General features: G+C 54.6%; 60 protein-coding genes and 2 pseudogenes (1 of these 62 only partly in view). 33 read left to right on the top strand and 29 right to left on the bottom strand.

Annotated elements, in window-relative coordinates:
• From pcaF to L977_RS23965, 8 genes are all read left to right on the top strand, one after another.
• Nucleotides 1–829, top strand: the 3' portion of a protein-coding gene (gene pcaF, locus L977_RS16650; RefSeq protein ID WP_047626266.1) for a 3-oxoadipyl-CoA thiolase. 377 nt of this gene lie to the left of the window's left edge; only the last 829 of its 1,206 coding nucleotides appear in the window; the start codon falls outside the window, past its left edge; it ends in the stop codon at nt 827–829.
• 26 nt (nt 830–855) lie between these two features.
• Nucleotides 856–2,172: a phenylacetate--CoA ligase PaaK gene (paaK, locus tag L977_RS16645; protein ID WP_047626314.1), complete on the top strand. Its 1,317-nt coding sequence runs from the start codon at nt 856–858 to the stop codon at nt 2,170–2,172.
• An 89-nt stretch (nt 2,173–2,261) separates the two neighbouring features.
• Nucleotides 2,262–3,197 (top strand): phenylacetic acid degradation operon negative regulatory protein PaaX, encoded by a 936-nt coding sequence (paaX, locus tag L977_RS16640; RefSeq protein WP_014883708.1) that lies wholly within the window; start codon nt 2,262–2,264, stop codon nt 3,195–3,197.
• 9 nt (nt 3,198–3,206) lie between these two features.
• A complete protein-coding gene (gene paaY, locus L977_RS16635; RefSeq protein ID WP_045135016.1) occupies nt 3,207–3,803 on the top strand; it encodes a phenylacetic acid degradation protein PaaY in 597 nt (198 codons plus the stop codon).
• 149 nt (nt 3,804–3,952) lie between these two features.
• Nucleotides 3,953–4,741 carry a phosphotransferase family protein gene (locus L977_RS16630; protein WP_047626265.1) on the top strand — a complete coding sequence of 263 codons (789 nt, stop codon included), beginning with the start codon at nt 3,953–3,955 and terminating at the stop codon, nt 4,739–4,741.
• Between the two features lie 458 nt (nt 4,742–5,199).
• Nucleotides 5,200–5,874, top strand: a complete 675-nt coding sequence (locus tag L977_RS16625; protein WP_047626264.1) for a hypothetical protein — start codon at nt 5,200–5,202, stop codon at nt 5,872–5,874.
• A 254-nt stretch (nt 5,875–6,128) separates the two neighbouring features.
• The gene (locus L977_RS16620) at nt 6,129–6,755 is read left to right on the top strand and encodes a hypothetical protein (RefSeq protein ID WP_231563609.1); all 627 of its coding nucleotides are present in this window, start codon (nt 6,129–6,131) and stop codon (nt 6,753–6,755) included.
• Nucleotides 6,756–6,837: 82 nt separating this feature from the next.
• Complete coding sequence (locus L977_RS23965) at nt 6,838–7,209, top strand: nuclear transport factor 2 family protein (RefSeq protein WP_331423649.1); 372 nt, start codon at nt 6,838–6,840, stop codon at nt 7,207–7,209.
• Between the two features lie 339 nt (nt 7,210–7,548).
• On the opposite strand, the gene L977_RS23960 is transcribed toward L977_RS23965, so the two are convergent.
• From L977_RS23960 to L977_RS16610, 3 genes are all read right to left on the bottom strand, one after another.
• Nucleotides 7,549–8,706, bottom strand: coding sequence for a hypothetical protein (locus L977_RS23960; RefSeq protein ID WP_072034152.1), 1,158 nt, complete (start codon nt 8,704–8,706; stop codon nt 7,549–7,551).
• A 205-nt stretch (nt 8,707–8,911) separates the two neighbouring features.
• Nucleotides 8,912–9,292 carry an antibiotic biosynthesis monooxygenase family protein gene (locus tag L977_RS16615; protein ID WP_047626262.1) on the bottom strand — a complete coding sequence of 127 codons (381 nt, stop codon included), beginning with the start codon at nt 9,290–9,292 and terminating at the stop codon, nt 8,912–8,914.
• Nucleotides 9,293–9,345: 53 nt separating this feature from the next.
• Complete coding sequence (locus tag L977_RS16610; protein WP_047626260.1) at nt 9,346–10,239, bottom strand: NAD(P)/FAD-dependent oxidoreductase; 894 nt, start codon at nt 10,237–10,239, stop codon at nt 9,346–9,348.
• 122 nt (nt 10,240–10,361) lie between these two features.
• On the opposite strand from L977_RS16610, the gene L977_RS16605 reads away from it, so the two are divergent.
• The 3 genes from L977_RS16605 (at nt 10,362) to L977_RS25300 (ending at nt 12,805) form a co-directional block, all read left to right on the top strand.
• Nucleotides 10,362–11,021, top strand: coding sequence for a TetR/AcrR family transcriptional regulator (locus tag L977_RS16605; protein WP_197061807.1), 660 nt, complete (start codon nt 10,362–10,364; stop codon nt 11,019–11,021).
• A 218-nt stretch (nt 11,022–11,239) separates the two neighbouring features.
• A complete protein-coding gene (locus L977_RS16600; protein ID WP_047626256.1) occupies nt 11,240–11,776 on the top strand; it encodes a dihydrofolate reductase family protein in 537 nt (178 codons plus the stop codon).
• 825 nt (nt 11,777–12,601) lie between these two features.
• Nucleotides 12,602–12,805: a DUF6966 domain-containing protein gene (locus L977_RS25300; protein WP_407719078.1), complete on the top strand. Its 204-nt coding sequence runs from the start codon at nt 12,602–12,604 to the stop codon at nt 12,803–12,805.
• Here L977_RS25300 and L977_RS16595 read toward each other — a convergent pair.
• Nucleotides 12,742–13,672 (bottom strand): annotated as a pseudogene (locus tag L977_RS16595) (serine hydrolase domain-containing protein); the annotation flags it as partial. The gene L977_RS25300 and the pseudogene L977_RS16595 sit on opposite strands and share 64 nt — an antisense overlap.
• Nucleotides 13,673–13,723: 51 nt before the next feature.
• Between L977_RS16595 and L977_RS16590 the strand changes: the two are divergent.
• From L977_RS16590 to L977_RS16580, 3 genes are all read left to right on the top strand, one after another.
• Entirely contained in the window at nt 13,724–14,215 is a 492-nt protein-coding gene (locus L977_RS16590; protein WP_047626255.1) for a DinB family protein, read from the top strand.
• Nucleotides 14,216–14,274: 59 nt separating this feature from the next.
• The gene (locus L977_RS16585; RefSeq protein ID WP_047626253.1) at nt 14,275–14,757 is read left to right on the top strand and encodes a glutathione peroxidase; all 483 of its coding nucleotides are present in this window, start codon (nt 14,275–14,277) and stop codon (nt 14,755–14,757) included.
• A gap of 215 nt (nt 14,758–14,972) precedes the next feature.
• Nucleotides 14,973–15,347 carry a cell envelope integrity TolA C-terminal domain-containing protein gene (locus L977_RS16580; protein ID WP_047027396.1) on the top strand — a complete coding sequence of 125 codons (375 nt, stop codon included), beginning with the start codon at nt 14,973–14,975 and terminating at the stop codon, nt 15,345–15,347.
• A 115-nt stretch (nt 15,348–15,462) separates the two neighbouring features.
• Here L977_RS16580 and L977_RS16575 read toward each other — a convergent pair whose 3' ends face one another.
• Nucleotides 15,463–15,864 carry a RidA family protein gene (locus L977_RS16575; protein WP_014883721.1) on the bottom strand — a complete coding sequence of 134 codons (402 nt, stop codon included), beginning with the start codon at nt 15,862–15,864 and terminating at the stop codon, nt 15,463–15,465.
• A gap of 139 nt (nt 15,865–16,003) precedes the next feature.
• On the opposite strand from L977_RS16575, the gene L977_RS16570 reads away from it, so the two are divergent.
• Complete coding sequence (locus tag L977_RS16570) at nt 16,004–16,618, top strand: TetR/AcrR family transcriptional regulator (protein WP_047027395.1); 615 nt, start codon at nt 16,004–16,006, stop codon at nt 16,616–16,618.
• Here the strand turns inward: L977_RS16570 and L977_RS16565 are convergent.
• Both L977_RS16565 and L977_RS16560 read right to left on the bottom strand, forming a co-directional pair.
• A complete protein-coding gene (locus tag L977_RS16565; protein WP_047626251.1) occupies nt 16,593–17,033 on the bottom strand; it encodes a glyoxalase/bleomycin resistance/dioxygenase family protein in 441 nt (146 codons plus the stop codon). The genes L977_RS16570 and L977_RS16565 overlap by 26 nt on opposite strands.
• Nucleotides 17,034–17,124: 91 nt before the next feature.
• The gene (locus L977_RS16560; protein ID WP_047626250.1) at nt 17,125–18,273 is read right to left on the bottom strand and encodes an MFS transporter; all 1,149 of its coding nucleotides are present in this window, start codon (nt 18,271–18,273) and stop codon (nt 17,125–17,127) included.
• Between the two features lie 133 nt (nt 18,274–18,406).
• Here L977_RS16560 and L977_RS16555 point away from each other — a divergent pair, with 133 nt between their 5' ends.
• The gene (locus L977_RS16555; RefSeq protein ID WP_032645249.1) at nt 18,407–18,910 is read left to right on the top strand and encodes a MarR family winged helix-turn-helix transcriptional regulator; all 504 of its coding nucleotides are present in this window, start codon (nt 18,407–18,409) and stop codon (nt 18,908–18,910) included.
• Nucleotides 18,911–18,964: 54 nt separating this feature from the next.
• Nucleotides 18,965–19,888, top strand: a pseudogene (locus L977_RS16550) (LysR substrate-binding domain-containing protein).
• Between the two features lie 47 nt (nt 19,889–19,935).
• Here L977_RS16550 and L977_RS16545 read toward each other — a convergent pair.
• A complete protein-coding gene (locus L977_RS16545) occupies nt 19,936–20,406 on the bottom strand; it encodes a hypothetical protein (protein WP_047626249.1) in 471 nt (156 codons plus the stop codon).
• A gap of 267 nt (nt 20,407–20,673) precedes the next feature.
• Here L977_RS16545 and L977_RS16540 point away from each other — a divergent pair, with 267 nt between their 5' ends.
• Nucleotides 20,674–21,150 (top strand): WbuC family cupin fold metalloprotein, encoded by a 477-nt coding sequence (locus L977_RS16540; protein WP_032636667.1) that lies wholly within the window; start codon nt 20,674–20,676, stop codon nt 21,148–21,150.
• A gap of 64 nt (nt 21,151–21,214) precedes the next feature.
• On the opposite strand, the gene L977_RS16535 is transcribed toward L977_RS16540, so the two are convergent.
• The 7 genes from L977_RS16535 to L977_RS16505 all read right to left on the bottom strand — a co-directional run bounded on the left by L977_RS16535 (nt 21,215) and on the right by L977_RS16505 (nt 29,372).
• Nucleotides 21,215–21,754, bottom strand: coding sequence for a cysteine hydrolase family protein (locus L977_RS16535; RefSeq protein WP_047626247.1), 540 nt, complete (start codon nt 21,752–21,754; stop codon nt 21,215–21,217).
• A 335-nt stretch (nt 21,755–22,089) separates the two neighbouring features.
• Nucleotides 22,090–22,689, bottom strand: coding sequence for an NAD(P)H-dependent oxidoreductase (locus L977_RS16530; RefSeq protein ID WP_014883729.1), 600 nt, complete (start codon nt 22,687–22,689; stop codon nt 22,090–22,092).
• Nucleotides 22,690–22,762: 73 nt separating this feature from the next.
• On the bottom strand, nt 22,763–23,356 hold the full coding sequence (locus tag L977_RS16525) for a TetR/AcrR family transcriptional regulator (RefSeq protein ID WP_047626246.1): 594 nt from the start codon (nt 23,354–23,356) through the stop codon (nt 22,763–22,765).
• 34 nt (nt 23,357–23,390) lie between these two features.
• Nucleotides 23,391–26,480 (bottom strand): efflux RND transporter permease subunit, encoded by a 3,090-nt coding sequence (locus tag L977_RS16520; RefSeq protein WP_047626244.1) that lies wholly within the window; start codon nt 26,478–26,480, stop codon nt 23,391–23,393.
• A complete protein-coding gene (locus tag L977_RS16515) occupies nt 26,477–27,586 on the bottom strand; it encodes an efflux RND transporter periplasmic adaptor subunit (RefSeq protein ID WP_047626243.1) in 1,110 nt (369 codons plus the stop codon). Before L977_RS16515 ends, L977_RS16520 begins: the two co-directional genes overlap by 4 nt.
• A 75-nt stretch (nt 27,587–27,661) precedes the next feature.
• Nucleotides 27,662–28,276: a TetR/AcrR family transcriptional regulator gene (locus L977_RS16510; RefSeq protein ID WP_014883733.1), complete on the bottom strand. Its 615-nt coding sequence runs from the start codon at nt 28,274–28,276 to the stop codon at nt 27,662–27,664.
• 184 nt (nt 28,277–28,460) lie between these two features.
• Nucleotides 28,461–29,372 carry a LysR family transcriptional regulator gene (locus L977_RS16505; protein WP_047027387.1) on the bottom strand — a complete coding sequence of 304 codons (912 nt, stop codon included), beginning with the start codon at nt 29,370–29,372 and terminating at the stop codon, nt 28,461–28,463.
• Nucleotides 29,373–29,471: 99 nt separating this feature from the next.
• Here L977_RS16505 and L977_RS16500 point away from each other — a divergent pair, with 99 nt between their 5' ends.
• Both L977_RS16500 and L977_RS16495 read left to right on the top strand, forming a co-directional pair.
• The gene (locus L977_RS16500) at nt 29,472–30,575 is read left to right on the top strand and encodes an alkene reductase (protein ID WP_047626241.1); all 1,104 of its coding nucleotides are present in this window, start codon (nt 29,472–29,474) and stop codon (nt 30,573–30,575) included.
• 20 nt (nt 30,576–30,595) lie between these two features.
• Nucleotides 30,596–31,135: an ester cyclase gene (locus L977_RS16495; protein ID WP_047626311.1), complete on the top strand. Its 540-nt coding sequence runs from the start codon at nt 30,596–30,598 to the stop codon at nt 31,133–31,135.
• A gap of 40 nt (nt 31,136–31,175) precedes the next feature.
• On the opposite strand, the gene L977_RS16490 is transcribed toward L977_RS16495, so the two are convergent.
• Nucleotides 31,176–31,643, bottom strand: coding sequence for a nuclear transport factor 2 family protein (locus tag L977_RS16490; RefSeq protein ID WP_014883739.1), 468 nt, complete (start codon nt 31,641–31,643; stop codon nt 31,176–31,178).
• Nucleotides 31,644–31,747: 104 nt separating this feature from the next.
• On the opposite strand from L977_RS16490, the gene L977_RS16485 reads away from it, so the two are divergent.
• Nucleotides 31,748–32,326 carry a TetR/AcrR family transcriptional regulator gene (locus tag L977_RS16485; protein ID WP_047626239.1) on the top strand — a complete coding sequence of 193 codons (579 nt, stop codon included), beginning with the start codon at nt 31,748–31,750 and terminating at the stop codon, nt 32,324–32,326.
• A 14-nt stretch (nt 32,327–32,340) separates the two neighbouring features.
• Here the strand turns inward: L977_RS16485 and L977_RS16480 are convergent, their stop codons facing one another.
• Entirely contained in the window at nt 32,341–32,493 is a 153-nt protein-coding gene (locus tag L977_RS16480) for a phosphoglycerate mutase (RefSeq protein WP_081987748.1), read from the bottom strand.
• A 125-nt stretch (nt 32,494–32,618) separates the two neighbouring features.
• On the opposite strand from L977_RS16480, the gene L977_RS16475 reads away from it, so the two are divergent.
• Nucleotides 32,619–33,020, top strand: a complete 402-nt coding sequence (locus tag L977_RS16475; protein WP_023330350.1) for a VOC family protein — start codon at nt 32,619–32,621, stop codon at nt 33,018–33,020.
• An 18-nt stretch (nt 33,021–33,038) separates the two neighbouring features.
• On the opposite strand, the gene L977_RS16470 is transcribed toward L977_RS16475, so the two are convergent.
• The gene (locus L977_RS16470) at nt 33,039–33,797 is read right to left on the bottom strand and encodes a hypothetical protein (RefSeq protein ID WP_023330351.1); all 759 of its coding nucleotides are present in this window, start codon (nt 33,795–33,797) and stop codon (nt 33,039–33,041) included.
• A 1-nt stretch (nt 33,798) separates the two neighbouring features.
• Nucleotides 33,799–33,996, bottom strand: a complete 198-nt coding sequence (locus tag L977_RS16465) for a hypothetical protein (protein ID WP_014883742.1) — start codon at nt 33,994–33,996, stop codon at nt 33,799–33,801.
• A 260-nt stretch (nt 33,997–34,256) separates the two neighbouring features.
• Here L977_RS16465 and L977_RS16460 point away from each other — a divergent pair, with 260 nt between their 5' ends.
• Genes L977_RS16460 through L977_RS16425 form a run of 8 tightly spaced genes read left to right on the top strand, consistent with a single transcriptional unit; the run spans nt 34,257 to nt 40,131 of the window.
• Nucleotides 34,257–34,691 carry a nuclear transport factor 2 family protein gene (locus tag L977_RS16460; protein WP_014883743.1) on the top strand — a complete coding sequence of 145 codons (435 nt, stop codon included), beginning with the start codon at nt 34,257–34,259 and terminating at the stop codon, nt 34,689–34,691.
• Nucleotides 34,688–35,407, top strand: coding sequence for an SDR family NAD(P)-dependent oxidoreductase (locus L977_RS16455; protein ID WP_047626238.1), 720 nt, complete (start codon nt 34,688–34,690; stop codon nt 35,405–35,407). Before L977_RS16460 ends, L977_RS16455 begins: the two co-directional genes overlap by 4 nt.
• Nucleotides 35,404–36,663 carry an NAD(P)/FAD-dependent oxidoreductase gene (locus L977_RS16450; protein WP_045135154.1) on the top strand — a complete coding sequence of 420 codons (1,260 nt, stop codon included), beginning with the start codon at nt 35,404–35,406 and terminating at the stop codon, nt 36,661–36,663. The genes L977_RS16455 and L977_RS16450 overlap by 4 nt, the downstream gene beginning before the upstream one ends.
• Before the next feature lies 1 nt (nt 36,664).
• Nucleotides 36,665–37,387: a DUF1365 domain-containing protein gene (locus L977_RS16445; protein WP_014883746.1), complete on the top strand. Its 723-nt coding sequence runs from the start codon at nt 36,665–36,667 to the stop codon at nt 37,385–37,387.
• Entirely contained in the window at nt 37,384–38,604 is a 1,221-nt protein-coding gene (locus L977_RS16440) for an SAM-dependent methyltransferase (protein WP_047626236.1), read from the top strand. The genes L977_RS16445 and L977_RS16440 overlap by 4 nt, the downstream gene beginning before the upstream one ends.
• Entirely contained in the window at nt 38,601–39,086 is a 486-nt protein-coding gene (locus tag L977_RS16435) for a DUF2878 domain-containing protein (protein ID WP_047626235.1), read from the top strand. Before L977_RS16440 ends, L977_RS16435 begins: the two co-directional genes overlap by 4 nt.
• Nucleotides 39,083–39,607 (top strand): hypothetical protein, encoded by a 525-nt coding sequence (locus tag L977_RS16430; RefSeq protein ID WP_014883749.1) that lies wholly within the window; start codon nt 39,083–39,085, stop codon nt 39,605–39,607. The genes L977_RS16435 and L977_RS16430 overlap by 4 nt, the downstream gene beginning before the upstream one ends.
• Nucleotides 39,604–40,131, top strand: a complete 528-nt coding sequence (locus L977_RS16425) for a DUF3833 domain-containing protein (RefSeq protein WP_014883750.1) — start codon at nt 39,604–39,606, stop codon at nt 40,129–40,131. The genes L977_RS16430 and L977_RS16425 overlap by 4 nt, the downstream gene beginning before the upstream one ends.
• Nucleotides 40,132–40,133: 2 nt before the next feature.
• On the opposite strand, the gene L977_RS16420 is transcribed toward L977_RS16425, so the two are convergent.
• Entirely contained in the window at nt 40,134–40,592 is a 459-nt protein-coding gene (locus L977_RS16420) for a DMT family transporter (RefSeq protein WP_023330358.1), read from the bottom strand.
• Between the two features lie 3 nt (nt 40,593–40,595).
• Nucleotides 40,596–41,030, bottom strand: coding sequence for a DMT family transporter (locus tag L977_RS16415; RefSeq protein ID WP_014883752.1), 435 nt, complete (start codon nt 41,028–41,030; stop codon nt 40,596–40,598).
• 95 nt (nt 41,031–41,125) lie between these two features.
• Here L977_RS16415 and L977_RS16410 point away from each other — a divergent pair, with 95 nt between their 5' ends.
• Entirely contained in the window at nt 41,126–42,058 is a 933-nt protein-coding gene (locus L977_RS16410; RefSeq protein ID WP_023330359.1) for a LysR family transcriptional regulator, read from the top strand.
• A 4-nt stretch (nt 42,059–42,062) separates the two neighbouring features.
• Here L977_RS16410 and L977_RS16405 read toward each other — a convergent pair whose 3' ends face one another.
• Together L977_RS16405 and L977_RS16400 are read right to left on the bottom strand one after the other, a co-directional pair.
• Nucleotides 42,063–43,091 (bottom strand): methionine synthase, encoded by a 1,029-nt coding sequence (locus L977_RS16405; RefSeq protein WP_014883754.1) that lies wholly within the window; start codon nt 43,089–43,091, stop codon nt 42,063–42,065.
• A gap of 23 nt (nt 43,092–43,114) precedes the next feature.
• The gene (locus L977_RS16400; protein ID WP_014883755.1) at nt 43,115–44,089 is read right to left on the bottom strand and encodes a DUF1852 domain-containing protein; all 975 of its coding nucleotides are present in this window, start codon (nt 44,087–44,089) and stop codon (nt 43,115–43,117) included.
• Between the two features lie 353 nt (nt 44,090–44,442).
• On the opposite strand from L977_RS16400, the gene L977_RS16395 reads away from it, so the two are divergent.
• Nucleotides 44,443–44,982 carry a DUF2058 domain-containing protein gene (locus tag L977_RS16395; protein ID WP_032636630.1) on the top strand — a complete coding sequence of 180 codons (540 nt, stop codon included), beginning with the start codon at nt 44,443–44,445 and terminating at the stop codon, nt 44,980–44,982.
• Nucleotides 44,983–44,989: 7 nt separating this feature from the next.
• On the opposite strand, the gene L977_RS16390 is transcribed toward L977_RS16395, so the two are convergent.
• Together L977_RS16390 and azoR are read right to left on the bottom strand one after the other, a co-directional pair.
• Nucleotides 44,990–45,676, bottom strand: a complete 687-nt coding sequence (locus tag L977_RS16390) for an RluA family pseudouridine synthase (protein WP_023330362.1) — start codon at nt 45,674–45,676, stop codon at nt 44,990–44,992.
• Nucleotides 45,677–45,765: 89 nt separating this feature from the next.
• Nucleotides 45,766–46,371: an FMN-dependent NADH-azoreductase gene (gene azoR / locus L977_RS16385; protein ID WP_008502313.1), complete on the bottom strand. Its 606-nt coding sequence runs from the start codon at nt 46,369–46,371 to the stop codon at nt 45,766–45,768.
• Nucleotides 46,372–46,576: 205 nt separating this feature from the next.
• Here azoR and hrpA point away from each other — a divergent pair, with 205 nt between their 5' ends.
• Nucleotides 46,577–50,479, top strand: coding sequence for an ATP-dependent RNA helicase HrpA (gene hrpA, locus L977_RS16380; protein WP_047626233.1), 3,903 nt, complete (start codon nt 46,577–46,579; stop codon nt 50,477–50,479).
• 70 nt (nt 50,480–50,549) lie between these two features.
• Here the strand turns inward: hrpA and L977_RS16375 are convergent, their stop codons facing one another.
• The 4 genes from L977_RS16375 to L977_RS16360 all read right to left on the bottom strand — a co-directional run bounded on the left by L977_RS16375 (nt 50,550) and on the right by L977_RS16360 (nt 55,445).
• Nucleotides 50,550–51,209, bottom strand: coding sequence for an O-methyltransferase (locus L977_RS16375; protein WP_047626231.1), 660 nt, complete (start codon nt 51,207–51,209; stop codon nt 50,550–50,552).
• A gap of 102 nt (nt 51,210–51,311) precedes the next feature.
• Nucleotides 51,312–52,691 carry an efflux transporter outer membrane subunit gene (locus L977_RS16370; RefSeq protein WP_047626230.1) on the bottom strand — a complete coding sequence of 460 codons (1,380 nt, stop codon included), beginning with the start codon at nt 52,689–52,691 and terminating at the stop codon, nt 51,312–51,314.
• A complete protein-coding gene (locus tag L977_RS16365) occupies nt 52,688–53,770 on the bottom strand; it encodes an HlyD family secretion protein (RefSeq protein ID WP_023330366.1) in 1,083 nt (360 codons plus the stop codon). The genes L977_RS16370 and L977_RS16365 overlap by 4 nt, the downstream gene beginning before the upstream one ends.
• A gap of 22 nt (nt 53,771–53,792) precedes the next feature.
• Nucleotides 53,793–55,445, bottom strand: coding sequence for an MFS transporter (locus L977_RS16360; protein WP_023337255.1), 1,653 nt, complete (start codon nt 55,443–55,445; stop codon nt 53,793–53,795).
• Between the last annotated feature and the right edge of the window lie 34 nt (nt 55,446–55,479).

Here is a 55,479-nt window from a genome sequence, read left to right as displayed (position 1 = left end):
GATGGGGAAAGCCACCGCCGCGTTTCAGCGCCAGGCGGAGATCTTTGATACCACCATCGGCTGGCGATTTGTGAATCCGCTCATGCATCAGCAATTCGGAACTGACAGTATGCCTGAAACGGCAGAGAATGTAGCTGAATTGTTAAATATTAGCCGTGCCGATCAGGACGCGTTCGCGCTGCGCAGCCAGCAACGAACCGCTCTGGCGCAACAGAACGGCATTCTGGCGCAGGAAATCGTGCCGGTACGGGTACCGGGTAAAAAAGGGACGGTCACCGAATTCAGCGTGGATGAACATCCGCGCGCAGAGACCACGCTCGAACAGCTTTCCGGGCTGAAAACGCCGTTCCGTAAGCACGGTGTGGTGACGGCGGGGAATGCGTCCGGCGTCAACGACGGCGCGGCGGCGTTAATCATCGCCAGCGAGAAAATGGCGCTGGCGCAGGGATTAATCCCCCGCACGCGGATCGTGGCGATGGCAACGGCAGGCGTGGAGCCACGTTTAATGGGGCTCGGACCGGTGCCTGCCACCCGCCGGGTGCTGGAGCGTGCCGGTCTCAGCATCAACGATATGGACGTCATCGAACTCAACGAAGCCTTCGCCGCGCAGGCGCTGGGTGTCCTGCGTCAGCTGGGTTTGCCGGATGATGTCGCGCACGTTAACCCGAACGGCGGCGCGATTGCGCTGGGCCATCCGCTGGGAATGAGCGGGGCCAGACTGGCGCTGGCCGCGAGTAATGAATTGCATCGACGCAACGGGCGCTACGCGCTCTGTACGATGTGCATCGGTGTGGGTCAGGGCATTGCCATGATCCTTGAGCGTGTTTGATCAAATTTCACTGTGAGCACCCTACAATGACAAATACAACAAAGCTTGATCCGATTGAAACAGCCTCCCTTGACGAGTTACAGGCGCTGCAGACTGAGCGTCTGAAATGGACGCTGCATCACGCCTACAACAACGTGCCGATGTACAAACGCAAGTTTGACGCCGCGGGCGTTCACCCTGACGATTTCAACGAGCTGGCGGATATCCGCAAATTCCCGTGCACCACCAAGCAGGATCTGCGGGATAACTATCCGTTTGATACGTTTGCCGTGCCGATGGAGCAGGTGGTGCGCATTCACGCATCGTCCGGTACCACCGGTAAACCGACCGTTGTCGGCTACACGCAGGGCGACATTGACAACTGGGCCAACCTGGTGGCCCGCTCCCTGCGCGCCGCGGGCGGTAGTGCGAAGGACAAAATTCACGTGGCGTATGGCTATGGTCTGTTTACCGGCGGGCTGGGCGCACATTACGGTGCCGAGCGCTTAGGGGCGACGGTGATCCCGATGTCCGGCGGCCAGACGGAGAAACAGGCGCAGCTGATCCGTGATTTCCAGCCGGACATGATCATGGTGACGCCATCCTACTGCCTCAACCTGATTGAGGAGCTGGAACGTCAGATGGGCGGCGATGCCAGCACCTGTTCCCTGCGCGTGGGGGTATTCGGCGCCGAGCCGTGGACACAGGCCATGCGCCGTGAAATCGAAAAACGCCTGGGAATTACGGCGCTGGACATTTACGGCCTCTCTGAAGTGATGGGGCCGGGCGTGGCGATGGAGTGCATTGAAACCGCCGACGGTCCGACCATCTGGGAAGATCATTTCTATCCGGAGATCGTCAACCCGAACGACGGCATGCCGCTGAACGACGGGGAGCAAGGCGAACTGCTGTTCACCACGCTCACTAAAGAGGCGCTGCCGGTGATCCGCTACCGCACCCGCGACCTGACCCGTCTGCTGCCCGGCACCGCCCGTACCATGCGCCGCATGGACCGGATCAGCGGTCGCAGCGACGATATGCTGATCATCCGCGGCGTCAACGTCTTCCCGTCACAGCTGGAAGAGGAGATTGTGAAGTTTGAACATCTCTCACCCCACTATCAGCTGGAGGTGAACCGTCGCGGACATCTTGATTCACTTTCCGTGAAGGTGGAGCTGAAAGAGAGCAGCTTAACGCTGACCCACGAGCAGCGTTGCCAGGTGTGCCACCAGCTGCGTCATCGCATTAAATCGATGGTGGGAATTTCCACCGATGTGATGATAGTCAACTGCGGCAGCATCCCGCGTTCAGAGGGCAAAGCCTGTCGGGTGTTTGATCTGCGTAAAGTCGCGGCCAACGGTTGAGTTTCCCACAAACCAGCCCTCTACCCTTGGGAGAGGGTTAGGGTGAGGGGAATATGCTATGATTCATCCAGACCAAAAATAACAACAGAATGAATCACATGAATAAACTCGATGCCTTTATCCAGCACGCGGTTAGCTCGGTTCCCGTTAGCGGAACGTCGCTTATCTCCTCATTATACGGTGACGCGCTTTCACATCGCGGCGGCGAGATTTGGCTTGGCAGCCTCGCCGCCTTACTGGAAGGCATGGGGTTTGGCGAGCGCTTCGTGCGCACCGCGCTGTTTCGCCTCAACAAAGAGGGCTGGCTGGACGTCTCGCGCATCGGGCGTCGCAGCTTTTACCGCCTGAGCGATAAAGGGCTGCGCCTGACCCGTCGCGCGGAGAATAAGATTTACCGCGCCGAACTGCCCGCCTGGGACGGAAAATGGCTGTTACTGCTCTCCGAAGGGCTGGACAAAACCACCCTTGCCGACGTCAAAAAGCAGCTGATTTGGCAGGGGTTTGGCACGCTGGCGCCGAGCCTGATGGCCTCGCCGTCGCAGCATCTGGCGGATGTACAATCTCTGCTTCACGATGCTGGCGTGGCGGAGAACGTCATTTTCTTTGAGGCCCACTCGCCGCTGGCGCTCTCCCGCGCGGCGCTGCGTTCACGGGTAGAAGAGTGCTGGCAGCTAACCGAGCAAAACGCGATGTATGAGTCGTTTATTACTTCGTTCCGGCCGCTTCTGCCGCTGTTAAAAGAGGCCGCGCCGGAGGAGCTTACGCCGGAACGGTGCTTCCAGATCCAGCTGCTGCTGATTCACTTTTATCGTCGTGTGGTGCTGAAAGACCCGCTGTTGCCGGAGGAGTTACTGCCTGCGCACTGGGCGGGACAAAGTGCCCGACAGCTCTGCATCAATATCTATCAGCGTGTCGCACCGGGGGCGCTGGCGTTTGTCAGCGAAAAGGGGGAAACCTCCGTCGGCGAACTGCCTGTGCCCGGCACGCTCTACTATCAACGCTTTGGTGGTCTTTCAAGCGCATAAGGAGTGAAGATGCCTGTTTATCAAATTGACGGTCTGACGCCGGTGGTGCCTGACGAGAGCTACGTCCACCCAACGGCGGTGCTGATTGGGGACGTGATTCTGGGTAAAGGCGTTTATGTCGGCCCTAACGCCAGCCTGCGCGGTGATTTTGGCCGCATTGTGGTGAAAGATGGCGCCAACATTCAGGATAACTGCGTCATGCACGGCTTCCCGGAGCAGGACACGGTGGTGGAGGAGGACGGGCATATCGGCCACAGTGCCATTCTCCACGGGTGCGTGATCCGCCGTAACGCGCTGGTGGGCATGAACGCGGTGGTAATGGATGGGGCGGTCATCGGTGAAAACAGCATCGTCGGAGCGGCGGCGTTCGTGAAGGCGAAAGCGGAGATGCCCGCTAACCATTTGATTATCGGCAGTCCGGCCAAAGCGATCCGCGAGCTGAGTGAGCAGGAACTGGCCTGGAAGCAGCAGGGCACGCGGGAGTATCAGGTGCTGGTAGAGCGCTGCAAGCTGACGATGCACCAGGTCGAGCCGCTGCGCGAGGTTGAGCCTGACCGGAAGCGACTGACGTTTGATGAGAATTTAAGGCCGAAGTCGGCGGTGTAGGGGGGAGGTCCGCTTTGTGCCAGGAGCGGACATTCAACACCTCGTAATTTGATTACTTTAGAGATGTGATCTGGCTGCTTGACTCGTAGGTTGCGCTAAACTCAAACTCCACTTAATTAACCAACCGACCAATGTTAAAGGCAAGATGTATGTCTGTTGATAATTTATCCTGCATGGGCACTGCCAAAGTGACGCTTCTGGTGGATGAAACTGGTCATAAGGTAATCGAAAAATTGCCTGTGGGTGATGTCGAATTTAGTTTTTATCAACACGCAGCCAAGCATCTCACTCGAGCTGATATTTCCACGCCAAGAATGTTGTTTGCCGATCCAATTACACACCGGTTAAGACTGGAATATATCCCACACCAGGTTGATCAGGACGAAGTTGGAGGAGATGAAGTGTTATCAGTTTTGTCCCGCTTACATGGCTACCGACCTGACCCTTCATGGATTTATCACAATCACACCTGGTCAGAAGCAGCCCTCGAAAAATCGCTCCTACTTTTGGCATTATCGGACAGAGCAGCAAAACAGTTACGGTACTTTCAACAGGCAAGTGATGTTCTGTTTAGTGGTCAGTGTTTAATTTCCGGCGACAGTAATGCGGGTAATTGGGGAAAAAGGGATGGCGGCGATTTCGTTCTTTTTGACTGGGAAAGATTCAGCATTGGTAGCCCAGCGATTGATCTTGCCCCACTTATAAAGGGAATGGGCTCTAAACAAAAGTTTATTGAGTTTGCTGAGCGCTATACCTGGTTATCACATAATTATAATCCTAATGATTTAGCTAAAGAAATTGCGATTGCTAAAGCATGGATTGTTACGGAGGTAATTGTATTGCTTCATGAACGGCAGAAAAATGATTTTCAATTGTATCTCAACTGGTACAGAGAAAATCTCCCCGCCTGGTTAGATAACACTTCAAAAATGCTTTGATGATGCATTTTTCGGTCGGCCAGATTCCGAGTGCTCGGAAATCACCTGCAACAAGTGGGATTCCCTTCAGGTTGACCGGCATAAGATGTGGATTGTACGCTCCTCGCTCACAACAAACCTTCAGCCTAGTCATCTTGTCCGCTTTGTGCCAATTGCAGACATTCGACAGTGTGGTGCGCCTCTATCTTTGGTTCGATGATCTCTTTTTGAACTTTTGGCACAAACCCGCCTTTTAATAGTTCCATTACTCAACGATTAAAGCAATCTTACCAGCCCAGATCTCGCGTAACTAGCAGAACTGGGCAGAATCACCTGTGTGTCCAAAGCAGCGCGGAAGTTACTCAACAGTGTGTTATGCCAGTAGTTCTTGGAAGTTGCATTCTACTTGTATCACTTTTGGTTTGATATTACTATAGTGTCAGTAACGTAGATTGTTATGTTATTTAGCAGGGTGCGAAATGGAATTTATTAAATATATTAAAATATTGGGTTGTGCATTGTTTATTGTGTCCTGTGGTTCTTCACCAAAAAAGTATGAACTAGATGGTTCTGATATACCAGGATACTCCAAAAATGAATATTACGGTTTCATTGAATTTTCAAGGCCAAAAGGTTTTACCTCCTATACAATAAATAATATTGATTTATATTATAACGTTCCAGGAACCTATATCACCGTAGGTTCAAAAGGCTTGACGTCAAATCTTGGGGTGGCAACATTGCTACCATTTTTAGTCAGGCCAACAGTGCAATCTCACAAACAGATGGATTCCCTTGTTCAAGAGACAGGGGTTAGAGAAACAAGGAAGATTACTTTTAAAATTCGTAAGTTTAACGATGATAGGCAACTAAAAAAAATAGACCACTATTTCAATAATGATTATTTCAATGTAAAAGGTGATTTATGGGCTGCAACAATATTCCCTGAACTGTTTTGGGTTAATTGCGGTAAAAAACATAGAAACGATACCATTAAAATTATCCCTTATGATGTCCATTTCGTAGAACACTACGTTACGGCAAAAAATGTACCGGAAACGTTTCGAGATGAAGCGCTGAAAAATATTTTGTTTATTAAGTTTGTAGACTTCGAAGGGTGTATAAAAGCAGGGGAAGATGGTCAGGTTTTATAAATTATCCTTTTTTTACCATTCATCACTGGGCGGAATTATCTGTATTTCTAACTAAGGTAACGATAATCAGAAAGCGACAACGAGTAGAATCATAAAAACGGCACTGAGTATTCTTATCCTAATTCTCATAAGTGCGTCCTTCTTTAAAGTGGACGGCATAACCTGTATGTCCATATGCTCGTAGTTATAAGGTCCGCTCTTCGCTCATAAAGGACAACCATACTCAAATCTCCCACATTGCAGGAGATTTGAGTATGAACACGTCACCGTGGAATAAAGACCGTATCATAGGCCAAAAAAGACCACTTCAGATATCTCATATCTGGGGGATTCGAATCCGGCTTGAACAGCCTAAGCCCGGTGATGAAAGGGAAGGTGTTTCGATCATCGACGTCAATCCTTTTGGCGCTAATGGAGAAAAGGATCGACGACTGTTAATCAGTAAGGGCGGTGAGCCCTTTGTAATTTTACAGTTATATATACGTGCCGATGAGGATGGCTGGCTGATTTCCAGCGCCTTTTGTGATTTCCTACTGAATGAATCCCAGGTGGCAATCATTTGTGGCGACCACTTTCATGTTGTTGAGGTGACCTCACACTCGTTCAGAAGCCATCCACTAGGTGATTACGTTGGCCATATTTATTCAGTTCCTGACATCAATTCTGACAGGCTACATAATCGGGTTCTGGTCACTACTTACAGCCACGTTTTTCTGATGGATATTGCTGCGGGCATTCTCTGGAAATCTAGGCAGTGCGCCATTGATGGCGTGATCATTACATCGATAGAGAATGAGACGGTGCTGGGCCTGGGAGAGTGGGACCCGCCAGGAGGTTGGGAACCTTTTAAGCTCGATCTTAAAACAGGCATCCCGATTTGAAGAAGGGGGGCCTCACAGTCTTCGGCCGGCGCGGACGTTGCATTCCAGCAATTATTGCCCTAAGAGTTAATGTTCGATTGTGATGAGGACAAACACTATGCTCCTGGAGACGCTAAAAAGACTTGAATGCTCTCTTCTTAGCAGCAGGCGGAAAGATCGGGTATGGCTTGAACAAATACTCCACGAAAGATTTAGCGAAATAACACGCTCAGGTGTAGTCGTTGATCGTACTCAGACTATTGAAGCGCTTTTAAGTGAAGATAATGTTCCGGCTATTCTTGGTCGTGATTACCGGCTTATCAGCGTTGGAAATAATTATGCAATATTGCACTACAGAACTGTTAATCCAGATGGCAGTCGTGCAACCCTACGTTCTTCATACTGGGAATTTTCTGCGAACGGGCAATGGAAATTGGTATTCCATCAGGGAACGCCAGAGGCAGGGAGCGTATAGATGCCAGATATAATGTCCGCTTATCGCTCACAGCGGACCTTCAGCTCAGTCAGCAATGTCCGCTGCGTGCTAGGTGCGGACATTCTTGGCGAATGAACATGCGCACTGATTGCGGGATACCCATGTCTTTTAGGGCACTCGTTCAGCTTTAGCTGGAGTGCCCTCACATCCCCTCTGGTCGCTGGAAGCATTTGATGGCGAAGCAAAGCACTGGCAATGCTTTTTAGCGATCACAGTTATGCCGGCCACTCACCAATGGTTCACTCCATTCAAAAATTGTGTCAGTAACGGGTTAAAAATGAACCACTTTTCTCAAGGGTTTTGAACCAAAACCGAAAATCATTCCTTTAAGTAAAGACTCTCCCACCATTTATTTAGAATCGAATGAGTCATATGGAAAAATACATTGAGATTTACAGGGGCTTCTTTATGAGACCATGAGGCACCCAAGGTTGATTTCAATGGAGTAAAATCGGAGGTAGGTGGGCATACTGCTTGCTCAGCTAATCCAAAATAGTTGTCCGGTGGAGAACACATAGGTTGGGGGAAAGGTTTTCCAGCATGAAGAGCTAAAGAGCGTAATCCATATATAGATTTAAATATTTTCAATAAAATTTGCTCATCCCATTCTATTTTTCCGCTATCCGGTCTTATTGGAGGGGCATCAGGAAGGAAATTGACGCAAAAGTCACAAAATTTCTTAGTCGCTCCAAATGTCCCTTCGAATTGTGTAGCGATATCTTCAATCAGCCCGTCAACATTATGGTCCAATAGTCTATCAAACAACTCTGGTTTAGATGCTTTGAATCTATCAACCTTATCTCCCTTGTTAGAGTCCCAATTTCCAGCAGCCACTTCTAACGCTGAAACCATTAATAACCAAGCTAGATTTGGTGAGGATTCGCAAATCCAAAGACTATCTTGGAAGTTTCGAGCTGATTTAATTAGTGAGTTAAAATCCCTTTCTGAAAGTTTGTAAATATCATTTAATAATTTCAACTGCGAAATTTCAATATGTTTTTTTGCTGAAGGAACTACAAATGATCCTTTTGACATTAAAGGTGGTGGAGGGTTTTGCTCTGCTCTTGGTCTACCATAGTCAGGTGTATGGCGAGCATATTCTCTGACATTTGAACCTGCGTGTGCTCTTACGCCTAATTTCAAGCTAACCAAAGCTGCAATTTCATCATTTAACCAACCGCCATGAAAGTCATCAGTATGTGGCTTTTTATCCATAAAAGACAACTTTGCTGGGTCTAAAGCAGACAAGACTCTCACCGTTAAGGTTGGTTTAACACCAACATCGTCCATAGGAATCATGTTTAGGAAGGAATAAACCAATTCCCCTTTAACTTCATCTGTGAATCTACTATCGGAATAAATTATGAATTCAGATATTCCGAACACATCATTCCTAGATTGAAATAACTTACAGTTCTTATAAGAGAGTAAACTAGCTCTCATAAATTCATCTTTTTGAATCATAAACTCATCCATCTTAAGTTCTCCCTCGATAATTTAAATCTAATCAATTTCATTAAATAAGTCACTATCTTCAGGTTTGCATTCTCTCATAGCTCACTTTCGATATGGTGATCTGCTCCCAGTTGATCCATACAGAATGCAGTTAGCAATGTCTGTTAATCGCTCACAGCGGACCTTACGGCTCAGTTAGGGGGCGCGCTTTGCTATATTTCCGGAGTCAGGCTGTGCAGAAGCCGGGGACGGCGACCTTCTGGAACAGATGAGGGCTGGCTACGACGGATGAAGGATATGCTGGAAGTTTCGCGAGGAACTCGGGATCAGTGAAGGCCGCGCGAACCGCCTCGGTGGATTCCCACACTACATAGTTCAGGTAAGTCGGACTATCGCCGATCGCCCGATGTAATTGCATGGAAATGAAGCCTGGTTGCTTCGTTATGACCTCGGCAGCTGCCTTGAAAGCGTCCAGGAAGCCTGCTTCGTCGGCGGGATCCAAGACCGCGAAGAGGTTGATTAGCACGAGAGGTGCGACCGCGACGCCTAGTTGGCGGTCAAACGGAAATTTCTCGTCCAGAGGTTTAAATGGTTTTATCGCGGCCATGGCGGCACTCCTGTCTACAGTAAATTGAACTGGATGAACGATGCTGCCTGCGCTCAACTGAGCATCGACTGCTGAGCGAAGATACCCGCCATCGTGCCTTGCCATGCTGCCGTAGTGACCGAGGGGATACCGGGGTTGGCAAGGTCACCGGTGGCGTAGATGCCAGGCATGCTGGTTTCGCGGCGCTCGTCGGTCTTGAGGGCTATGCCGGTTGGCGTATTGACCGTGGCGAGGCCCAGTGCATCATGAAGGCTTGCGGACGGCCTGGTCCGCGGATGCGCGAACAGAATATCGACTGAAACATCGGGGCCGGATTCGATCCTGATGGTGGCACTATGGCTTCCGTGAGGTTCGATTTCAGTGATCCTGCCATCAATGAGAGGTACCTGGCGGATGGCCAGATCGGCCCGTATGTCGAGACTGATGTCGTGACCGTTGCCAAAGACAGTTAATCTGTTTGTCCAGTCGTGGAAGAGCCTAACCTGATTGTGCGACTGTACGCCAGACCAGATGAGGCCCCAGTGCTGGTCGGCGACTTCAAAGCCGTCGCAATAGGGGCATGGTATGATGGATGTACCCCAGCTTTCGGCAAAGCCGGGAATATCAGGCATCTGGTCAGCGACGCCATAGCTCAGAATTAAGCGGCGCGCCCGCAGGCTTTCGTTATCGTCCGTGACGACGCAGAAATCGTCGATGGTGCCAGATACACTTTCGGCCCGCGCGTTGACGAGCTTGATCGTTGGGTAGCGTGCCAGTTGCTGCCGCGCCTCGGCCAGGATGTCCTGTGGCGGTTTGTGATCGTGGCCGAGCACACCATGTGAACGGCCAGCAAAGCGATTACGTTGCCGGCCAGTGTCGAGGACCGTAACCTTGCGACGGGCACGGCCAAGCTGCAGGGCGGCGGCAAGACCGGCAAAGCTGCCTCCGATGATGATGACGTCATTCATGGTGATGAGTTCCGTGTTGAGGATGTAAGGAGATGTGCTAGCTCTGGCGCACCTTGCACATTTATGAAACTGCATGGTATCGTAATTAAATAATTACGATACTGTCAAGGACTGTATTTATAGTGACCAATAAAAACAACCCGACCCGGCGGGGCCGGCCTGTCAACGAGGCGCTTGGCCAGACAATCGTCAAGGCCGCCTCCGAGCTATTCGTAGAATTGGGATTTCAGGCGACGACCCTGGACAAAGTCGCCCAGCGAGCGAAGATATCCAAACTCAGCATCTATCGGCACTTCGAGAACAAGGAGGCACTCTTCAGTGCGGCCATTGTGGCTGGTTGTCATCAGTTGTTTGCACCAGAGTCCCTTCTTGAAGGCGTTGACGGTTCGGTTGAAGATCAACTGATGGCGGTGGGATTATTACTGCTGCGCACGTTGTTGAGGCCCGACGTGAGTAGCGTCGAAGCCATGGTCATGGCTGACAAGACGAATCAAAAGTCGTTAAGCAAGCTGCATTATGAAGCTGGCCCCGCTCATGTCATCGCCCAAATCGAAGCTCTTTTACGTCAATTGCACCAGAAAGCGCTTCTGAACGTTCCCGATCCTCTTCAATCCGCTCGCTTGTTTGCCGCGCTTTTCAAAGGCTCTGACCTTCTGATTATCGCGCGCTTCGATGAGGCCAGAGCAGAGGACGACAACGAAATCGAATCATATTGTCGGTCGGCCGTCGCCATGTTTATCGCCGCGCACGGTGGCACCCAGGATGCGATATCGCAGCTGTGAACTTGCCCTATATTCCCGCTCCGTCCTGGTCGCAACGTAAAGCCCGGACGTGATACAACTGGAATGTCCGCTAGCGGACCTTCAGCTAAGGTGACTTGCTCGCTGCGTGCCTGGAGCAGATGTTGCTAACATTATGATGTGACCTTATCGCAGCATATCAATATCGCTAACATTGCTAAACTCAACGAGATATATGCAACCTGAATACGGAGCACGTGATGGTCACCACACATGTTTTCATAGCAGTCAGTCTTGATGGTTATATCGCTCGACAGGATGGTGATATCGACTGGCTGTTGAAGCGCGATGACCCGACAGAAGATCATGGCTATGCCGCATTCATCGCGGACAAAGAATGGATCATTATGGGGCGAGGCAGCTATGAGAAGGTGCTGACTTTTGACGAATGGCCTTATGATCGACCCGTGCTGGTGCTTTCCCGGCAGCTAACCGGTACCCCTGTGCCCGAGGCGCTGAAGGGTAAAGTGCAGTTTTCATGCGGCACGCCAAGGGAGGCTCTTACTGACCTAATGGAGAAGAACGTGCATCGGGCCTATATCGATGGTGGGCAGTTAATACAGTCGTTCCTTCGCGAAGGTCTGGTCGCCGATATCGTTATCACTACTGTTCCTGTCCTGCTCGGTTCGGGAAAACCGCTGTTCGGAGTACTGCCCCATGATATCGATTTGACGCTATTATCCAGCCGTAGCTTCCCTTCGGGTCTGGTACAGTCACACTATCGGCTGACGTCATAAGCTGAATCTAAGCAGAGTGATGACCTCCGCTAAAGCGAGAAAATGCCCCATCTGCCAGCGGTACTGTTTTATTTCTACGGCCTTACTTCAGTTCGCTCAAAAAGCAATGAATCAGAAAAACGGGTCTACAAACCCCGGGAGCTGGCTCGCGCCGATATCTTCGATGACATTGACATGTTCATCAGTCGGAGACGGCGGTAAAGCCATATTGGGGCGTCAGTAGAGGCCTTACAACACTCACCGTCGTGAGGGCTGAATTTGTCTACCATTGTACTGGCAGTCTGTACAAGAGCCAGTTTCCGCACTTCGCTCACAACGGACCTTTTCTGGTCAGTCCCCGGTAAGACAGAACCCAGGCGCTGGCGGAGGCAGCATCAGGGGAATGGTCAATCAACCACAGGGCATTAGGGGTCTTTGCCTGTTGTCAGGAATGCGCAATATTGGGACGCATAACGGCAGCGCAAAAGGGGTAGCATGCTTCATCACAGCCAGGCAGTGTCACTGGACGACATCTACCTTGAAGACATTTCTCACTAGCTATCACGAGATCCAACTACCCGCAGGTACGAAAGTATATGTTGGAGAAGTAGGCTATCAAACAGACCTTTTTCCCGGTGGCTCTGAGCAAGTTGTAAGACCTACACCGTGGAAAATACCTGGCGTTAAGATACCTGGAAGTGGTGGTTTGAAATGAAATATGAAATAAAGAAAACAGTTACCGATATCATTAAAATACTATCCTCGAATGAGGCGGATTCATGGGCAAAAGCATTTGAAAAACTGGCCATCGAGCTCGATGTTGATTGTGAATAATGCCTTTGCTCATTGAAAAAACTCTACGGTGGGATGGGAACCTTTAACGATATTGTTGTCCATAACAATGGAATACCTCTAATTCGAGAAAATGACGGGTTAGATGATTTGAGACACTATCGCACGGGCGTTATGCCCGTGCCTTGTTCACTTTATCCGCCAGAATTAAGGCTGTCTTGTTTCGCCATATCCATCAGTAGCGCGATACCAATATAATTGCTCCAGTTAAAGGTATTTTGCAGCACCACCGCATTGCCTTTTTCTTTATCGTAACCGATAAAGCTGGAGTAACCGCCGATATAGCCTACCTGATAAGTGATTTTTTCCTGGCCGATAAAGTCGGTGGTCCAGGCAATGCCCTGTACCCCGTCCGGGCGTTGAATGTCGGCATTGCTGACGTCGGCAAAGACGCTGTCCAGCAGGCGATTGTGAGTCGTTGAGACGTGATAGCGGGCATACATCGCCAGATCTTCAGCGTTGCTGTATAAACTTGCTGCCGCCACCATGTTATTGGAAAAATGCCAGTCTGGGGTGAGTTGCCCACGCGGGATAAATTTCGGCTGATCCCCCGCGTGGCCGAGCGCACGCAGTGGGTACCCCTTTAACTGCTGCGGAATAAAGCTACTGTTCGCCATGTGTAACGGACGGAAGATATAGCGCGAGGCTAAACGCTGAATATCTTCCCCAGTCTTGTGTTTCAGGATATAGCCGATCAGGGCGTAGCCGGTATTGGAATATTGCGCGTTTTATCTCTCGGCGCTCGCCAGTTGGCGAGATAACGCAGGGCGTTATCGCTATCCAGCTCACCATAGAAATTATCACCCGTGCTTAAGTAGCGAATGAATTTCCGGGCATCGGAACATCCATATTCTGGCGCGGCAGGCCGGAGGTGTGGGTGACCAGTTCGAATAGCGTAATTTTTTGAGCATCCGCGCTAAGCGGCGTTCCCGACTGTAGCAATGTCGCCAGGGTATCGTTCCAGTTCAGTTGCCCCTCATGTACCAGACAAGCCACCACTTCTGCCGTAATCCCTTTGCTGAGCGAGCCGAGCGCAAACAGGGTGTCGGGCCTGACCGGGTACCGGCCTGGCAATGTTGCTGATATGATAATTTTTTGTTGATTCGGAGGGGGAAAATGAACACAAACACGATAGTCACGCTATTAAAGTTCAAGCGCTGGGCAGATGCAGAAACATTACAAGCGATAAAGAAGGTAGATACGTTAGCGAATGCTGATAAGCATCATCTGATGCTCAGGCTTATGAACCATGTTTATGTCGTTGATATGATTTTCAGAGCCAACATTACTGGCCAAAAGCACCAATACACCGCGTTAAATACGCCAGAAACCCCGACTGCAGACGAGCTTCTGACAAAGATGTTCGAATGCACTGAATGGTATATTCAACACGTCGGTACAATGAACACGCCTGATCTTTCTGAAATCGTTAAATTTCGTTTCGTCGATGGTGGGTATGGTGAAATGAAGGCAGAAGATATGCTCAATCATGTCCTTTTTCACGGTACATATCATCGCGGCGCGGTGGGCTGGATGCTTTCAGAAACGGGAATAACCCCTCCTAAGGATGTGTTAACCGTATTCCTGAGGGACCATCATCAGGAGTGATTCAACCTGAGGGTTAACCAGATTTCACGCCGAACCGTTTCTCTTTTAAGGATGCCATTATGACCAATTTTCATCAACTTACCGCCACCAGCCTGGATGGCCATCTTATCTCAATGGACGACTATGCGGGTAAGGTGGTTTTGGTCGTGAATACTGCCAGCCAGTGTGGCTTCACGCCGCAATACGCGGGCCTTGAAGCGCTCTACACGAAATACGCCGGTCAAGGGTTAGTGGTGCTTGGCTTTCCCTGTAACCAGTTTGGTAAGCAGGAGCCCGGCGGCGCCGATGAAATCTCGAAGACTTGTTACATTAACTACGGCGTAAGTTTCCCCATGTTCGAGAAAGTAGAGGTAAACGGTGGCGCAGCGCACCCGGTGTTTCGTTATCTGAAAAACGAATTGCCTGGCGTGCTCGGAGGACGGATCAAATGGAATTTCACGAAGTTCCTGATCGGACGCGATGGGATACCCCTCAAGCGTTTTGCACCGATGACGACGCCCGAGAAAATGGAGGATGCAATTCTTGAGGCACTGGGGAGGTGAGCGCTTTGGTAGTTATTTAGCGTGCATGATGAACGACGAAATCGCAGGTTATTATCCTTGCGCCTTAAAAAGGTTCATTGGAAGCATTGGGTTGTGTGAAAAATTGGTAGTTGAAACATGTCCAGTCAATACAGAAAAATAGAACACTATTTCTGAGGCTTAAATGGACTGAGAGGCAAGAAGTGAGCGTGTCTGAAACAATAAAGAAAATTGTTATGGTGGCATTAGTGGTGAACATGGTCGCAGGATGTGCGCCGTTACATCCTTCTGGATGCCATAAGACCACGGCAACGGGCAGTTGCAGCTCAGGACGCTGGGACGATCAGGATGAGTGGGGCGCGCAAGCGCGGGCAATCAGGGCGGCAATAAATGCCAAACTGGATGAGCCGCAAAACTGGAAAGGGAAAAAATGCAGGCTGCATATTGAATTTGCTCAGGATGGCACGCCTTTAAACATATCCACCAGCAACGGCAATAAAGCCTATTGTGAAGCGATAAAATCAGCAGCCCATAAAGCCAAATTCCCGGCATTCAACAATCCGGAAGTCTACAGAGATTTTCAAAAATCCGGTTTCGATATGCGCGGGTAACATGCTAACCGCCCTTTGTAAGGTGGCGTCACTCTGAGCTAACACTCACTATGTCCGCCCCGGTTGCACATTTACACACAGATACCGGTTCTTCTGATAGCTGTGTGCAACGTGTTCATTCCTGATGTTCAGGGATCCGGGCGATAACCTTTATCTCAAAATCAAATCCCGCCAGCCAGGTAACGCCCACGGCTGTCCAGTTCGGATACGGTGGCTTAGGGAAAAGCGTTTGTTTCACCTGCATAATGGCTGGAAATTGATTCTCCGGATCGGTATGAAAGGTGGTCACATCAACAAGATCGGCAAACGTACATCCTGCAGCGTCAAGCGTGGCCTTGAGATTATCGAAGGCACGCTCTACCTGCGTTGCAAAGTCGGGTTCGGGTGTACCGTCTTCCCGGCTACCCACCTGTCCGGAAACAAACAGTAAATCACCAGAGCGGATCGCTGCAGAATAACCGTGCTGCTCATACAGCGCGTGGCGATTTGCAGGGAAAACGGGTTTCGGTTGGTTCATAACGGATCCTTTCTTTGGACAGGGACAGTGGATGCGCGGCATAAATAAATGAATTAAGATACGCGGCGTATGTCAACTTAATCACACATACGCCGCGTATGTCAAACAACTTGCGTGGTGTAGATTGCAAGGAGTTCGTATGGCTGCCAAACGCCGCGCCGAAACGATGGAAGAAACCCGCACTAAATTGATTGCGGCTGCACGTAAAGCCTTTGCCGAAAAAGGGTTTGCCGCAGCCTCGATGGATGATTTAACCGCCAGCGTGGGCCTGACGCGCGGGGCCCTGTATCATAATTTTGGCGATAAAAAGGGGTTACTTGCCGCTGTCGTTACCCAGATTGATTCTGAAATGGCGCAAAGCGCCAAAAGTGCAGCGGCACATGTGAAGGATGACCAGCAAAAGCTTCTGGCAGAAGGGATAGCCTATATCGAGATGGCGCTGGATGAAGAAGTCCATCGCATCGTTCTGCTTGATGGTCCGGCTTTTCTTGGGGACCCGGGAAAATGGCCGAGCCAGAATAACTGCCTCGACGCTACGCGTAAGAGCCTTTCCGACCTGATTGAACGCGGCTTAATCGAACCGGTAGATGTTGATGCCACCGCCTGGCTGTTAAACGGTGCCGCACTAAATGCCGCCCAGTGGGTGGCCGCCAGCGAAGATCCGCAGCAGGCATTACCAAAAGCGATTCAGGTTTTTACCCTGCTGGTAAATGGCCTGGTGAAGGGCGTCATACCTCCCGAAGCCACGGCGTAATCGTTAATCCCGTAAGCAAGCCCTCCGGGCTGAGCAGGCGGGTGACGGTTTGCCCCCATGGTTCTGTGCGGTTTGCCACCAGCAACCGATAGCCTTTTCCAGTCAAAATACGGGTAGCCGAGTCCAGGTCCTGAACCTCGTACTCAACCCATCCTTGCGGTATCGGGTGCTCAGCGGGCCATTGTTCTTCTCCAAAGCAGGACATTGCCGCCTGTGTAAGCGGCCAGACGGCGAAATGCTTCACGCCTTTCAACTGGCCCACTTCTGCGAGCAGATAATCACTGTTCCCCTCCATCGGCTTAAGCGGAAGGCCGAGTGTATGGATATAAAACGCGGCGCTGGACGCTGTGTCCCGTGAAATAGGCCCGAACCCAGCGACAAATAAAACATCAATTCCCGGTAAAGCTTGCGGCATATCCCCTCCTGTATGACGTAACACTTACGCTGAATTTATCTTACGACCAGTTGAAATACGACTCTCAATTCTGGCATCGCTTTCACCGAGTCTACACGTTCCCCACGGGTTTAAACTTCAACGCGATGACGATCAGCAGCACCACTCCCGCACTCATCACCAGCCAGGCGCTGGTCAATGAAACCGCACTGTCGCGAACAATCCCCGCGATTAACGGCATCAGCGCGGCAATCATATATCCGCCCCCCTGAACTCTGGAGAGTAACTTCCCGGCCTCAGCGGGCGTGCGGGCGTGATCGAACGTGACGATGAGCGACAGTGGGAAAAGGGCGCCGATCCCTGTGCCAAGCAGCAATGTGGATACTACCGGCGTTGTACCCGGTGCAAAGACCAGACACAGTAATCCTGCCAGCAGTAGCGAGAGCACAGCGATCAGCGGCACACGGCGGTCAGGGCATTTACCAATCAGCGCGGAGACGGCAAACCCGGCGACCACTTCGGTCAATGTCAGCCAGGCCAGCATATAGCCACTGCTGCGTGCGGACCATCCCGCCTGAATATAGAGTGGGGGCAGCCAGGCTAAAACCAGCGTGTAGGCGCCAGTTCCCACACCGAAAAAGAGCAACAGTAGTCCTGTCCGGGAGGAGGAGAGCGTCACGGTTTCGTGTACCGTTTGTTCTTGCTGAGGGCGCTTAACGAGGGCCAGCCACAGTATCAAAGCAAGCAGCGCTAATACGCCTGCCATCGCCAGCGCGGGCTTCAGCGTGAGCCATGAAAACAACGGCTCGGCACTGGCGGCGGCTAATGCCGCGCCGGCCATAATGCCCGTGCTGAAGAGCGACATCACCGTGCTGGCCGTTTGCGTATAGTCCTTTTTTATCAGGGCAGGCATTAACGCCTGGATCACGCCTATGCTGGCCCCACCCAGTAACGCGGTACCCATAAGGCTCGCCAGTGAAGCGCTAAAACCCCGTAATAAACAGGCCGCAAGCAGGATGAAGAGTCCGAACGCGATCCCCCGGACGGCGCCGATCCTGGCTAAAAGCCAGGGGCCGCATAAGGCGGCCAGGCCCATCATCGCGACCGGCAGGGTGGTCAGCAGGCTGAATTCCGTGGCCGACAGCCCAACTTCATGCTGCAGCACGGAGAACAAGGGGCCGACAGAAGCCAGGACAGGGCGCAGGTTCAACCCGACGATAAAAGCAATAACGGCGAAGAGTAAAGGTGACGTGCGTTTCAACGTGGAATCCTTTTCGATTGTGTACGGCCAGGGCAAAATGCCACAAGCATTTATCTTAACGTTAAGATAAAATCCTTTTTTGTGTAAGATGTAGCGCACAACACGATAAATAACCACTCAACACGGGGGGAAAATGAAAGACCATGTAGATTTTGTTGTCGACCAGTGGAGTCGTGCCATGCCTGAGCTGGACGTCTCGTCGATGAAAATTTTTGGACGAATGCTCAGGCTGATAAAGCATCTGGCAAAAGCGCGCGCGCAGGCCATGGCGCAGTTTGGTTTTCGCGAGGGGGAGTTTGACGTCCTCGCCACGCTGCGTCGCGCCGGTGAGCCGTACTGCCTTTCGCCCACGCAGCTGTACAAAGCGTTGCTGATTACGTCCGGGGCGATGACGAACCGGCTCAGCCATCTTGAACAGCAGGGGCTTATCAGGCGAATCGCCGACCCGAAGGATAAGCGCAGCACGCTCGTGAGCCTGACGTCCAGCGGGAAGGATCATATTGAACAGGCGTTGCTCGTTCACACGGAAACGCAAAATGCAGTATTGAGACATTTATCTGGTATGCAACATGCGCAGCTTGAATCCCTGCTCAGGGAATTACTGCTGACGTTTCCGACTGAGGAACGGGGTGAATAGTCCCCGGGTGCCGATAAAAAAGCTACATGATTCAACCTCATCGAAAGGGAAAATATGTCATTACCGCCACTGTACGCGCTACGCGCGTTTGAAGTCGCCGCGCGGCTGAACTCCTTCAGCAAAGCCGCTGAAACCCTGAATATCACGCCGGGAGCGGTCAGCAGGCATGTCAGGACGCTTGAACTGTGGTTTGACTGCGAGCTTTTCAAACGGCAGGGGCCGAGAGTGGAGGTCAATGAAGCCGGACGTATTCTGGCCGGACAGCTTGGCGAAAGCTTCTCGAATATGGAGTGGGCATGCCGGGCATTCAAAAGTGAAAATCACCTTCTGCGCCTTAAAGCTCCCAGCACCCTTACGATGAGATGGCTCCTGAATGTGCTTAAATCTTTCCGCGAAAACCATGCGAAGCCTAAAATCGAAATCGCCAGCGTCTGGATGGACTTCGACACCGTTGACTTCAGCCGCGAGCCTTACGATTGCGCGATCCTCCTCGGTAATGGCTATTTCGGCGAGTCAACAGAAAGCCGGCTGCTCTTCAGTGAATGGCTCATTCCGGTTTGTCCCCCGTCTTTGCTTGAATCTGCCCGGCACCAGCTTGCTCAGTGCGATCTTATTCATCCCTCACCGGACAGACGGGACTGGAAACGCTGGTAGAAAAGGACAGGGTTATTCCCCGGGCTCGACATGAGCGGCGGGCTTGTGTTCGACACCCTGGAGCAGGGCAGCCTTGCGGCCATGCACGGTCACGGTGTGGCGATGGCTGACCTTCGACTCACGCTGGACGCACTAAAAAGTGGCCTGCTCGCACTGCCCTTCAGGGAAGCGATAGCAACCGGGGATGGCTACTATCTTGTCTGGCCGAAAAATTCGCTCAGAAGACAGAGTATTGAACGTTTGCTGGCGTGGCTTAACCTAAACGCGCCTGTGGTGCCTTCTTTGAATATCGTCTGTCTTGATTACGATGATAATCAGGTTTAATAAATAGCGGAATATTAATTGTGGGGTATTCCGCATCCTGAACGTATTTATGCGTAGGGAATATTCGCCATCTTTTTATATCTTTCCGGCAGGGCGCTGTTCAGGCTAAGTAATTTATCCAGAATATAAAGCGCAGGCGTCCCCTTTGCGCGCTCTGCGTCGATCAGCGCCGTGCGTAACAGATTGGCAGCCGAGGTCATGTCACGGAAATACTCCTCCGATTCATGCGTTTGATCTTCGCCCGACGCGGCGTTACGCACCTTTGGCCACTCCGCAAAGTCAAGCAGCGGAAGGATCCCATCTTCTTTTGGTAAATGCGCTGAGAGCAACTCTTCGGCGTTACCCGGATTGCTTTGGGCGAAAGCCAAAAGATGCAGTCGATGGATGAAAGGCGATAGCGCTTCTGAGCTTTCCTTTTCTGCTGAAAGTAACGTTATCAACTCATGCACATTTGCATTGAGGCTATATTTATGAGGCGAGATAATATTCAATACAGGGAATAAAGCATCGAGTGTCATAGCTGCTCCATACAGGCTTAATATTATTTATTTTTTCTATCCCAGGGATGAATGGATGGTATTGCAGGGCTATCGCTTTTGAAAAACGATAAATAGTGGGAATAAATGTGAGTTTTACTCAACGTTGCGCTTTGGAGTGCGATCACGCACATCCTCACGCTGCAGCGTTTTGTTTCACAAACGCCATCGCTCATCGACCGTCCAGAATGGTATAACGTCGTGCGGCTAAAGGGTGGCCGCCCGCTGACTCCATTCACAAAGGTGTATATGAAACAAATTACGTTCAGTGACCTGCAGCAACAAAGCGAGCAGGCTGCCAATTCTCCTCGCTTACGCGCGCACCGAAATTTACATCCCGAACTGAGCGACCCGGTACAACGCCTGGCTATCGCGATGGAGCCAGGTACCTATGTTCGCCCTCATCGCCACCCGCACACGTTTGAACTGCTGACGGCTCTGAGCGGTCGCTTTCTGGTGTTGAATTTTGATGACAGCGGTAACGTGACCCAGCGCGTGGTGTTAGGTGAAGACTGCAAAGTGCTGGAGATGGATGCCGGTACCTGGCATGCCGTGCTGTCGCTGGAAAAAGGCGGCGTCATTTTTGAGGTGAAACACGGCGGCTATCAGCCTGTTCCGGAGCACGATACCGCTCCATGGTCACCGGCTGAGAACGCGCCCGGTAGTGCGGAGCTGATGAAATGGTACGCTCAGGCACAGGTGGGTGATGGAGGTTTTACCCTGTAATTTTCTCTACTTTTCCCGACGCGCGGAAAGGCACGCCGGGATAGAGAGAGACGCTCCCGCCAACTCAACTGACCGTATTAAAATGCCAGTCGCCGGCAGTCGACAGCATCACGAACGGGCCGGCCAGCGTGCTGTTGTGATGCGCAATGATATCAGTGGCGGATAAATGTGCGTTATCCATTGTGGTATGCGCATCTGAAATCAATATCGTCCTGAAGCCCAGCTCCGGCGCGGCCCGGCAGGTGGTGTCGACACAAAATTCGGTTTTCATCCCGGCAATGACCAGCTGTTTGATGCCTCTCTGATTAAGTTCACGCAGCAATTCGGTATCCCGAAAACAGCTGGGATGGCGCTTGGTGAAAACAACATCCTGCTCCTTCACGTCCAGCTCGGGTATCAGCTGCGTCAACGGCCCCTGCGCTGAAAAGGGCGAGTCGTCTGGTCCAACATGGCGGGCAAAAAAGACGGGTACCTGAGCGTGGCGCGCGTTGGCTATTAACAAACGGATATTTTCCAGAACGGCATCGGCGGAACAGGGTGAGACCGGGCCCCGGAAGAGGCCCTGCTGCATGTCGATAATTAAGAGAGCATTGTCAGAAATCATTTTCTTTCTCCATTCAGAGGGCGGTGAACGGAGAGGTATTTCCCCGTCCAGTTAGGCGGGGATTGAGGTTCTGTTTATCAGTCGTTTGCTACTGATACGCTCGTGCCGCCGAAGGTGCCGGTGGTGGTGAGGGTGGTTGTTGGCTGAACTGACTGATACATGGAATGACCTTTGTTTATTCATTACGCTATATGCGGAATGAGCACGTTAGTTATAGCGTTGCTTAACGCATTGCTTCAAGACACCAATTTGAGTAGGGGTACGATGCAGCGAGGAAGCTGTCAGCAAAGGCTCGTAACCTGCTGTGCACGCCTTTGCTGACTGAATAGCCGGGATTATTTAAGGCCCTCTAGCCCCTTCAGGAACTCCTCCACCTGCTCAGGCATCGCCGTGTCTGCCTGGTAAAGAATATCGAGTTTGACGTTCTTCAAACCGCAGAAGCCGAAAATGCCCTCTACTATTTGAGTCTGAATCGCCGTCGAATAACCATGTTTATCGAAACCGTTAAGATCGCTGCCAGCAGTCGCAATAAGGCGAACGGGAACGTCGCGCAAATTGCCCACAATCCGGCCGTCTTCTGCCACTTTATACGCCCAGTTCAGCGTCAGAACGCGATCAAACCAGCCTTTCAACAGGCCGGGAACGGACCACCAGTACACCGGGAAAACGAATACCAGCATATCCGCCCGCTCGACCCGCTGCTGCTCGCGCAGAATAGCGTCAGGAAGGGCGCTCGGATCGCCGTGGTACAAATCAAGATCGGCGCGGGACATGGCCGGGTTAAACCCTTCGGCATGCAGATCGGCCATCTCCACCTGCGTACCCTGTTCACGCAGTTTCCCGGCAATGCGGGCGGCCAGCGAATGGGATAACGAATTGTCGACAGGGTGAGCCGTCACGATCAGTGCATTATTAATGGCATGTGTAGCAGACATAGCGACCTCGAATGGGTGAGAAGTGACGTTTATATTACTATTGGTAACTTAGCTGTCAATCCGCACCCAACGATCATTTTGTGCTATTCACGTAGGTCTCCAGCACCCCGGTGATGGCGCCTCTGAGGGTATCTTCCGCAACATTTCGGGCGAGCACGCCGTTACCCGCGGCGGTGCTGAGCGCGTCCGCCGCACCAATGATGGCCGTCAGTACCGCTTCTCCCTGAACGCCTTTCAGGACGACAAAAGGGGAAAGCGCGGTACGCAGGCAGTCGGCGCATTCGGCAACGCACGCCTCACGAAACGACTGCAACGCGCGAGAGCCGGACAGCGTCGCGGCGATGGGCCCGGTTTCGGGCCCGGCGGTCATGGCGCAATCAATATAGGCGGCGCTGAAAAAGCGGATCGTCTTGTCCAGTATTTTGCTGTCTACCGCCAGCGTCTCACGGAATTTCGCCAACTGCCGATCGCTATAATCCTGATACAAGGCCATCAGCAACCCTTCACGATCGCCAAAATGGTCGTAGGGGATAGGCTTGGTCACGTTGGCCCGCTCCGCCAGGTAACCCAGAGTCAGTGCCTCCGTGCCTTGCTGGCGGACAATTCCGCGCGCCACTTCCAGCAGCTGTACGCGGCGATCCTCTTTTCTTAAGCGCTTAACAACCATGCTTTCCTCGGAACAGTTATCTACTTAGGGTAGTTTACACGTTTTCTGCCGGGGACTGCACGCGCTGTTCCGCAGGGCGGATCCGGAACCAGATCGCATACATCGCAGGCAGGAACACCAGCGTAATGGCCGTACCGCCTAAGGTTCCGCCAATCAACGTGTAAGCCAGGGTTCCCCAGAATACCGAATGCGTCAGAGGAATAAACGCCAGCACGGCGGCAAGTGCCGTCAGCAGTACGGGCCGGGCTCGCTGAACCGTCGCCTCGACCACCGCGTGGAACGGATCGAGACCGTCCTTCTGGTTATGATCGATTTGCCCAATCAGGATCAGCGTATTGCGCATAAGAATGCCTGAAAGAGCGATCAACCCCACCAGCGCGTTGATGCCAAACGGCTGATTGAAAATCAACAGGGTCGGCACCACGCCAATCAGCCCCAGCGGCGCGGTAAGGAACACCATCACCATCGCCGAGAGCGAACGCACCTGCAGAATGATGATCAGCAGCGTCAGGGCAATCATGATCGGGAACAGCGGAATCATTGCCTGCGTGGCTTTGCCCGATTCCTCAATCGAACCGGCCATCTCAATGCGGTATCCGGCCGGTAGCGTATCTATAATCGGCTGGAGCTGTTTCATGATGGCGACCGATACATCCGGTGGCTGAAGATTGTCGGCGATATCACCCCGCACGGTAATGGTCGGAGTGCGGTCGCGGCGGCGCAAAATCGGGTCTTCCATACCGATCTCAATCTTGCCAATTTGAGACAGCGGAACGCGCTGCCCCGCATTGCCGACGAGGGTAAAACCCTCAATTTTTGCCGGGTCGAGACGGATATCCCCCGCGGCGCGCCCCATGACCTCTACCGAGCGAATATCTTCTCGCACGGCGGTAATTGGCACGCCTGAGAGCAAGAACTGAAGCTGCTCAGCCACGGCACTGGACGTTAATCCGGTGGCCTGCAGACGGTTTTGATCGAGGGTGAAATGCAATACCGGAACGCGTGATCCCCAGTCGGTATTGACGGTACGCATCATTGGGCTTGCCTGTAGCACGCCTTTCACCTTGTCTGCAATATCGCGTAAAGTACCGACATCCGGCCCCGAAACGCGCCAGGCAACCGGGAAGGGCGAGTACGGGCCAAAGACCAACTGCGTCACCCGCACGCGGGCCTCAGGCGCCAGGCCGCTGGCGACAGCCTCCCTGAGCCTGAACTTGAGCGCTTCGCGTGACGTCTCGCTGTCCGTCAGGATCACGATTTTTGCAAAAGACGGGTCAGGTAATTCGGGGGCCATCGCCAGGTAAAAGCGGGGCGATCCCTGGCCAATATAGGCCGTCACGATGTTGGCCTCAGGCTGCTGGCTCAACCATGCTTCTATTTTTGCGGTTGCGGCACGGGTCTGTTCGATTGAGGTGCCATAGGGCATCTGCACTTCAACCAGCACTTCCGGGCGATCGGATGTCGGGAAAAATTGTTTTTTTACCAGTCCCATGCCGAATATGGCGAGGATGAAAATAGCGACCACGGCACCGGCCACCCGCCATTTTCCGGCGATAACGCGGCTCAGCATCCGGCGAAAACGGTTATAACGCGGCGTGTCATAGATGGCGGCATGGCCTCCTTCCACTTTGGGAATGGCCGGGAGGATCTTCACCCCAAGATAGGGGGTAAACACCACGGCGACAAACCACGATGCAATCAGGGCGAGGCCGACAATCCAGAACATATTGCTGGTGTATTCCCCGGCGGTTGACTGGGCAAAACCGTTTGGCATAAAGCCAATTGCCGTCACCAGCGTACCCGCCAGCATTGGCGCGGCGGTATGGCTCCAGGCGTAGGCGGAGGCTTTGACTCGGTCGTAACCTTCCTCCATTTTGACCACCATCATTTCGATGGCGATAATGGCATCGTCAACCAGTAAGCCGAGGGCAAGGATCAGGGAGCCCAGCGTGACGCGGTCAAAGTTTATCCCCGCGGCTTCCATCACCACGAAGACCACCGCCAGCGTCAACGGTACCGCCGCTGCAACCACCACCCCCACGCGCCAGCCCATGCTGACAAAACAGACCACCATCACCACCAGCAGGGCGACGAAGAATTTGATCATAAACTCATCCACCGCCGAGCTGATGTTCACTGACTGGTCGGTGACTTTGCTCAGGGTCATGCCCAGCGGCAGACTCGCGTTTATTTTTGCCGTTTCGGCATCCAGCGCTTTACCCAGTGCCAGACCATTCCAGCCCTCACGCATGACGATACCCAGCAGAAGGGCGGGTTCATGCTGGTTACGTATCAGCATCGTAGGGGGATCTTCATAGCCCCGTTCAACCGTCGCCACATCGGAGAGCCTGAGCGTTTTGCCCTGAGCCACAACGGGTGTATCGCGGATCTTCTGCAACTCATCAAACGCGCCGTCGAGGCGGATAAACATCTGGGCGCCCCGGGTCTCAATAGAGCCCGCTGCTTTTAACGCGTTCTGATTGTTAAGGGCGTTGAAAATATCCTGCGGCGAGAGACCCATCGTGGCCAGTCGGTCATGAGAGAAAGCGATGTATATCCGCTCCGCCTGTTCGCCGATAATGTTCACTTTCTTCACGCCGGGTACGTGCAAAAGTTGCTGGCGCATAGCTTCTGCATCACGTACCAGCTGCCGCTGGGGTTCACCTTTCGCTTTCAGGGCAAAAAGGGCAAAGGTGACATCGGCAAATTCGTCATTGATCATCGGGCCGATCGTCCCGGCAGGGAGATTCAGGGATTCGTCTCCCAGCTTTTTCCGCGCCTGATAGAACTCCTCTTGCACTTCTGCGGGGGGCGTTTTGTCTTGCAACGATAAGGTGATAAACGCCATGCCGGGGCGGGTATAAGTTTCCGTCCGGTCATACCATTTGAGCTCCTGCAGGCGTTTTTCCAGCGGTTCGGCGACCTGATCCTGCATCTCCTGCGCGGTTGCGCCGGGCCAGACGGATATCACCGTCATTTGCTTCACCGTAAAAGGGGGATCTTCCGCGCGGCCAAGCCCAAAAAAGGCGTAGATACCGGCAATCGTCACAAGGACGATCAGAAACAGGGTGATGGAGCGCTCGCGCACGGCAAGCGCTGACAGGTTGAAGCGACTTCCGCTCATGGCGTGTTCTCCGCCAGCGCGGTATTGCGTTGTTCTGCAAGCCTGACGATTTCACCCTCGTGCAAAAGGTGTGCGCCCAGCGCCACAATCTTCTCGCCTGGCTTCACGCTGCCCGTGACCTGCGCGGCATCTTCACCCACGCTCAGCACCTTCACCGGCGTCCAGGTAACCTTTGCCGGCCTGGCGGAAATGCGCCAGACACCGGGGCCTTTGCCAGCATCGTAGAGTGAGGCGAGCGGAACCTGCATGACCTGACGTTCCGCTTTTGGGTCCTGAACGTTCAGCGTGACGGTTGCCCCCAGCGGCGCGTTTGCCAGGTCACCATTCAGCACGTAGCGGGCTTCATAGGTGCGGGTTGTGGCATCGGCTGAATCAGACAGCAGGCGAAGCGTTGCGCTGACCGGGTGTTTTTCATTGCCATAAAGTGTGGCCAGTGCAGGGCTGCCAACGGCAGGGCGCAGGGTCTCGGGGAACTGCACGAGCGCTTCACGTTGTCCCGCCCTGGCGAGTCGGATCACCACTTGCCCGGCACTCACCACCTGACCTGGCTCGGCGAGGGTTTCCATCACTACCCCGTCTGAATCCGCCAGCAGTACGGCATAGCCCGTTGCGTTTTGCGCCACGTTGGCCTGCGCCCGGGCTGCGCTGAGTTCCGCTCTGGCGGAATCGGCGGCGGCTTTGATCTGATCATACTCCGAGGCGGACACGGCGCCGGACGCCACAAGACCGCGATAACGCGCCTCATCGCTGGACGCTTTTCTCGCACGCGCCTGGGCAGCATCCACCGTGCGCTGCTGTGCCTGGGCCTGTAATTTCAGGTCAACCGGATCGAGGCGCAGTAAAGGCTGACCCTGTCTGACGGTTTGCCCGGTATCGACAAGTCGCTCAAGGATTTTCCCCTGAACCCTGAAACCCAAATCACTTTGCGTTCTCGCCACCACCACGCCGGTAAAGGCGTGAGCAGTATTGTTCGCAAGCGCGATGGCGGCGGATCTGACAAGCGGTGGCTTTGTGCGCGGATCGCCACTCGCGGAATTATCGCCGCACGCCACGAGGACAAACGGCAGAAGGCTAACGGCAAGGCGGGCTGTATTGAGCCTGAGCATGGGAAACCCTTATAGAAGTAACAGGACAGTTTCCGCATTCTCAGACTAGTGACCAATAAAGTCAATGGTCACTAATCAGGGGGCCAGGCTTCTTAATACCAGCGAAGAGAGAAGCACCGCCGCAGTGGGGGCCGTTTCGAGGTTGTATTGCAGCTGTATGGGATTGATATAAGGGCACATCACCATGTGGATAGCCTGCGTGACCTCATCCAGCGGCGTTTTTCTTTCGAATTCACCCGCCTGCCTGCCTTCAATAATGATGCTCTCAATCAGCTTCATCAGGCCGTCTGTATACCTTTCAGTAGACGGCCATTTGTCCCGAGCGGCGACGGCGGCAATGTCGTAAAGCTTCCGATCGTGGAAAAACAGCTCGCTTCCGGCCTCGGTAAGCGCTTTGAACAGACGGCGTAATTTTTCGCTGGCTGACGGCGCATCCTCGATGGCAGAAAGCACCGCCGCCATGATCAGCTCCAGGCGGTTAGCGCAGATCACCTCGCCAATAGCCTGTTTGGAATCGAAAAACTTATAAATGTAGGACTTAGAGAAACCGATGGATTTCGCGAGTTCGGCGACGGTGGTTTTTTCATAGCCGTAATGCCCGAAGTGCTCAAAAGCCGCTTCGACGATTTGCTCTCTGACAGAATGGTCAAGTGGACCACGTATTGATGGGGCGTTCATATTTTTAGTCATTATTTAAGCTTAGCGTGACAGGCCAGGATTGACAACGAGTGACCATTTCGTCATTTGGTTACTGTTGTTTCCTCATGAGTTCAAACGGGAAGACCCACCCGGTGGGGTAAGTGTATCACTGTTTTTCGCGCATTAAGGCAGCATTGTGTCGATGAATTTTAAGCGGGTTTAATCAACATTCACGCTACCGTTTTTTTAGCCAGTCGAGAAAAAACTGGCTAAAGGCCGTGACCTGAAGCGGCTGCAGTTTACGCTGCGGGTAAACAAACTGTAGCCCGACATCTTTGCGGTCGTATCGGCTAAAACCGGTAAAACTGTCAGCAAACAGGACGGTGAGTCTTCCGGCCTCAACATCGTCCTTCACATCCCACCAGGATTTCCCCGCAATGCCAGCGCCGCTGAGCGCCCACTGACGAAGCAATGCCCCGTCGTCGCACACCATGGCTGGCTCTACGCGAACGACACTTTCCTCGCCATCTTTTTCAAAGCGCCATTCGTTCATCACCACGCCCTGAGACTCAAGTGCAAGGCATCGGTGATGGGCTAACTCCGCAAATGTGGCGGGGACGCCGCGGTTGCTAAGATACGCCGCAGAGGCCACCAGCACCCGATGATTTGGGCGGATGTTTCTGACGACCAGGCTGCTGTCCGGCAGGTTACCGAAACGCACGCTCATATCCAGCCGGTTAGCGACCAGATCTTCAACATGTTCTCTTAACGCGATGAAAAATTTCACGTCAGGATGGTGCCGGGAAAATTCCACCACGGCGGGGCTAAGATACTGTCTGCCAAAATCCGAGGGGGCAGAAAGGCGAATATTGCCGCTGAGGACGCCCTCTTTTTGCGTCAGGAGCGACTCGGCATGGCGCATCTCTTCCAGCACGCGCAGCGCGGCATGATAAAACTCTTCTCCGGCACGGGTCAGCGTGATGGATCGCGTTGAACGGTGAAACAGGCGAGTCTGGTAACGTTCTTCAATCGCCTTCAGTCTGGCCGTCATGGTCGCAGGAGAGAGCGACAGCCGTCGTCCGGCGGCGGAAAGTCCCCCGGCCTCGGCCACTTCAACCAGCAATGCCATATCTTCAAGCTTGCCCATTATTCATATTTTCCGAAAAGTGCATCAGTTTTCAGTGCAATTATCAAAATGAAATACCGCCTGTAAAGTGATTTCATCCAAACCATAAGGGATGAAAACATGAACCGTTCCTCACTTTTTGACCGTTACCGGTTGGGTCAGCAGGACCTGAAAAACCGTATCGTTATGGCGCCAATGACCCGCGCGCGTTCCCTTCAGCCAGGCAATATTCCCTCGTCGCTGATGGCGGAATACTACCGGCAGCGGGCCAGCGCGGGTTTAATCATCACCGAAGCCACCCAGATCTCCCCGCAGGGCCAGGGATACTCCTGGACTCCCGGCATCCATTCGCCGGAGCAGGTTTCAGGATGGCAACTCACGACGGGGGCCGTGCATCAGGCGGGCGGGGTTGTTTTTTCTCAGCTCTGGCACGTCGGGCGAATGTCGCACGCCAGTTTTCATCAGGATGGTCTGCCCGTGGCCCCGTCAGCGCTGGCACCGGACGCGAAAGTGTGGGTGGTGAATGAAAAGGGCGAAGGCCAAATGGTTGACTGCCCGCAGCCAAGAACGCTGACGCGCAAAGACATTCACGGCATCATCGCGGACTATCGCCAGGCGGCACTGAATGCCGTCCAGGCCGGCTTTGATGGCGTGGAAGTTCACGGCGGAAACGGCTATTTGATTGACCAGTTCCTGCGTCAAACCTCCAATAAACGCACGGACGAGTATGGCGGCACGCTTGCTAACCGGATCCGCTTTGCCCAGGAGGTCTTGAACGCGATTGCGGAGGCCATTGGGCCCGAGCGTACGGGCATCCGCCTTTCGCCGTTTATTACTCAGCGGGGGATGAATGACCCGCAGGTGATCGACGCCATCCTCGCTCTGGCGGCCTGGTGCGAACAACACGGGATAGCATTCATCCACCTGGCGGAAGCCGACTGGGACGACGCGCCGCAGGTACCCGACATTTTCCGTCAATCCCTGCGCGAGACGTTTAGCGGAACCCTTATCGTCGCGGGCAACTATGACCTTAACAAAGCCGAACAAATACTTACGGCTGGCTATGCCGATTTGATTGCCTTCGGACGGCCATTTATTGCCAACCCGGATTTACCCCACCGGCTGGCGCACAAGTTGCCGCTGGCCCAGGTGCGCGATCCCGCCACGCTGTTTGGTGGCAGTGCGACGGGATATACCGATTATCCCACCTTGCCGTTATCCTGATAAATGATTGAGAGAAAATGATGAACTATTCAACCTCTTTTCGTTCTGTTTTATTGCCGCTTATTTTTATCGGTCTGTCGGGCGCCGCTTATTCGGCGCAGGAGGAGTGGGTGAAACCACAGCAGCTGATTGTCGATAAAAGCCTGCCGCAGGTGCAATTAGCCGCGAATGAGGCTGCAGCCAGAAAATATGCAACGTTCTGGAATACGGGGACGCCGTCTCTGGCGCGTGAAGCGCTTGCGGTTAACTTTATTGATAAAACGCCGCCGGAAGGGCGTAAACAGGGACCCGAGGGCGCTATTTTAGCCTCCCGGGCATTTCGTACTGCCGTACCTGATTTACGCTGTGACGTTGAGCAGATGATTATTTCCGGTAATCGTGTGGTCTCCCATTTACATTTTCACGGCACGTTTACCGGAACATTCGGCGAGCTGAAAGGAAAGGGGCAGAAAATAGATTTTATCGCCACGGATATCTATGAAATTAATGACGGTAAAATTGTGGCTAACTGGCATATTGAGGACAACCTGACGCTGATGAAACAGCTGGGCGCACTGTAAATTCATCACTCCGGGGGTGCCCCGGAGTGATGCGAAAATCCTATAACCCCAGATCGCTCAGCGAGGGGTGATCGTCCGGGCGTCTGCCCTGCGGCCAGTGGAACAGTCGCTCAGATTCTTTTATTGGCATATCGTTCACGCAGGCAAAACGACGCTTCATCAACCCGTCCGCTTCAAACTCCCAGTTTTCATTGCCGTAGGAGCGGTACCAATTGCCGGAATCATCATGCCATTCATAAGCATAGCGCACCGCGATCCGGTTATCCGTAAATGCCCAGAGCTCCTTAATCAGGCGGTAACCCAGCTCTTTTTTCCACTTCCGTTCCAGAAAAGCCTGCGCTTCTTCACGGTTGGTGGCGAATTCTGCGCGGTTGCGCCATTGGGTATCCAGCGAATAGGCCAGCGCGACTTTTGCCGGGTCGCGACTGTTCCAGCCGTCTTCGGCGAGTCTGACTTTTTCGATGGCGCTTTCACGGGTGAAGGGCGGTAAAGGAGGGCGTGTATTCATGGCGATTACCTCAGTGTGATATTATGTAGACAGATCTGTCTACTTGCGTTAATCTATGCCTGAAAAATAACGTTGTCAACATCCCTTTTTGAGGCTGCCGAAAAATGAAAACAGAACCCGCAAGCAACGAGACAAAAATCAGCGTCAGGGATAAAATATTACATACCGCTCACGATCTCTTTTATTCCACGGGCTTCAAGGCAACGGGCGTGGATACGTTGATTAAAGAGGCGAAAGTGACCAAGGTAACTTTCTATCGCCACTTTCCGAGTAAAAGTTTATTGATTCTCGCCTATTTGCACTATCGACATGAAATATGGATGAACTGGTTTGAAGCCTCATTGCGGCGTAATCTCAACGCAGGTCAGACATCGTCAGAGGCATTATCTGCCACGCTTTACGAATGGTTTGTTTCACCCGAGTTTCACGGCTGCGCGTTTATTAACGCCAGTGCAGAGGCGAAGTCTGAAGATATTGAAAGTGAAATAAAGGCGATATGCCGTGACCATAAACTCGAAACAAAGAAAATGATTACGTCGCTGACGAAGATCGCTGATGAGCGCGTGATCAACGAAATCATGTTGCTTATTGACGGCGCCATTATTCATGCGCAAATGGGCGTGGAGACGGATGCTGTCCTCCACTCGTTATCACGCTGTCTGGAACAGTTAATGGAAAAATAAGCTTTTCCGGGGGGTTAACGGCTGTAAACACCCGCACCCCAGTAACCGGTACGGGGGCGGGTCTGTTCTTTCCAGCCAGTTGCGAGCAGTTCTTTCGCAATAAATCGGTTGATAATTCCGTGTCCCATCAGCAGGACGGGTCCGTCGGCATCCTTCGCTGCCTTCATCAGGATCCCCGCCGCCTTAGCGGCACGGATTTTTGCGACGCTAACCGATCTATAAAATATTTTTATGCACGCGTATTCTGTGGGAATGCGCTGGGCAAAACCATTCAGGGTAAAGGAAACGGAAAATGAGAACACAGAAGCGATGTCTGGGGTGCGTGGCTATTGTGGTTGATGACTACGATCGTGCAATTGAATACTACACCGACAAGCTGGGGTTTACCCTTGTCGAGGACACGCCGCAGCAGGATAAACGCTGGGTCGTCGTCACGCCAAATCCGGAAAGCGACTGCAATATTCTGCTGGCACGGGCTTCTAATGAGAGGCAGGAAGCCTTTATCGGCAATCAATGCGGTGGCCGGGTTTTCCTGTTCCTTCAGACAGATGATTTTTGGCGCGATTACCATGCCATGAAAGAAAAAGGCGTTCATTTCTGTGAAGCACCTCGTGAGGAAGAGTACGGTACGGTGGTGGTGTTTGAAGATCTCTACGGCAACCGCTGGGACCTCTTTCAAAAGGCCCAGGGCTGAATCGCACCAGAATATTGGTCACTCCCGCTGCGCCAGAGAAAGCGCGCTGGCGCTGGCGGGATCGAACAGTGAGAGGCTCTCTATCTGATTGAGTAAAATCACCTTTCGGAATGACATAGCGCTGCGGGGTTCGGAGTCGAGCGTGATGTCATGCTCCGCATACCACTTGCTGTAATTATTCTCGATGCGCAAATTCATTGTCTTCTCGTCTCTGTACCCGCTTAACATCGGTATCAGCACAATATTGGCCGTGTTTTCGTATTCCAGCGTCGCGGTGTGGATCATGCCGATATATATCCGCCGCGACCGAAGCGTCACCTGCGCCAGCTCGCCTTGCTCCATACACTGATAGAGCAGTTGTTCAATACCGCTCGACTGGGCAAGCCGTTTGTAGAGCTTTTTCCGGCTTTCACCGTCCAGCCTGGCGCTGCCTGCCCAGTTGGAGCGATAGAGGCAAAACAGGATGGCAAACGCCAGCATCACGACCACAGGCGCCTGAATGCCTAAAAAACTCCAGTTCATAAAGTCGATTTGCCAGTCGGTATATTTCGGTGAGGCAAAGTGAAAGGCGTTATTGGCGGCAGAAAGGGCGAGAAGCAGGAGCCAAAGCAGTCCCGTGGCAACCACGCCCTGGAGCACGAAAATACAGCCATAAAGCGCAACAAGGAAATAGACGTCCCAGCCGAAAGAGCGCTTGATTTTAAAGCGCGTCGACAGATCGCGACTGGTGTACCAGTACCCGCACACCATCAGCACCATAAATATCGCCGTTCCCATATCAGGCCCTCTTCAGCGCGTTGACGTGACGCAGAAAATCCTGCCGTACCTCATTGCTTTTGTAGTTCACCGATGCATTCCCGTCCTGGTCGATGATGATGCGGTCACCATCCTCCACGGCTTCGATGATCTCCTGCTGACTCATCACCTGCAGCAAGGATTCAGGGCTTGAGAAAAGAGAAAGAAAAACGCGTTTCATGTCGGGCATCCTGATGAATTTAAAAGGATAAGCCTGGAAGAGGATGGGGGAATTTGCCTTAAGGTTAAACTGAAAAAACAATGCCTGGTGGCGGCTATGCTTTATCCAGTCTACAAAATCTACTGTTTTGGGTGGCAATCAACTTATTGATAAATAGGCAAAATAAAAAATATAGTTGCACAAACTTGGACAAATAACGTTAATTGTGTAAGTTTTAATTATGCGATTACGCCACGTTGTTTACAGCCAGGATGTGACCCATGAGCACTTTGCCCTCTGTCGTGAGTCGGTTTGTTGAGTACTACAGCGCACTGGATAGCCAGCCGCCCTCCGCACTGGTCGGGCTTTATCATTCGGATGCCACGCTAATCGATCCGTTCGGCGAGCACGACGGTATCTTTGCGCTTCAGCGCTATTTCACCCATCTGCTGGCGAATGTCGAAAACTGCCGTTTTACCATCGATCCACCGCTGTGCAGTGAAAACCGCTTCGTTGTGACCTGGGTGATGCACTGGTCGCACCCGCGCATCGCCGGAGGGGACCCGCTCGAACTGCCGGGCTGTTCGGTGGTGGACACGGAAAAGGGTCTTATCACGCGTCAGCGCGACTACTACGATGCGGGAGAGATGATCTACGAACATCTTCCGCTGCTGGGCTGGGCGGTACGCGGCGTGAAGCGGAGGGTGAAATCATGAAAACGGTACTGATCACCGGCGCAAGCTCGGGTATTGGCGCCGGGCTGGCGACCTCCTTCGCTGCGGAGGGGTACCACGTGATTGCCTGTGGGCGGGATCCTGCGCGCCTTGAAGCCTTGCATCAGACCTGCCCCAATCTCACAGTTCGCCTGTTCGATATGACAGACAGGGACGCCTGTCGCCAGGCGCTGAGCGGCGTTTACGCCGATCTGGTTATTCTCTGCGCCGGTACCTGCGAGTACCTCGATTGGGGCGTAGTGGACGCGGCGCTGGTGGAGCGGGTTATGAACACCAATTTCCTCGGCCCGGTGAACTGTCTTGCCGCGTTGCAGCCGCAGCTGGTTGCCGGCAACCGCGTGGTGCTGGTGAGTTCGATGGCCCACTGGCTTCCGTTCCCGCGGGCAGAAGCCTACGGCGCGTCTAAAGCCGCGCTGAGCTGGTTTGCGGACAGTCTGCGCCTGGACTGGGAGCCCAAAGGGATTGCCGTCACGGTGATCTCCCCAGGCTTTGTCGATACCCCCCTGACGCGCAAAAACGATTTCGCCATGCCGGGCAGGGTGAGCGTTGACGAGGCGGTCAAGGCGATCCGTTCCGGACTGGCGAAAGGGAAAATGCACATCGCGTTTCCCACCCGATTCGGCTTCATTTTGCGGCTGCTCTCCAGGCTACCCGCGTTTTTGCAGCGCACACTGCTGCGCAGGATGGTACGTTCATGAAGATTGCGATTATCGGCAGCGGAATTGCCGGGCTGACCTGCGCCTGGCGGCTGGCCGGTCACCATCAGGTGACCCTGTTTGAAGCGGGCGCCACGCCTGGCGGCCATACCGCAACGGTAGATGTCTCGACGCCACAGGGCAACTGGGCGATTGATACCGGCTTTATCGTCTACAACGACCGGACCTATCCGCGCTTTATGGGCCTGCTCAGCGAGCTCGGCATCAGCGGGCAAAAAACGCAGATGAGCTTTTCGGTGCACAACCCCCAGACGGGGCTGGAGTACAACGGACACACCCTGACATCGCTGTTTGCCCAGCGCCGAAATCTGGTGAATCCGGCATTCTGGCGTCTGCTCGGAGAGATCGTCCGCTTTAATCGGCTGGCAAAACAGGCGCTGGAAGGGGACGTGGATCCGCATGCCACGCTGGAGACGTTTCTTCAACAGCATGGCTTCACGCCGTTTTTTGCGCGCCACTACATTCTGCCGATGGGCGCCGCCATCTGGTCGTCGTCGTTGCAGGAGATGAAGCGTTTCCCGCTGCCGCTCTTCCTGCGCTTTTTTAATCATCATGGTCTGCTGGATATTACCCATCGTCCGCAGTGGTACGTGGTACCGGGCGGCTCGCGGGAGTACATCCGCGCCATGCTGGAAAAGCTGGGCGACCGCCTGACGTTACGCCTGAACGCGCCGGTGCAGCGTGTCAGCCGCCACAAAGACGGGGTCACGCTTCAGCTCGAAAACGCCAGCCATACCTTCGATCAGGTGATTTTTGCCTGCCACTCCGCCGAGGCGCTGGCCATGCTTGAGGCGCCGACGCCAGCAGAGCGCGAGGTGCTGGGGGATATCGGCTGGCAGCGCAACGAGGTGATTCTGCACAGCGATCCGCGCTGGCTGCCGGTACGCAAGCGCGCGTGGGCCAGCTGGAACTACCGCCTGAGCGAGCATGAGCAGGCCAGCGCCTGCGTCACCTACAACATGAACATTCTGCAAGGGCTGCCAGAGGGGAGCCCGCTGTTCTGCGTCACCCTGAACCCGGAAACACCGGTGGATGAACGCTTCGTGTTACAGCGCTTTGTTTATGAACATCCGCTGTTTAACCCGCAAAGCTGGCGGGCGCAGGCGCGTCGCGGTGAGATCAACGGTCACCAGCGAAGCTGGTTCTGCGGGGCTTACTGGTACAACGGTTTTCACGAGGATGGCGTGCGCAGCGCGCTGGACGTGGTCAACGCGATCGCGGCCGGAGAGGGGAACTAAGATGAACAGCTGCCTCTATCACGGCGTATTACGCCACCGCCGCCTCCAGCCGAAAACCCACGAATTTCGCTACAGCGTCTTTATGGCCTGGCTGGATCTGGATGAACTGCCGCTGCTGGCTGACGTCGGCGTACGGCGCAATCGCTTCGCCGCCGCCGCGTTCTATGACACGGACTATCCGCTGGGTACGCCGCTCAAAGAGAACGTCCTGAACACGCTGGAGGGGCTCACCGGAGAACGTCCCGGCGGACGAGTCATGCTCCTGACGCAGCTGCGCTATTTCGGGTTTCATTTCAATCCGGTCAACTTTTACTACTGCTATGACGAGAAGGGGACGTTGGGCTGGGTGCTGGCGGAGGTCCGCAACACGCCGTGGAACGAGCGGCATTACTATGCCGTCAACGGACAGGACGCGCAGCCGACGGAAAAAGCGTTTCACGTTTCCCCCTTCAACCCAATGGACATGATCTACCACTGGCGCTTCAACAACCCGGATAACACCTTGCATATGCACATTGAAAATCATCAGGACGCGAAGGTGTTTGACGCCACGCTGGCGCTACGCCGGGAGCCTCTGACGCGTCCGGCACTGCGTGCGTTACTGCTGCGCATTCCACTGATGACCCTGAAAACCGTTTTCGCTATTTACTGGCAGGCGCTGAGGCTGTGGCTCAAGCGCGTGCCGCTGCATAACCATCCCGTCAGCAGGAGTGAACGCTCATGACCGATCCCGTCTTTGCGCTAGAACCCGATATCCCGCGCAACGTCCGCATTGCGCGTTGGCTGCTTTTCCGTCTGTTAAGCGGTATTCGTGGCGGCTCGCTCACGCTGCGTGAAGGGGCACAGACATTCCATTTTGGCGAGACATCCTCCGCGCTGCACGCCGACATTCAGATCCTCGCGCCCGGCGTCTACTGGCGCGTCTTAACGGGCGGGAGCCTTGCCGCCGCAGAAGCCTGGATGGATGGCGAATGGGAAACCACGCAACTCACGCCGCTTCTGGAAATCCTGGCCCTTAATGGCGAGGTGCTTGGCCGTCTGGAGAAAGGGTTCCGGCTGCTCGGTAAACCGCTGGAGCGGCTGCGCCACTGGACGCGGCGCAATTCCCGGGCCCAGGCGCGTGAAAATATTGCCGCGCATTACGACCTGGGCAATACCTTTTATTCACATTTTCTGGATAAGGAGCTGCTTTACTCCAGCGCCCTGTTTACTGCGGATGAGCAGGATCTCACGGCGGCGCAGCAGGCCAAAATGGCGCGTCTGTGCGAACAGCTGGCGCTGTGTGAGTCCGATCACCTGCTGGAAATCGGTACCGGCTGGGGGGCGATGGCGGAATACGCGGCACGTCACTACGGCTGTCGGGTAACCACCACCACGCTGTCGCAGGAGCAGTATATCTGGGCAACCGAGCGGATCGCCCGCGCCGGGTTGCAGGACCGCGTTGAGGTTCTGCTTTGTGATTATCGCGACCTCACCGGGCAGTACGACAAGCTGGTCTCGATAGAGATGATTGAAGCCGTCGGGCAACGCTATCTGCCCGTGTTCTTCCGAACCTGTCAGGCGCGGCTGCGCCCGGGTGGCCGGATGGCGATTCAGGCCATTACCATTCAGGACCAGCGCTACCGCGACTACAGCAAAAGCGTCGATTTTATCCAGCGCTACATTTTCCCCGGCGGCTTCCTGCCGAGCATCACAGCGATGAATGAGCTGATGACGCGCCACACCGATTTTGTGGTCCGTAACCTCTTTGACATGGGGCCAGACTATGCCCGCACGCTGGCCCACTGGCGGCAGCGCTTTGTTCATGCCTGGCAGGAGATTGAAAAGCTCGGCTTCGACGAACGGTTCCGTCGTATGTGGCTGTACTACTTTGGCTACTGCGAAGCCGGGTTTAACGCCCGCACCATCAGCGTGGTGCAACTGACCGCCGAACGCGTATGAGACGTTATCTTCAGGTCTTTCTGCTGGCCGTCGGGTTCGATCTTTACTGGGCGCTGGTGGTGATCTTTCGTGAGCAGGGCCTGATTTTCTGGCTTGCGCTGGCGGTGCTCGCCTGCCTGTTTTTGCCCCCGGTATACCGCCTTTACGCCATCGGTCTGGCTGCAGCGGGCAGCGTACTGGATGCGCTCTGGGCGTTGACGGGGCTGATTGCCTTCACCGGCGAGTCCCTGATGCCGCTATGGATGGTGGCATTGTGGCTGATGTTCGCCACCGTCTGGACACAGCTTGCGCGCACGACCACGTTACCCGGCTGGCTGCTGACGCTGCTGGCCGCCGTGGGAGGGCCGGTGGCGTACCTGATTGGCGAGCGGCTGGGTGCTATCACCTTTCAGGAGCCGACTTTTATCGTCGTTAGCTGGATGGTGCCGGGCTGGCTGGTATTAATGTTGTTTTTCCACCTGCTGATGGGGAGACAAAAATGAGAGCAGCGGTTTTCCTCCTTTGGCTGACGATGGTGATCCCTGCGGCCCATGCCGCCGACTGGCTGGCCTGGCGTAAGGTGGGTGACGCCACGCTCACCTGGGGCCCGTTTACGGTTTATACCTCCCAGCTGCGCACGCCGGACGGTCGCTACCGCGCGGCGGATCAGGATCAGGCGTTGATTATCACCTACGCGCGCGACATTGAACGTGATGAACTGGTGGAGGCCACGCGCGATCAGTGGCAGGCGCAGGGGATTTTGCAGCGGGAGCCGCAAAGCGAAGGCTGGTTACAGATGCTTCGTTCGCTGTGGCCGGATGTCCGGCCGGGCTCACAGCTGGCGTTTGTCCTCGATGATAAGCAGGGACAGTTCTGGTACCGCGCGTCAGCAACGCAGAAAAGCTTTATTCCACTTGGCCCGCGCCAGTCAGAAGCATTCAGCACGCGCTTTCTGGCCATCTGGCTCGATCCCCGCACGCAATATCCTGAACTGCGTCAGCAGTTACTTGGAGGACAAAAATGAAACGTTTCCTGATGATGGTGCTGGCATTGACCATGCTGCTGGCAGGCTGTAGCACAGAGGTGGCCGAGTATCGCCAGCAGCAGCCACGGCTTGATATCTTCGACTACTTCCAGGGGAAAACCGAAGCGTGGGGCATGGTGCAGGATCGCAGCGGTAAACAGATCCGCCGCTTTCACGTGGAGATTGCCGGGGATGTTATCGGCGATACGCTGACGCTTAATGAGCACTTCGTGTATGACGATGGCGAGAAGCAACAGCGGGTATGGCACATCCGCAGGCTGGGGAACGATCGCTACGAGGGAACGGCGGGGGATATCGAAGGAGTCGCTACGGGGCAGGCGGCAGGTAACGCCTTTAACTGGCATTACAGCATGAAGGTCAAAGCCAACGGCAGTAGCTGGCTACTGAAGTTTGACGACTGGATGTACCTGCAGGATGAGACCCATCTGTTTAATAAAACCGAGATGAAGAAATTTGGCGTCACCGTCGCCACGGTGACGCTGTTCTTTACCCGGAAGACGTGAGTCTAGTCGCGGGCGCTGTAGATTTTGCTGCTCGAGTAGATGAAATACAGCGCAATCCCCAGGCAGATAACCGCGCCCAGACGGCTCGGCGAAAAGGGAATAGCGGGATTACCCAACCAGCCAAAGTTATCTATCAACATGCTCATGGTGAGCTGGCCGAATATCACCGCCACCGTGGCGACGGCGGTGCCGATGCGCTGTACGGCAAGCACCATAATCACGATATAGGGCACGCCAAACATCGCGCCGAGGAGCTGCCATTTGGGTACGTCCAGCAGCGTGACCGCATGCTTAGGCTCAAAGAAAAATATGAGCAGGGCGGTCACCAGTGCGCCGACGGAAAAGGTCAGAAACGCGCTTTTGAATACCCCCACGCTGCTGCCGAGCTGTCCGTTAATCGCGGCCTGAATGCTCAGCGTAGCGCCGCCGCAAACGGCGAGAAGAATCATAATCAGTGTCATATGTTACCCCTGTGCGACCAGAACCAGTGCCGCAATGATGAACCCCAGTGCAATAATGCGCTTCGCATTTATCTTTCTGTGCGGCGAGCCCAGCAGACCGTAGTGGTCAATGATCAGGCTTTTAAAGACCTGACCGGCCAAAATCCCAATCATGGTCATTGCGATGCCGATGGCGGGTGTCGCAACGGTCAGGATGACCACGTACACCGGGCCGAGCACGCCGCCGAGCAACTGCCAGCCGGGCTGGGCAAAAAACGAGGGGCTGTTACGCGGGCTAAAAAACAGCATCAGTAAAAACGTCAGTGCGGCACCGACCCCAAAAATGCTGAACGTGGCCCATAAGTCGCCCACTTCGCCCCCCAGTGGCCCCAGTAATCCCGCCTCAATGGAGAGACCCATCCCTCCGGCTATCACCAGTAAAATCAACACAAACTGCATAACGCTTCCTCCGTTTTAAGGCGAAGAAGATTACGTCGGTCGTCCAGTGAGAAAAATGCCATAATGCAGGAAACACCTTTGCAGGAAATGCATTAATGTTCGATGCCAGTAATATCAACGTCCGCGCGCTGCTGATCTTTATTGAGGTCTATGAAGCGCAGAATTTCTCCGTCGTCGCGCGGCGGCAGGGGATATCAGCCTCACAGATATCGCGCGTTATTCACCAGCTTGAGGATGCCCTCGGTCAGCAGCTGTTCTACCGCAATACGCGCGCGGTGATCCCCACAGAAAGTGGTCATCTGTTTATCCGCTATGCCCGGGCGATGGTCGAAAACGTCGAAGAGGCGCGGCGTGAGCTGGATGAACGTTCGTCGGAACCATCCGGCACAATCCGCATTAATGGGCCGGTATTTTTTGGGCAGAGGCATGTTGCGCCAGGCCTGGCGGAGCTGACCGAGCGTTATCCGCGGTTAAACATTGAGCTCACGCTGACCGATGACTTTATCGACCCGCACCGGGATGCGGCCGATCTTATCTTTCGCATTGGCATGTTGACGGACTCGACGTTCCACGCCCGCATTTTTGGTCAGCAGCGTTACCACCTTGCCGCGTCGCCCGCGTATCTGCGCAAACACGGTGTGCCGGACGATCCGGCCACGCTGAGCGATCATCAATGTCTGGTCTATCGCGGTTCGTCCGGGCCTAACCGCTGGCTGGTGCGTCGCGAGGGGGAGAACTGGATACACTATCCGGTGGTGGCGCGGATGACATCCAATAATGCGGAGTCGTTGCTCACTGCCGCGCTGGGCGGGATGGGGATCGTCCTGTTTCCGGACTGGCTGATTGGCGACAGGCTCCAGCGGGGAGAGCTTGTCGCACTTCTGCCGGAAATGGCGTGTGCGATCAACACGGAGCCGCTGAACATTGCGGCGATCTATCCACATGCACGTCATCCGCCCCTGAACGTCAGGGCGGTGATTGATTATTACGTCGAACGCTTTGGTACGCCGCCGTACTGGCAAACGTAAAGGATTACGCGCCGAGCTCTTTGCGGATAATCTCTGCGCCTGCGCTGAGGGCTCTCAGCTTACCGTTTGCGACGTGACGGGAAAGGGGGGCCATACCGCAGTTGGTCGAAGGGTAAAGCTTGTCGGCATCGACAAACTGCAGCGCTTTACGCAGGGTATCGGCGACTTCCTCCGGCGTTTCAACGGTGTTCGTTGCCACATCAATCGCGCCAACCATCACTTTTTTACCGCGGATCAGCGCCAGCAGATCCATCGGCACGCGGGAGTTGTGGCACTCCAGAGAGATAATGTCGATGTTCGAGGTCTGCAGCTTAGGGAAAGCCTCTTCGTACTGGCGCCACTCAGAGCCGAGCGTTTTTTTCCAGTCGGTATTGGCTTTGATGCCGTAGCCATAGCAGATATGGACCGCAGTTTCGCACTTCAGCCCTTCAATGGCGCGTTCCAGCGCGGCGATGCCCCAGTCGTTGACCTCGTCAAAAAAGACGTTAAATGCCGGTTCGTCGAACTGGATAATATCCACGCCTGCAGCCTCTAGCTCCCGCGCTTCCTGATTGAGGATTTTGGCGAATTCCCAGGCCAGCTTTTCGCGGCTTTTATAGTGCGCGTCGTAAAGGGTGTCGATCATGGTCATCGGTCCGGGGAGGGCCCATTTGATCGGCTTATCCGTGAGCTGGCGCAGGTACTTTGCATCGTCGACGAATACCGGTTTCTGACGTGCCACAGCAGAAACCACGGTCGGCACGCTGGCGTCATAACGGTTACGAATGCGTACCGTCTGGCGGTTTTCAAAATCCACGCCGCTCAGGTGTTCGATAAAGGTGGTGACGAAGTGCTGGCGGGTCTGTTCGCCGTCGCTGACAATGTCGATTCCCGCACGGATCTGCTCATCCAGTGACAAACGCAGCGCATCCTGTTTTCCTGCCAGTAATTCCTGATCCTCTAATTTCCACGGAGACCACAGCGTTTCAGGTTGTGCAAGCCAAGTCGGCTTAGGCAGGCTGCCAGCCGTAGACGTCGGGAGCAATGTTTTCATAATAAAAGACCTATTTTGATGAATTAAAGCGTGTAGTTATCAGACCACTGCTCAAGAATGTGTTTATAAGGCTTAATAAAGTATTCTTCGGTGAATCGACCCTGTTCAATCGCCAGACGGCTTCGTTCTTCACGGTCATAAACAATTTTGGTGAATGAGTGATCCTGCTGGTTCAGATCCGGTCGGAAGCACAGTCCCGCCGACGAGTTGGCGTTATAAATTTCCGGGCGATAGATTTTCTGAAACGTTTCCATCGTGCTGATGGTGGCGATCAGTTCAAGATTGCTGTAATCATTCAGCAAATCACCGGTATAAAAGAACGCAAAGGGTGCCACGCTGTTTTCTGGCATGAAATAGCGCACCTTCAGGCCCATTTTGGCAAAGTAGAGTTCCGTTAATGACTCGCCATCCGGCTGATACTCAATGCCAAGTACAGGATGCTGGTTGCCGGTGCGGCGGTAGGTGTCTTTGCTGGAAACGCTGAGGCAGATCACCGGTCCTTTTCTGAAGTTCTCTTTGTATTCCGGCGAACTCACAAAATGGCGGAATATGTTGCCGTGCAATTCACCAAACTTTTCCGGAACGCTGAAGTGCTGTTGGTTCTTGTTATGTTCCAGCAGCAGAACGCTGAAATCATAATCCCGCACGTAAGACGAAAAGTTATTGCCGACAATTCCCGGGATACGCAGGTTGTTTTTCTTGTCGACGATGGTGGTTTGCAATATCTCAATGGCCGGGAACGGCTTATCCGCACCAATGTTCAGATCGACGGAGATAATTTCAAGCTCAACCGCGTAGCGATCGGCGTTGGGGTTATCCCAGCGCGCCAGTGCGTTGAAGCGGTTATTGATCATCACCAGGGTATTGCGCAGGTTTTCCTGACGCTTTTCTCCGCGCGCCAGGTTGGCAAAGTTGGTGGTGGTACGCGTATTTTCTGACGGGTTGTAATTCTCATCGAAGCAACTGCGCTTAAGGGTATAGGTGAAAGCTTTGCTCATTGTCGTTATGCATCCTAAGTTCATGTTGCTAAGAAGTTACCGATGCATAATTTATGCCTGACCCCGCGGCGCAGGGGAAGTGACTTAATTTCACTGCAACATGAGCGAAGTTCATGAAGCGTGATACTCGCGTGTCGCTGCCTTCTTGCCGGGTGGCGCTGCGCTTACCCGGCCTACGGTTCAGCGTCGTTTGTAGGCCCGTGCAAGCGCAGCGCCGCCGGGCGAAGCTCGCACTATGTCTGCAATATGTGCTTTGCCGTCACCGTTAACCCGCTGCAGAGGATTGGCATTTTTTTATTTCTCTTCAATTCCCGCTATAATCCCCAAAATTTCCAACCGGTTTAGAAACGATCATGACAAAACTCACCTTACAAGAGCAGATGCTGAAAGCGGGCCTCGTTAGCAGCAAGAAAGCGGCGAAAGTGCAGCGTACGGCAAAGAAATCACGCGTTCAGGCTCGTGAGGCGCGCGAAGCAGTAGAAGAGAATAAAAAAGCGCAGATCGAGCGTGACAAGCAGCTCAGCGAACAGCAGAAGCAGGCCGTGCTGGCAAAAGAGTTTAAAGCACAGGTGAAGCAGCTGATTGAGATGAACCGCATCACCGTGGCGAAAGGCAATATCACCTTTAACTTCACTGACGGTAATCTGATCAAAAAACTCGACGTCGACAAGCAAACCCAGACTCAGCTGATCAACGGCCGTCTGGCGATTGCCCGTCTGGTGATTAACGCCAGCGGCGACTGTGAATACGCGATTATCCCGGCAGTCGTGGCCGATAAAATTGCCCAGCGTGATGCCGACTGCATTGTGTTAAACAGCGCGCTCAGTCAGGAAGAGCAGGATGAAGACGATCCCTACGCGGACTTCAAAATCCCTGACGATTTGATGTGGTAAACCGCCGTCAGAATGGGGCGGTGTGACGGGCAGTAACCGGCTCGCCGCTCACCGGATGAATAAAATTCAGCTCGCAGGCATGCAGCATCAGCCGGGGCGTGATTTCCGCCCCCGGCGCGTCAAGACCGCCATACAGATCGCAGCCCAGAATCGGGTGCCCCAGCTGCTGGCAGTGAATACGCAGCTGATGGGTTCGCCCGGTTTCCGGGGTAAGCGTCACCCGCGTTAACGGCACTCCCGTTCCCTGATAAAAACGTTCCACCACCCGATAGCGGGAGCGGGCGGGTTTACCGTTAATGGCGCAGATTGACATCAGCGGGAACAGCGCCGGATCTTTGGCAATCGGGGCATCTATCACGCCCTCATCGTTTTCCAGATGTCCGCAAAGCAGGGCGCTGTAAACTTTCTCCACGCTGCGCTGGCTGAACTGCTGGCAGAGCGCCGCATTGATCGCTTTATTACGCGCAATCACCATCAGCCCGGACGTGCCGAAATCGAGACGATGCACTAGCGTGCAGCCCGGGAACGTCTGAACCAGACGATAATGGACAGAATCAAGGTTTTGTGGATTTTTCCCCGAGAGGCTGAGCAGACCGGAAGGCTTATTGATCAGCAGCAGATGTTCATCCTGCCAGAGGATCTCGATGTCGTCATGACACGGTGGGGCAATAAAAGAATCAATAATCGCAGACATCAGGCCGCCCGGCTGGAGAGTGGGAGCGGATGATAACGAAATGTGGAGAAAAGAAAAACCCTCCCACCGGGCGGTGAGAGGGGGAAATCTTAGGCGGCAACCAGGCTGTCGATCGCGGCTTTCGCGTCGGTCTGCGCTTTCGTTGCCACTTCAGGACCGTAAGCGATGCCTTCCGCGAACACGAAGTTCACGTCAGTGATGCCGATGAAGCCCAGGAACAGGCTCAGGTACGGCGCAACCAGGTCGGTTGGGGTGTCTTTATGGATACCGCCGCGGCTGGTCAGTACGATCGCACGCTTGCCTTTCACCAGACCTTCAGGGCCGTTTTCAGTGTAACGGAAGGTTACGCCAGCACGCGCCACCAGGTCGAAGTAGTTCTTCAGCTGAGTAGGGATGTTGAAGTTGTACATTGGGGCGTTAATCACGATAACGTCGTGCGCCTGCAGCTCAGCAATCAGTTCGTCGGACAGGGCCAGGGCTTCCTGCTGACGCGGGCTCAGCGGAGCATCGCTCGGACGCAGCGCGCCAACCAGTTCACCGTCCAGCACAGGGATAGGGTTTGCCGCCAGGTCGCGCACGGTGATTTCGTCAGCGGAATGCTGTTCACGCCACTGTTCAACGAAATAATCAGACAGCTGACCAGACTGAGAGTACCCTGCCAGAATACTGGATTTCAACACTAATACTTTGCTCATGGGTGATTCCTGTTTTTGCATTTGATTGAAGGGGGTTGCCCCATTGCTTGTTGACACTCTATTCACAATCCTGCCACAGAGATAGCGCAATATATCGAAGCCTATGTTCGAATTTTTTGAATAAGGCGCAGAAAGCGTCAATGTGGTACTCTATAGCAATCATTAAAAAGAGATTTTACCCGGCAGAGCACTGCCCATTAACGCTATGACAGAACACCAAAAAATCACCTTCCCGATGCTCCTGCAAAGGCTTGATGCCCTGATGCTGCGTGATAAACAGCGGTTTGCGCGTCGTCTGCACGGCGTGAAGAAGGTTAAAAATCCTGATGCACAACAGGCCATTTATCAGGAGATGGCGAAAGAGATTGAACAGGCAGCAGGGAAAGTTGTGCTGCGCGAAGCTGCACGTCCGGCAATTACCTACCCGGAAAACCTGCCTGTCAGTCAGAAAAAACAGGACATCCTGGAAGCCGTGCGCGACCACCAGGTGGTAATTGTCGCAGGGGAAACCGGTTCGGGGAAAACCACCCAGCTGCCGAAAATCTGCATGGAGCTGGGGCGCGGGGTGAAAGGTCTGATTGGCCACACCCAGCCGCGTCGTCTGGCGGCGCGTACCGTGGCGAACCGTATTGCCGAAGAGCTGCAAACCGAGCCGGGCGGCTGCATCGGTTACAAGGTGCGATTCAGCGACCACGTCAGCGATAACACCATGGTCAAGCTGATGACTGACGGTATCCTGCTGGCGGAAATCCAGCAGGATCGCCTGCTGATGCAGTACGACACCATCATCATCGACGAAGCGCACGAGCGCAGCCTGAACATTGACTTCCTGCTCGGTTACCTGAAAGAACTGCTGCCGCGTCGTCCGGATCTGAAAATCATCATCACCTCCGCGACCATCGACCCGGAGCGCTTCTCGAAGCATTTCAACAATGCGCCGATAATTGAAGTGTCAGGACGCACGTACCCGGTGGAAGTGCGCTATCGCCCGATTGTCGAAGAGGCGGATGATACCGAGCGCGACCAGCTCCAGGCCATCTTCGACGCTGTCGACGAACTGGGCAACGAAAGTGCGGGCGACATTCTGATCTTTATGAGCGGCGAGCGCGAAATTCGCGATACCGCCGATGCGCTCAGCAAGCGCGATCTGCGTCATACGGAGATCCTGCCCCTGTACGCGCGCCTGTCGAACAGCGAGCAGAACCGCGTGTTCCAGCCGCACGGCGGACGCCGCATTGTGCTGGCGACCAACGTGGCGGAAACCTCGCTGACCGTACCGGGGATCAAATACGTGATCGACCCGGGCACGGCGCGTATCAGCCGCTACAGCTACCGCACCAAGGTGCAACGCCTGCCAATAGAGCCGGTTTCTCAGGCGTCGGCCAACCAGCGTAAAGGCCGCTGCGGTCGTGTGTCGGAAGGGATCTGTATTCGTCTCTATTCCGAAGACGATTTCCTGTCGCGCCCGGAGTTTACCGACCCGGAAATTCTGCGCACCAACCTGGCGTCCGTTATCCTGCAGATGACCGCCCTGGGGCTGGGCGACATCGCGGGGTTCCCGTTCGTGGAGGCGCCGGACAAACGCAACATTCAGGATGGTGTCCGTCTGCTGGAAGAGTTGGGGGCCATTACCACCGACGAGCAGGCGACGGTCTATAAACTGACGCCGTTGGGTCGTCAGCTTAGCCAGTTGCCGGTCGACCCGCGTCTGGCGCGCATGGTGCTGGAAGCCCAGAAGCACGGCTGCGTGCGCGAGGCGATGATTATCACCTCTGCGCTCTCCATTCAGGATCCGCGCGAGCGTCCGATGGATAAACAGCAGGCGTCAGATGAAAAACACCGTCGCTTCCACGACAAAGAGTCCGATTTCCTCGCCTTCGTGAACCTGTGGAACTATCTCGGCGAGCAGCAGAAAGCGCTCTCCTCGAACCAGTTCCGCCGCCAGTGCCGCGTGGATTTCCTCAACTATCTGCGCGTGCGCGAGTGGCAGGATATCTACACTCAGCTGCGCCAGGTGGTGAAAGAGCTGGGCATTCCGGTGAACAGCGAGCCGGCGGAGTACCGTGAAATTCATATCGCGCTGCTGACCGGCCTGCTCTCCCACATTGGGATGAAGGACGCAGAGAAGCAGGAATATACCGGCGCGCGCAATGCCCGTTTCTCCATCTTCCCCGGTTCCGGCTTATTCAAGAAGCCGCCGAAGTGGACCATGGTGGCCGAGCTGGTGGAAACCAGCCGCCTGTGGGGACGCATTGCCGCGCGGATCGACCCGGAATGGGTTGAGCCAGTCGCGCAGCATCTGCTGAAACGCTCATACAGTGAACCACACTGGGAGCGTGCGCAGGGGGCAGTGATGGCGACCGAGAAGGTGACCATTTATGGCCTGCCGGTGGTGGCCGCGCGTAAGGTCAACTACAGCCAGATTGACCCGGCGCTCAGCCGCGAGCTGTTTATCCGCCACGCGCTGGTGGAGGGCGACTGGCAGACGCGCCATGCGTTCTTCCGCGAAAACCTGAAGCTGCGCGCCGAAGTGGAAGAGCTTGAGCATAAATCCCGCCGTCGCGACATCCTGGTAGACGACGAGGCGCTGTTCGAATTTTACGATCAGCGCATCAGTCACGATGTGATTTCCGCCCGCCACTTCGACAGCTGGTGGAAGAAAGCCAGTAAAGAGACGCCGGACCTGCTCAATTTTGAAAAGAGCATGTTGATTAAGGAAGGGGCGGAGTCGGTCAGCAAGCTCGACTACCCGAACTTCTGGCATCAGGGCAATCTCAAGCTGCGTCTGACCTATCAGTTTGAACCGGGGGCCGATGCGGACGGCGTGACCGTCCACATTCCGCTGCCGCTGTTAAACCAGGTCGACGAGAGCGGGTTTGAATGGCAAATCCCCGGCCTGCGCCGCGAGCTGGTCATTGCGCTGATTAAATCGCTGCCGAAACCGGTGCGGCGTAATTTTGTGCCTGCGCCGAACTATGCGGAAGCGTTTTTGGGCCGCGTCACGCCGCTGGAGCTGCCGCTGCTGGACGCGCTGGAGCGTGAATTCCGCCGTATGACAGGCACCACCATTGACCGCGAAGACTGGAACTGGGATCAGGTACCCGATCACCTGAAAATCAGCTTCCGCGTGGTGGATGATAAAAACAAAAAGCTGCTGGAAGGGCGTTCCCTGAGCGAGCTAAAAGAGGCGCTGAAAGGCAAAGTCCAGGAGACGCTCTCTGCGGTGGCGGACGACGGTATCGAGCAGAGCGGGCTGCATATCTGGAGCTTTGGTCAGCTTCCGGAAAGCTACGAGCAAAAACGCGGTAACTATAAGGTGAAAGCCTGGCCAGCGCTGGTGGACGAGCGCGACAGCGTGGCGATCAAGCTGTTTGATAACCCGCAGGAACAGCAGCAGATGATGTGGCGCGGACTGCGTCGCCTGCTGCTGCTGAACATTCCGTCGCCGATTAAATATCTGCACGAGAAGTTGCCGAACAAGGCCAAGCTGGGTCTGTACTTTAACCCGTACGGCAAAGTGCTGGATCTAATTGACGACTGCATCTCCTGCGGCGTGGACAAACTGATCCACGAGGCGGGCGGTCCGGTCTGGACGGAAGAGGGCTTTGCTCAGCTTCATGAAAAGGTCCGCGCGGAGCTCAACGACACCGTGGTGGAGATTGCCAAACAGGTCGAGCAGATCCTCACCGCCGTGTTCAACATCAACAAGCGCCTGAAGGGGCGCGTGGATATGACCATGGCGCTGGGGCTGTCGGACGTGAAAGCGCAGATGGCGGGGCTGGTGTATCGTGGCTTTGTCACCGGCAACGGCTTCAACCGTCTCGGCGATACGCTGCGCTATCTGCAGGCAATTGAAAAACGTCTGGAGAAAATGGCCATCGACCCGCACCGCGATCGCGCGCAGATGTTGAAAGTGGAAAGCGTGCAGCAGGCGTGGCAGCAGTGGCTAAACAAGCTGCCGCCGGCGCGCCGCGACGATGAAGACGTGCAGGCGATCCGCTGGATGATCGAGGAGCTACGCGTCAGCTTCTTTGCCCAGCAGCTCGGTACGCCGTATCCGATTTCGGATAAGCGTATCCTGCAGGCGATGGAGCAGATCTCTGGCTAAAAGCCTTGCCCGATTTTCTCCCTCTCCCTGTGGGAGAGGGTCGGGGTGAGGGCATCAGCCCGCACAATTCTCACCCGTTCACAATCGCCAGCGTAAACCCATCCCATCCCTTAACCCCCACCGTTTGCAACGCGGTGGCGGTTAAGCGCGGGTTATCTCCAGTCATCTCGATAAAACGCCGCACGCCCTGCACGCGCGCGTCGTCGCTTTGCCCGTTAACGACTTCACCCTCGCGAACCACGTTATCGCCGATAATTACCGTACCGGGACGGGAATAGTGCAACGCCCACTCCAGATAGCCGGGATTGTTCGGCTTATCGGCATCAATAAAGATCAGGTCGAACGGCGGAACGTCACCAAAATTTTCGAGCGAGCTCAGCGCCGGGCCTTCAACCAGTTCAATGCGATCGTTCAGCCCCGCCAGGTGAATATTCTGACGCGCAACGTCGGCATGACTCGGGTCGGCCTCCAGCGTGATCAGCTTTCCGTCCGGCGGCAGGGCGCGCGCCATCCAGATTGAGCTATAGGCACCCAGCGTCCCGATCTCGAGAATGCGTCTTGCCTGCGTCATGCGCACGAACAGCGCCAGCAGCTGCCCCTGGTTGGCCGCCACGTCGTGCTCGGGCAGCCCGGCGCGCTTGTTGTTTTCCAGTACCTGACTCAGTACGTCATCGTCAGGGATCAGCGAAGAAATCATGAAATTATCTACTGCAGACCACTGTTGTTGCATAGATTGACTCCTTGGGAAGGATTGCCGGCTGGCGGCTACGCCTTACCCGGCCTACGGGTGCGAAATCCAGGACCGGTAAGCGAAGCGCCACCGGGCAGGATTTCAGGCACTGCCCCAGCCGCCGCCCAGCGCCCTGTACAAATCAATCTGCGCCAGCAGCAGGTTATTTTTCACCTGCACGACGCTGGTCTGGACCGAGAACAGCGTGCGCTGCGCGTCCAGCACGTCCAGATAGGAAGAATAGCCGTTGCGATAGCGATTCTGCGCAATGCGCAGCGTCTCCTGCGCCACAGCCTGCTGGGCGAGTAGCTCCGTCAGCTGTTCCTGATAGCGCGTAATGGCATCAAGGCTGTTGTTCACTTCCGCAAACGCGTTACGCACGGTTTTTTCATAGGCGTACAGCGCCTGGTTACGCTGAGACTGGGAAATATCCACCTGCGCATTCAGCGCCTGGCGGTTCAGCAGCGGGGCAAGAATACTGCCCCCGGCGCTCCAGAGCTGAAGCGGATTGTCCAGCAGGCCAGAAAGGGTACGATCCTGAATCGATCCGGTGGCGGTAAGGTTGATCGATGGCAGCAGGCTGGCGCGCGACGCGGCAAGGGAGGCATCCGCCGCCACCAGCTGGCGTTCAGCCTGAACGATATCCGGCCGACGGTTCAGAAGCGTGGAAGGCAGCTGCGACGGCAGCTTCAGCGGCGTTAGCCTTGCAAAGCTTTCGCTGCGCGCTACCGCGCCGGGATTGCTTCCCAGCAGCAGGCTAAGCGCATTTTCCTGCTGCGCAATCTGATGCTGTAACACGGGCACCTGCGCCCGCGTTGAACGTAATTCGGAGTCAGACTGCATCAGCTCCAGGCGCGAACTGTAGCCGGTTTCAAACTGACGTTTCGCGAGGTTAAACGCCTCTTCGCGGGACTTCAGCGTGGATTCGGTCACGCGCAGCTGTTCGTCAAGTGAGAGCAGGGTGATGTACCCGGAAGCCACGGACGAGGCGATAGTCAAATCCGCGGCGGCAGCGGCGGCTTTTTGCGCCTCCAGCGACGCCTGAGCGGCATTCGCCGTGCTGCGGTTGACGCCCCAGATATCAACGTCGTAGCTCGCCGTCAGGCTGCCTCTGTACACCGTACCGTAGACGGGCAACCCGGTCGCAGCGGATTGCGAACGGGCGCGCGTCCCCGTGACGCCCGCGTCAAGCGAGGGAAACAGGCTGCCGTCGGCCGCAAAGACCCGCGCCTGATACTCGTTTATCCGTTCGCGGGCGATCAACACGTCACTGTTATTCTTAAGCGCCTGGTCCACATAGCGGTTCAGGTGGTTGTCATGAAAGTTACGCCACCAGAGCTGTTCCGTCGGGCTGATTGGCCCCGAGGTGGCCCGCCATTGCGCAGGAATGTGCAGCGTGGGCTGCGCCGGTTTGACGTCGACGGACTGGCATCCGGCCAGCATCACCGCCACGACCAGTCCGGCTATCGGACGCAGGATCATGGTTTCGCCTCCCGCGTATCAATTGTTACCTGCACCGACATGCCCGGACGCAGCAGGGCGGATTCCTCTGGCTTACCGAGTACTTCAATGCGCACCGGAATTCGCTGGGCAATTTTGACAAAGTTACCGGTGGCGTTATCCGGCGTGATCGCGCTGAATTCCACGCCGGTTGCGGGAGAGATGCTCTCCACGCGGCCCTGATACGCTTTGTCGTTCAGGGCATCGACGGTGAATTTCACCGGCTGACCGACGCGCAGCTCCGCGAGCTGGGTCTCTTTGATATTGGCAATAACCCAGTGCTGGGGTGGCACAAGGGTGGTGAGATGGGTCCCGGCGGTCACATACGCCCCGAGACGCACGGCAATCTGCCCCAGCTGGCCATCACGTGGTGCCACAATGCGGGTGTTTTGCAGATCGATCTGCGCCAGCTCCAGCGCCGCTTTGGCGTTCTCAACGTCCGCCTCCAGCGCCCCGCGGTTCACAATCACCGTCTGCAGATCCTGACGCGACATCTCAAGCGTTGCTTTCGCCTGGTCGATATCGGCGCTGCCCTGAGCCGCGCTTGCCAGGGCGGCATCGCGTTCGCGAACGGAAAGTGACCCATCCGCCGTCAGATCCTTCACGCGCTTCAAATCCGCCTGGGTTTTCAGGCTCTGGGCGCGGGCATTTTTCAGCGCGGCTTCATTTTTGGCAATCGTCGCTTCGGCGCTCTTACGCTGCTGCAGGTTATTATTCAGGGCGGCAATTTTCATCGCCAGCTGCGCCTCGGCCTGATGCACCCGCTGACGGTAGATGCGGTCATCAATCTGCAGCAGCAGATCGCCTTTTTTGACCTGCACAAAGTCCTGAACCTTCACCTCTGTGATATAGCCATTCACCTGCGGGCTGATAAACGTCGTTTGTCCCCGCACGTAGGCGTTGTCGGTAAACTGCACGTGTCGGGTAAAGGGCGGTAACTGCCAGGCGTAAAGGATCACCAGCACGCCGACAAGACCGATGGCAGCGGCGGTGAAAACGGAAACAATGCGCACATTTTTGCGGGTGTTGGCCTGCTCTTTGGCGGCATCCTGCTGACTCATAAATTCTCCAGAACTCTTTCAATTACTTGTTGCCGGTGGCGTTCTTCAGCGCCATACGGGCAGTGATGCGCAGACGCAGCAAGCGCCATAAAATCCAGACCAGCGTGGCGGCAGCGATACTTGCCGTCAGAAGATAAGTATCGTTGTAAGCCAGAATATTTGCCTCAAGGGCGGTGACGCTTTGTAGTTGGGTAATCGCCTGAGTCCCCAACAGCGAACTGTCACCGATCAGGCTTTTATACATCTGGGTATAAAGCTGAATGCGCTCGTTGACCAGCGGGTTGAGCGTGGTGAGCTGGTCTGCCAGCAGGCTGGAATGGTACTTCTCACGCCAGGTCTGGAAAGTACCGAGGATCGCCGACCCGAGCAGACCGCCGAGGTTCTGGCTCATGCCAAACATGACCGAGAAGCTGACCAGATTACGCGGGTCGGCGATCACTCCGCCAATGGCGGCCAGCATGGCCGGGGCGAGGAAGAAAGCGCTACCGAAGCCCAGCAGGAACTGGCTGACCATCAGCTGGTCCGGGCGGGTCAGGTTATTGGACTGGCTGTCCAGCAGCGAGGCAATGATCATCAGTGCCAGGGAGGTGATAATCGGCCACGCCAGTTTTGTGGGCTTGATGGTGAGACAGCTGGTGACGATCCCGCAGACGATCCCGGCGAAAATGGACCACGCCAGATGGGTCATCTGCTCATTCTGTAATCCCACATACTGTAACCAGCCAATCACCCCGGTATTTTGCTCCGCCAGCACGATGCGGATCAGCAGCATAATCAGTCCCAGACGGACGATGCTGCCGCTCGACAGCCAGCGGGTATTCAGCAGTGGGTTAGTGCGGTTATGTTCAAAGACGATGGCGGACACAATCAGCACCAGCGATAACGCCAGCGACCAGCCGATCCACGGCGCTTCAAACCACCAGTCCAGACGTCCCAGCGACAGCACCGCGCACAGCAAGGCCATGCCCGGCGCCAGCAGAAAGAAGGTGACAAAGTCTTTCTTCTCAAAGACCTTGCGCCGGTCGCCCGGCGGCAGCTTCAGCGCGATCACGCAGGCCAGGGAGATCAGCGCCAGCCCCAGTTCAAAGAAATACAATCCGCGCCACTCGTCCAGCTGGAGCAGTTCAGTCGAAAACAGCCGGGCCAGCGGAATGGCGAGTGACGAGCCGGTAATGCCTATGGTCAGTGCCTTCAGGCGATGTTTCGCCGGCCAGGCCTGGATCTGGTAGTAAATCCCCAGCGAGCTGAGCGCGGCGGCCACCATCCCGTGCGCGGCGCGCACCATCAGCGCTGAGCTGAGATCGTTAACAAACAGATGGAAAAAGGTGACCAGCACATACAGCACCAGAAACCCTTCGGTGAAGGCGCGCAGACCGTACTGCTGGCGGAATTTGACCAGCAGCAGGTTGATGGAGATGTTGGTCATCACATAGACCGCGGGCAGCCAGGCGATTTCCGTTGACCAGGCGCCGAAGGTGCCCTGCAGGTTTTGCAGATTGGCGGTCACCACCGCATTACCCAGCGCCCCCGTCAGGCACACCAGCAGGCCCACGACGCCGTAGGCAATCCGTTTGGGCGTGCTGTGTTCAGGTGTGGAAGGCGACCCCAGCAGAGCGGGTTTCTCATGTGGCTGCCACTCGCGAGGAGCATAAGGATCGCGTTCGGGCAGGCGCATAACGTTGTTTACCTTAGAAATAATGGAAAAATGT

The sequence above is a fragment of the Enterobacter sp. ZOR0014 genome (assembly GCF_000798855.1).
GTDB classification, from domain to species: Bacteria; Pseudomonadota; Gammaproteobacteria; order Enterobacterales; family Enterobacteriaceae; genus Enterobacter; species Enterobacter kobei.
The sequence above is the reverse complement of the archived record's forward strand: the minus strand, read 5'-3'. Positions and strand labels throughout refer to the sequence as shown.

Coding starts and splice junctions, on each gene's coding strand:
- L977_RS16500 (WP_047626241.1), top strand. CDS start 29,472: ATGAACCGTTCCTCACTTTTTGACCGTTACCGGTTGGGTCAGCAGGAC.
- L977_RS16485 (WP_047626239.1), top strand. CDS start 31,748: ATGAAAACAGAACCCGCAAGCAACGAGACAAAAATCAGCGTCAGGGAT.
- L977_RS16450 (WP_045135154.1), top strand. CDS start 35,404: ATGAAGATTGCGATTATCGGCAGCGGAATTGCCGGGCTGACCTGCGCC.
- L977_RS16610 (WP_047626260.1), bottom strand. CDS start 10,239: ATGAATGACGTCATCATCATCGGAGGCAGCTTTGCCGGTCTTGCCGCC.
- L977_RS16545 (WP_047626249.1), bottom strand. CDS start 20,406: ATGACACTCGATGCTTTATTCCCTGTATTGAATATTATCTCGCCTCAT.
- paaK (WP_047626314.1), top strand. CDS start 856: ATGACAAATACAACAAAGCTTGATCCGATTGAAACAGCCTCCCTTGAC.
- L977_RS16470 (WP_023330351.1), bottom strand. CDS start 33,797: ATGGGAACGGCGATATTTATGGTGCTGATGGTGTGCGGGTACTGGTAC.
- L977_RS16360 (WP_023337255.1), bottom strand. CDS start 55,445: ATGCGCCTGCCCGAACGCGATCCTTATGCTCCTCGCGAGTGGCAGCCA.
- L977_RS16620 (WP_231563609.1), top strand. CDS start 6,129: ATGAACACGTCACCGTGGAATAAAGACCGTATCATAGGCCAAAAAAGA.
- L977_RS16585 (WP_047626253.1), top strand. CDS start 14,275: ATGACCAATTTTCATCAACTTACCGCCACCAGCCTGGATGGCCATCTT.
- L977_RS16510 (WP_014883733.1), bottom strand. CDS start 28,276: ATGACTAAAAATATGAACGCCCCATCAATACGTGGTCCACTTGACCAT.
- L977_RS16445 (WP_014883746.1), top strand. CDS start 36,665: ATGAACAGCTGCCTCTATCACGGCGTATTACGCCACCGCCGCCTCCAG.
- L977_RS16555 (WP_032645249.1), top strand. CDS start 18,407: ATGAAAGACCATGTAGATTTTGTTGTCGACCAGTGGAGTCGTGCCATG.
- L977_RS16580 (WP_047027396.1), top strand. CDS start 14,973: ATGGTGGCATTAGTGGTGAACATGGTCGCAGGATGTGCGCCGTTACAT.
- L977_RS16425 (WP_014883750.1), top strand. CDS start 39,604: ATGAAACGTTTCCTGATGATGGTGCTGGCATTGACCATGCTGCTGGCA.
- L977_RS16515 (WP_047626243.1), bottom strand. CDS start 27,586: ATGCTCAGGCTCAATACAGCCCGCCTTGCCGTTAGCCTTCTGCCGTTT.
- L977_RS16430 (WP_014883749.1), top strand. CDS start 39,083: ATGAGAGCAGCGGTTTTCCTCCTTTGGCTGACGATGGTGATCCCTGCG.
- L977_RS16370 (WP_047626230.1), bottom strand. CDS start 52,691: ATGATCCTGCGTCCGATAGCCGGACTGGTCGTGGCGGTGATGCTGGCC.
- L977_RS16590 (WP_047626255.1), top strand. CDS start 13,724: ATGAACACAAACACGATAGTCACGCTATTAAAGTTCAAGCGCTGGGCA.
- L977_RS23965 (WP_331423649.1), top strand. CDS start 6,838: ATGAGGACAAACACTATGCTCCTGGAGACGCTAAAAAGACTTGAATGC.
- L977_RS16625 (WP_047626264.1), top strand. CDS start 5,200: ATGGAATTTATTAAATATATTAAAATATTGGGTTGTGCATTGTTTATT.
- azoR (WP_008502313.1), bottom strand. CDS start 46,371: ATGAGCAAAGTATTAGTGTTGAAATCCAGTATTCTGGCAGGGTACTCT.
- L977_RS16420 (WP_023330358.1), bottom strand. CDS start 40,592: ATGACACTGATTATGATTCTTCTCGCCGTTTGCGGCGGCGCTACGCTG.
- L977_RS16455 (WP_047626238.1), top strand. CDS start 34,688: ATGAAAACGGTACTGATCACCGGCGCAAGCTCGGGTATTGGCGCCGGG.
- L977_RS16530 (WP_014883729.1), bottom strand. CDS start 22,689: ATGTCTGCTACACATGCCATTAATAATGCACTGATCGTGACGGCTCAC.
- L977_RS16475 (WP_023330350.1), top strand. CDS start 32,619: ATGAGAACACAGAAGCGATGTCTGGGGTGCGTGGCTATTGTGGTTGAT.
- L977_RS16630 (WP_047626265.1), top strand. CDS start 3,953: ATGTCTGTTGATAATTTATCCTGCATGGGCACTGCCAAAGTGACGCTT.
- L977_RS23960 (WP_072034152.1), bottom strand. CDS start 8,706: ATGGATGAGTTTATGATTCAAAAAGATGAATTTATGAGAGCTAGTTTA.
- L977_RS16365 (WP_023330366.1), bottom strand. CDS start 53,770: ATGAGTCAGCAGGATGCCGCCAAAGAGCAGGCCAACACCCGCAAAAAT.
- paaY (WP_045135016.1), top strand. CDS start 3,207: ATGCCTGTTTATCAAATTGACGGTCTGACGCCGGTGGTGCCTGACGAG.
- L977_RS16480 (WP_081987748.1), bottom strand. CDS start 32,493: ATGAAGGCAGCGAAGGATGCCGACGGACCCGTCCTGCTGATGGGACAC.
- L977_RS16525 (WP_047626246.1), bottom strand. CDS start 23,356: ATGGTTGTTAAGCGCTTAAGAAAAGAGGATCGCCGCGTACAGCTGCTG.
- paaX (WP_014883708.1), top strand. CDS start 2,262: ATGAATCACATGAATAAACTCGATGCCTTTATCCAGCACGCGGTTAGC.
- L977_RS16490 (WP_014883739.1), bottom strand. CDS start 31,643: ATGAATACACGCCCTCCTTTACCGCCCTTCACCCGTGAAAGCGCCATC.
- L977_RS16465 (WP_014883742.1), bottom strand. CDS start 33,996: ATGAAACGCGTTTTTCTTTCTCTTTTCTCAAGCCCTGAATCCTTGCTG.
- L977_RS16440 (WP_047626236.1), top strand. CDS start 37,384: ATGACCGATCCCGTCTTTGCGCTAGAACCCGATATCCCGCGCAACGTC.
- L977_RS16570 (WP_047027395.1), top strand. CDS start 16,004: ATGGCTGCCAAACGCCGCGCCGAAACGATGGAAGAAACCCGCACTAAA.
- L977_RS16495 (WP_047626311.1), top strand. CDS start 30,596: ATGAACTATTCAACCTCTTTTCGTTCTGTTTTATTGCCGCTTATTTTT.
- L977_RS16410 (WP_023330359.1), top strand. CDS start 41,126: ATGTTCGATGCCAGTAATATCAACGTCCGCGCGCTGCTGATCTTTATT.
- L977_RS16520 (WP_047626244.1), bottom strand. CDS start 26,480: ATGAGCGGAAGTCGCTTCAACCTGTCAGCGCTTGCCGTGCGCGAGCGC.
- L977_RS16575 (WP_014883721.1), bottom strand. CDS start 15,864: ATGAACCAACCGAAACCCGTTTTCCCTGCAAATCGCCACGCGCTGTAT.
- L977_RS16505 (WP_047027387.1), bottom strand. CDS start 29,372: ATGGGCAAGCTTGAAGATATGGCATTGCTGGTTGAAGTGGCCGAGGCC.
- L977_RS16535 (WP_047626247.1), bottom strand. CDS start 21,754: ATGATTTCTGACAATGCTCTCTTAATTATCGACATGCAGCAGGGCCTC.
- L977_RS16405 (WP_014883754.1), bottom strand. CDS start 43,091: ATGAAAACATTGCTCCCGACGTCTACGGCTGGCAGCCTGCCTAAGCCG.
- L977_RS16615 (WP_047626262.1), bottom strand. CDS start 9,292: ATGGCCGCGATAAAACCATTTAAACCTCTGGACGAGAAATTTCCGTTT.
- L977_RS16435 (WP_047626235.1), top strand. CDS start 38,601: ATGAGACGTTATCTTCAGGTCTTTCTGCTGGCCGTCGGGTTCGATCTT.
- L977_RS16415 (WP_014883752.1), bottom strand. CDS start 41,030: ATGCAGTTTGTGTTGATTTTACTGGTGATAGCCGGAGGGATGGGTCTC.
- L977_RS16460 (WP_014883743.1), top strand. CDS start 34,257: ATGAGCACTTTGCCCTCTGTCGTGAGTCGGTTTGTTGAGTACTACAGC.
- L977_RS16390 (WP_023330362.1), bottom strand. CDS start 45,676: ATGTCTGCGATTATTGATTCTTTTATTGCCCCACCGTGTCATGACGAC.
- hrpA (WP_047626233.1), top strand. CDS start 46,577: ATGACAGAACACCAAAAAATCACCTTCCCGATGCTCCTGCAAAGGCTT.
- L977_RS16395 (WP_032636630.1), top strand. CDS start 44,443: ATGACAAAACTCACCTTACAAGAGCAGATGCTGAAAGCGGGCCTCGTT.
- L977_RS16400 (WP_014883755.1), bottom strand. CDS start 44,089: ATGAGCAAAGCTTTCACCTATACCCTTAAGCGCAGTTGCTTCGATGAG.
- L977_RS16600 (WP_047626256.1), top strand. CDS start 11,240: ATGGTCACCACACATGTTTTCATAGCAGTCAGTCTTGATGGTTATATC.
- L977_RS16540 (WP_032636667.1), top strand. CDS start 20,674: ATGAAACAAATTACGTTCAGTGACCTGCAGCAACAAAGCGAGCAGGCT.
- L977_RS16375 (WP_047626231.1), bottom strand. CDS start 51,209: ATGCAACAACAGTGGTCTGCAGTAGATAATTTCATGATTTCTTCGCTG.
- L977_RS16565 (WP_047626251.1), bottom strand. CDS start 17,033: ATGCCGCAAGCTTTACCGGGAATTGATGTTTTATTTGTCGCTGGGTTC.